Origin of the sequence: Janthinobacterium sp. 13, assembly GCF_002749695.1 — a bacterium.
GTDB classification, from domain to species: Bacteria; Pseudomonadota; Gammaproteobacteria; order Burkholderiales; family Burkholderiaceae_D; genus Janthinobacterium; species Janthinobacterium kumbetense.
Genome location: NZ_PEEQ01000001.1, coordinates 1,209,368 through 1,265,683 on the forward strand (window position 1 = coordinate 1,209,368; position 56,316 = coordinate 1,265,683).

54 protein-coding genes (2 of these 54 only partly in view) are annotated in these 56,316 nt (G+C 63.9%); 27 read left to right on the forward strand and 27 right to left on the reverse strand.

What is annotated here, in order from left to right:
- The 3 genes from CLU94_RS05170 to CLU94_RS05180 form a co-directional block, all read right to left on the reverse strand.
- Positions 1-1,085 carry the 5' portion of a M23/M56 family metallopeptidase gene (locus tag CLU94_RS05170; RefSeq protein WP_099664853.1) on the reverse strand. The gene continues 343 nt to the left of window position 1, outside the view, so 1,085 of the gene's 1,428 nt are visible here — the first part of the coding sequence; the start codon lies at positions 1,083-1,085; its stop codon lies beyond the left edge, outside the window.
- Between the two features lie 3 nt (positions 1,086-1,088).
- The gene (locus CLU94_RS05175) at positions 1,089-1,466 is read right to left on the reverse strand and encodes a BlaI/MecI/CopY family transcriptional regulator (RefSeq protein ID WP_099664854.1); all 378 of its coding nucleotides are present in this window, start codon (positions 1,464-1,466) and stop codon (positions 1,089-1,091) included.
- 94 nt (positions 1,467-1,560) lie between these two features.
- Positions 1,561-3,282: a methyl-accepting chemotaxis protein gene (locus tag CLU94_RS05180; protein WP_099664855.1), complete on the reverse strand. Its 1,722-nt coding sequence runs from the start codon at positions 3,280-3,282 to the stop codon at positions 1,561-1,563.
- A 291-nt stretch (positions 3,283-3,573) separates the two neighbouring features.
- Between CLU94_RS05180 and CLU94_RS05190 the strand changes: the two genes are divergently transcribed.
- The 6 genes from CLU94_RS05190 to CLU94_RS05215 all read left to right on the forward strand — a co-directional run bounded on the left by CLU94_RS05190 (position 3,574) and on the right by CLU94_RS05215 (position 8,322).
- Positions 3,574-4,944 (forward strand): DEAD/DEAH box helicase, encoded by a 1,371-nt coding sequence (locus tag CLU94_RS05190; RefSeq protein WP_099664857.1) that lies wholly within the window; start codon positions 3,574-3,576, stop codon positions 4,942-4,944.
- Between the two features lie 243 nt (positions 4,945-5,187).
- Positions 5,188-5,988: a 2-oxo-tetronate isomerase gene (gene otnI / locus CLU94_RS05195; RefSeq protein ID WP_099664858.1), complete on the forward strand. Its 801-nt coding sequence runs from the start codon at positions 5,188-5,190 to the stop codon at positions 5,986-5,988.
- Positions 5,989-6,076: 88 nt separating this feature from the next.
- Positions 6,077-6,895 (forward strand): hypothetical protein, encoded by an 819-nt coding sequence (locus CLU94_RS05200; RefSeq protein WP_099664859.1) that lies wholly within the window; start codon positions 6,077-6,079, stop codon positions 6,893-6,895.
- The gene (locus tag CLU94_RS05205) at positions 6,880-7,341 is read left to right on the forward strand and encodes a hypothetical protein (protein ID WP_099664860.1); all 462 of its coding nucleotides are present in this window, start codon (positions 6,880-6,882) and stop codon (positions 7,339-7,341) included. Before CLU94_RS05200 ends, CLU94_RS05205 begins: the two co-directional genes overlap by 16 nt.
- Before the next feature lie 83 nt (positions 7,342-7,424).
- Complete coding sequence (locus tag CLU94_RS05210; protein ID WP_099664861.1) at positions 7,425-7,841, forward strand: VOC family protein; 417 nt, start codon at positions 7,425-7,427, stop codon at positions 7,839-7,841.
- Positions 7,842-7,950: 109 nt separating this feature from the next.
- A complete protein-coding gene (locus CLU94_RS05215) occupies positions 7,951-8,322 on the forward strand; it encodes a TraR/DksA family transcriptional regulator (RefSeq protein ID WP_251350759.1) in 372 nt (123 codons plus the stop codon).
- Between the two features lie 187 nt (positions 8,323-8,509).
- Here CLU94_RS05215 and phbB read toward each other — a convergent pair whose 3' ends face one another.
- Positions 8,510-9,256, reverse strand: a complete 747-nt coding sequence (gene phbB, locus CLU94_RS05220) for an acetoacetyl-CoA reductase (RefSeq protein ID WP_099664863.1) — start codon at positions 9,254-9,256, stop codon at positions 8,510-8,512.
- 232 nt (positions 9,257-9,488) lie between these two features.
- Here phbB and CLU94_RS05225 point away from each other — a divergent pair, with 232 nt between their 5' ends.
- Both CLU94_RS05225 and CLU94_RS05230 read left to right on the forward strand, forming a co-directional pair.
- Positions 9,489-9,809, forward strand: coding sequence for a hypothetical protein (locus CLU94_RS05225; protein ID WP_143451346.1), 321 nt, complete (start codon positions 9,489-9,491; stop codon positions 9,807-9,809).
- Between the two features lie 86 nt (positions 9,810-9,895).
- The gene (locus CLU94_RS05230) at positions 9,896-10,762 is read left to right on the forward strand and encodes a universal stress protein (protein ID WP_099664865.1); all 867 of its coding nucleotides are present in this window, start codon (positions 9,896-9,898) and stop codon (positions 10,760-10,762) included.
- A gap of 21 nt (positions 10,763-10,783) precedes the next feature.
- Here the strand turns inward: CLU94_RS05230 and CLU94_RS05235 are convergent, their stop codons facing one another.
- The 7 genes from CLU94_RS05235 to CLU94_RS05265 form a co-directional block, all read right to left on the reverse strand.
- Entirely contained in the window at positions 10,784-11,143 is a 360-nt protein-coding gene (locus tag CLU94_RS05235; protein WP_077401630.1) for a hypothetical protein, read from the reverse strand.
- Between the two features lie 196 nt (positions 11,144-11,339).
- The gene (locus CLU94_RS05240) at positions 11,340-11,906 is read right to left on the reverse strand and encodes a glycine zipper domain-containing protein (RefSeq protein ID WP_099664866.1); all 567 of its coding nucleotides are present in this window, start codon (positions 11,904-11,906) and stop codon (positions 11,340-11,342) included.
- Positions 11,907-12,032: 126 nt separating this feature from the next.
- Positions 12,033-12,776, reverse strand: a complete 744-nt coding sequence (locus CLU94_RS05245; protein WP_099664867.1) for an amino acid ABC transporter ATP-binding protein — start codon at positions 12,774-12,776, stop codon at positions 12,033-12,035.
- Entirely contained in the window at positions 12,773-13,465 is a 693-nt protein-coding gene (locus CLU94_RS05250; RefSeq protein ID WP_099664868.1) for an amino acid ABC transporter permease, read from the reverse strand. The genes CLU94_RS05245 and CLU94_RS05250 overlap by 4 nt, the downstream gene beginning before the upstream one ends.
- A complete protein-coding gene (locus CLU94_RS05255) occupies positions 13,465-14,142 on the reverse strand; it encodes an amino acid ABC transporter permease (protein ID WP_099664869.1) in 678 nt (225 codons plus the stop codon). Before CLU94_RS05255 ends, CLU94_RS05250 begins: the two co-directional genes overlap by 1 nt.
- A 20-nt stretch (positions 14,143-14,162) precedes the next feature.
- Positions 14,163-14,993: a transporter substrate-binding domain-containing protein gene (locus CLU94_RS05260; RefSeq protein ID WP_099668173.1), complete on the reverse strand. Its 831-nt coding sequence runs from the start codon at positions 14,991-14,993 to the stop codon at positions 14,163-14,165.
- Positions 14,994-15,112: 119 nt separating this feature from the next.
- Positions 15,113-17,251, reverse strand: a complete 2,139-nt coding sequence (locus tag CLU94_RS05265; RefSeq protein WP_099664870.1) for a serine hydrolase — start codon at positions 17,249-17,251, stop codon at positions 15,113-15,115.
- Between the two features lie 167 nt (positions 17,252-17,418).
- Between CLU94_RS05265 and CLU94_RS05270 the strand changes: the two genes are divergently transcribed.
- Together CLU94_RS05270 and CLU94_RS05275 are read left to right on the forward strand one after the other, a co-directional pair.
- Positions 17,419-19,056 carry a histidine kinase gene (locus CLU94_RS05270; RefSeq protein ID WP_143451347.1) on the forward strand — a complete coding sequence of 546 codons (1,638 nt, stop codon included), beginning with the start codon at positions 17,419-17,421 and terminating at the stop codon, positions 19,054-19,056.
- Positions 19,053-19,742, forward strand: coding sequence for a LytR/AlgR family response regulator transcription factor (locus CLU94_RS05275; protein ID WP_099664872.1), 690 nt, complete (start codon positions 19,053-19,055; stop codon positions 19,740-19,742). Before CLU94_RS05270 ends, CLU94_RS05275 begins: the two co-directional genes overlap by 4 nt.
- A gap of 9 nt (positions 19,743-19,751) precedes the next feature.
- On the opposite strand, the gene CLU94_RS05280 is transcribed toward CLU94_RS05275, so the two are convergent.
- Both CLU94_RS05280 and CLU94_RS05285 read right to left on the reverse strand, forming a co-directional pair.
- Positions 19,752-20,624, reverse strand: coding sequence for a zinc-dependent peptidase (locus tag CLU94_RS05280; RefSeq protein ID WP_099664873.1), 873 nt, complete (start codon positions 20,622-20,624; stop codon positions 19,752-19,754).
- 278 nt (positions 20,625-20,902) lie between these two features.
- Positions 20,903-21,403: a winged helix-turn-helix domain-containing protein gene (locus CLU94_RS05285; protein WP_010396453.1), complete on the reverse strand. Its 501-nt coding sequence runs from the start codon at positions 21,401-21,403 to the stop codon at positions 20,903-20,905.
- A gap of 479 nt (positions 21,404-21,882) precedes the next feature.
- Here CLU94_RS05285 and CLU94_RS05290 point away from each other — a divergent pair, with 479 nt between their 5' ends.
- The 10 genes from CLU94_RS05290 (at position 21,883) to CLU94_RS05335 (ending at position 33,928) form a co-directional block, all read left to right on the forward strand.
- Positions 21,883-22,119 carry a hypothetical protein gene (locus CLU94_RS05290; RefSeq protein WP_099664874.1) on the forward strand — a complete coding sequence of 79 codons (237 nt, stop codon included), beginning with the start codon at positions 21,883-21,885 and terminating at the stop codon, positions 22,117-22,119.
- 382 nt (positions 22,120-22,501) lie between these two features.
- A complete protein-coding gene (locus tag CLU94_RS05295) occupies positions 22,502-23,503 on the forward strand; it encodes an ABC transporter substrate-binding protein (protein WP_099664875.1) in 1,002 nt (333 codons plus the stop codon).
- Positions 23,504-23,530: 27 nt separating this feature from the next.
- Positions 23,531-24,340, forward strand: coding sequence for an ABC transporter permease (locus CLU94_RS05300; RefSeq protein ID WP_369812242.1), 810 nt, complete (start codon positions 23,531-23,533; stop codon positions 24,338-24,340).
- Between the two features lie 11 nt (positions 24,341-24,351).
- Complete coding sequence (locus tag CLU94_RS05305; RefSeq protein WP_077401587.1) at positions 24,352-25,143, forward strand: ABC transporter ATP-binding protein; 792 nt, start codon at positions 24,352-24,354, stop codon at positions 25,141-25,143.
- Positions 25,144-25,377: 234 nt separating this feature from the next.
- Positions 25,378-27,285 carry a sensor histidine kinase gene (locus tag CLU94_RS05310; RefSeq protein ID WP_099664876.1) on the forward strand — a complete coding sequence of 636 codons (1,908 nt, stop codon included), beginning with the start codon at positions 25,378-25,380 and terminating at the stop codon, positions 27,283-27,285.
- Entirely contained in the window at positions 27,272-28,618 is a 1,347-nt protein-coding gene (locus CLU94_RS05315) for a sigma-54-dependent transcriptional regulator (RefSeq protein ID WP_034758888.1), read from the forward strand. The genes CLU94_RS05310 and CLU94_RS05315 overlap by 14 nt, the downstream gene beginning before the upstream one ends.
- Before the next feature lie 104 nt (positions 28,619-28,722).
- Positions 28,723-29,031 carry a hypothetical protein gene (locus CLU94_RS05320; protein ID WP_143451348.1) on the forward strand — a complete coding sequence of 103 codons (309 nt, stop codon included), beginning with the start codon at positions 28,723-28,725 and terminating at the stop codon, positions 29,029-29,031.
- Between the two features lie 75 nt (positions 29,032-29,106).
- Complete coding sequence (locus CLU94_RS05325) at positions 29,107-29,787, forward strand: hypothetical protein (protein WP_180278598.1); 681 nt, start codon at positions 29,107-29,109, stop codon at positions 29,785-29,787.
- Positions 29,788-29,879: 92 nt separating this feature from the next.
- Positions 29,880-32,198, forward strand: a complete 2,319-nt coding sequence (locus CLU94_RS05330; protein WP_099664879.1) for a T6SS effector phospholipase Tle3 domain-containing protein — start codon at positions 29,880-29,882, stop codon at positions 32,196-32,198.
- Positions 32,199-32,305: 107 nt separating this feature from the next.
- A complete protein-coding gene (locus CLU94_RS05335) occupies positions 32,306-33,928 on the forward strand; it encodes a type VI lipase adapter Tla3 domain-containing protein (protein WP_180278599.1) in 1,623 nt (540 codons plus the stop codon).
- On the opposite strand, the gene pbpC is transcribed toward CLU94_RS05335, so the two are convergent.
- Together pbpC and CLU94_RS05345 are read right to left on the reverse strand one after the other, a co-directional pair.
- Positions 33,929-36,046, reverse strand: coding sequence for a penicillin-binding protein 1C (gene pbpC / locus CLU94_RS05340; protein WP_306558293.1), 2,118 nt, complete (start codon positions 36,044-36,046; stop codon positions 33,929-33,931). It abuts the gene before it with no gap.
- Positions 36,043-41,790 (reverse strand): alpha-2-macroglobulin family protein, encoded by a 5,748-nt coding sequence (locus CLU94_RS05345; RefSeq protein ID WP_257218685.1) that lies wholly within the window; start codon positions 41,788-41,790, stop codon positions 36,043-36,045. Before CLU94_RS05345 ends, pbpC begins: the two co-directional genes overlap by 4 nt.
- 471 nt (positions 41,791-42,261) lie before the next feature.
- On the opposite strand from CLU94_RS05345, the gene CLU94_RS05355 reads away from it, so the two are divergent.
- Complete coding sequence (locus CLU94_RS05355; protein ID WP_099664883.1) at positions 42,262-43,287, forward strand: OmpA family protein; 1,026 nt, start codon at positions 42,262-42,264, stop codon at positions 43,285-43,287.
- A 70-nt stretch (positions 43,288-43,357) separates the two neighbouring features.
- Entirely contained in the window at positions 43,358-44,305 is a 948-nt protein-coding gene (locus CLU94_RS05360) for a YihY/virulence factor BrkB family protein (RefSeq protein ID WP_099664884.1), read from the forward strand.
- Positions 44,306-44,365: 60 nt separating this feature from the next.
- On the opposite strand, the gene CLU94_RS05365 is transcribed toward CLU94_RS05360, so the two are convergent.
- From CLU94_RS05365 to CLU94_RS05375, 3 genes are all read right to left on the reverse strand, one after another.
- Positions 44,366-45,562 (reverse strand): AI-2E family transporter, encoded by a 1,197-nt coding sequence (locus CLU94_RS05365; protein ID WP_370385259.1) that lies wholly within the window; start codon positions 45,560-45,562, stop codon positions 44,366-44,368.
- 72 nt (positions 45,563-45,634) lie between these two features.
- Positions 45,635-45,946 carry a BON domain-containing protein gene (locus tag CLU94_RS05370; RefSeq protein ID WP_046682432.1) on the reverse strand — a complete coding sequence of 104 codons (312 nt, stop codon included), beginning with the start codon at positions 45,944-45,946 and terminating at the stop codon, positions 45,635-45,637.
- A gap of 82 nt (positions 45,947-46,028) precedes the next feature.
- Positions 46,029-46,583, reverse strand: a complete 555-nt coding sequence (locus tag CLU94_RS05375) for a hypothetical protein (protein WP_099664885.1) — start codon at positions 46,581-46,583, stop codon at positions 46,029-46,031.
- Between the two features lie 265 nt (positions 46,584-46,848).
- Between CLU94_RS05375 and CLU94_RS05380 the strand changes: the two genes are divergently transcribed.
- The 3 genes from CLU94_RS05380 to CLU94_RS05390 are packed head-to-tail and all read left to right on the forward strand — an operon-like array spanning position 46,849 to position 47,860.
- Entirely contained in the window at positions 46,849-47,301 is a 453-nt protein-coding gene (locus tag CLU94_RS05380; RefSeq protein ID WP_077401560.1) for a glycine zipper 2TM domain-containing protein, read from the forward strand.
- A gap of 59 nt (positions 47,302-47,360) precedes the next feature.
- A complete protein-coding gene (locus CLU94_RS05385; protein WP_010396415.1) occupies positions 47,361-47,513 on the forward strand; it encodes a DUF3309 family protein in 153 nt (50 codons plus the stop codon).
- A 44-nt stretch (positions 47,514-47,557) separates the two neighbouring features.
- Positions 47,558-47,860: a hypothetical protein gene (locus CLU94_RS05390; RefSeq protein WP_099664886.1), complete on the forward strand. Its 303-nt coding sequence runs from the start codon at positions 47,558-47,560 to the stop codon at positions 47,858-47,860.
- A gap of 28 nt (positions 47,861-47,888) precedes the next feature.
- Here CLU94_RS05390 and CLU94_RS05395 read toward each other — a convergent pair whose 3' ends face one another.
- The 8 genes from CLU94_RS05395 to CLU94_RS05430 all read right to left on the reverse strand — a co-directional run bounded on the left by CLU94_RS05395 (position 47,889) and on the right by CLU94_RS05430 (position 53,327).
- On the reverse strand, positions 47,889-49,043 hold the full coding sequence (locus CLU94_RS05395) for a patatin-like phospholipase family protein (RefSeq protein ID WP_099664887.1): 1,155 nt from the start codon (positions 49,041-49,043) through the stop codon (positions 47,889-47,891).
- A 97-nt stretch (positions 49,044-49,140) separates the two neighbouring features.
- Positions 49,141-50,109 carry an IS1595 family transposase gene (locus CLU94_RS05400; protein WP_099664888.1) on the reverse strand — a complete coding sequence of 323 codons (969 nt, stop codon included), beginning with the start codon at positions 50,107-50,109 and terminating at the stop codon, positions 49,141-49,143.
- Between the two features lie 138 nt (positions 50,110-50,247).
- Entirely contained in the window at positions 50,248-50,586 is a 339-nt protein-coding gene (locus tag CLU94_RS05405; protein ID WP_035826249.1) for a hypothetical protein, read from the reverse strand.
- Positions 50,587-50,607: 21 nt separating this feature from the next.
- The gene (locus CLU94_RS05410) at positions 50,608-50,994 is read right to left on the reverse strand and encodes a phage holin family protein (protein ID WP_034758936.1); all 387 of its coding nucleotides are present in this window, start codon (positions 50,992-50,994) and stop codon (positions 50,608-50,610) included.
- An 18-nt stretch (positions 50,995-51,012) separates the two neighbouring features.
- A complete protein-coding gene (locus CLU94_RS05415) occupies positions 51,013-51,315 on the reverse strand; it encodes a DUF883 family protein (RefSeq protein ID WP_035826246.1) in 303 nt (100 codons plus the stop codon).
- Positions 51,316-51,373: 58 nt separating this feature from the next.
- Positions 51,374-51,910: a ferritin-like domain-containing protein gene (locus tag CLU94_RS05420; protein WP_070224913.1), complete on the reverse strand. Its 537-nt coding sequence runs from the start codon at positions 51,908-51,910 to the stop codon at positions 51,374-51,376.
- Positions 51,911-51,997: 87 nt separating this feature from the next.
- Complete coding sequence (locus CLU94_RS05425; RefSeq protein ID WP_099664889.1) at positions 51,998-52,897, reverse strand: OmpA family protein; 900 nt, start codon at positions 52,895-52,897, stop codon at positions 51,998-52,000.
- A gap of 25 nt (positions 52,898-52,922) precedes the next feature.
- Entirely contained in the window at positions 52,923-53,327 is a 405-nt protein-coding gene (locus CLU94_RS05430) for a DUF4398 domain-containing protein (RefSeq protein ID WP_099664890.1), read from the reverse strand.
- A 252-nt stretch (positions 53,328-53,579) separates the two neighbouring features.
- On the opposite strand from CLU94_RS05430, the gene CLU94_RS05435 reads away from it, so the two are divergent.
- Together CLU94_RS05435 and CLU94_RS05440 are read left to right on the forward strand one after the other, a co-directional pair.
- Positions 53,580-55,616 (forward strand): AsmA family protein, encoded by a 2,037-nt coding sequence (locus CLU94_RS05435; protein WP_099664891.1) that lies wholly within the window; start codon positions 53,580-53,582, stop codon positions 55,614-55,616.
- A gap of 177 nt (positions 55,617-55,793) precedes the next feature.
- The gene (locus tag CLU94_RS05440) at positions 55,794-56,012 is read left to right on the forward strand and encodes a glycine zipper 2TM domain-containing protein (RefSeq protein WP_010396384.1); all 219 of its coding nucleotides are present in this window, start codon (positions 55,794-55,796) and stop codon (positions 56,010-56,012) included.
- 96 nt (positions 56,013-56,108) lie between these two features.
- On the opposite strand, the gene CLU94_RS05445 is transcribed toward CLU94_RS05440, so the two are convergent.
- On the reverse strand, positions 56,109-56,316 hold the final stretch of the coding sequence (locus tag CLU94_RS05445; protein ID WP_099664892.1) for a Crp/Fnr family transcriptional regulator. It continues 569 nt past the right edge of the window; only the last 208 of its 777 coding nucleotides appear in the window; the start codon falls outside the window, past its right edge; it ends in the stop codon at positions 56,109-56,111.

Here is a 56,316-nt window from a genome sequence, read left to right on the forward strand (position 1 = left end):
TCGATGCCGCCATGGCCTTGTGGCGTGATCTCGCGCACCACGCCAAAGAAGCCCGTCACGCGCATGGTATCCAGGGGATTGCGCCAGGCGGTGGGCGCCGGGGCCGGCGCGGCGGGCATGGCTGCAGGCGCGGCAGCCGCCGTCCACGCCAGTGCCGGCTGCAGCGCCAGGCTGGCCGCGCCGATAGCGCACAACAGCAGCACCGTCAGCAGCCGCAAGGCGGGAGGCAGCCGCTCCTGCCCGTCGCGCATGCGCAGCAGGCGCTCGGCCATGCCGCCGCCGCCAAACGCCAGTCCCGGCAGCGGCTGGGCCTGCAAGCCCAGCTGCTTGACCAGCGCCGCCGCATATTGCTGGCGCTGGCGCGCGGGGCGGCCGGCCAGGACCTGGCGGTCGCAACCGAGCTCCTGCGCCCAGGCCAGCTTGCCGGCCAGCCAGCGCGCGGCCGGATGAAACCACAGCAACGCCTGCAGCATGGTGGCCAGCAGCAATAGCATGGGATCGCGGCGGCGTGCATGGGTCAGCTCATGGGCGATCACCATCTGCTGCTGTTCCGGCGTAAATTGCGCCAGGTGCGCCGGCAGCAGCAAACGCGGCCGCCACACGCCCACCAGCATCGGCGAGATCGGCGCATCCACTTCCAGCACATCCGTGCCATGCAGGCGGCGCCGCTGCGCCAGCTGCAGCAAGGTGCGCAACGTGGCGCGGCCGCGCTGCCAGCGCCAGGCCGTGCAAGCGACGCCCAGCAGATAGACGAGGCCCCAGGCAGCCGGCACCAGGGACAGCCAGGAAGCGCCGGATGGCAGCCCGGCCGCTGGCGCATCCACGGCCAGCGGCACGCCGGACGCTGCGCTGGCCAGGGAAACGGGCACGCTCAGCTCGGGCACCACGCTCAGTTGCCGCGCGTCAGGCAGCAACGGCAGCACGAACGCGGCAGCCAGCACCAGCTGGGCGCCCAGCCACACGCTGCGCTGGGCCGCCAGCGCGGGCCAGCGCCGTTGCGCCAGGTACAGCAAGCCTTGCAGCAGCCAGCCGCTCAGCAGGCAGGCGGCCGTCGCCTGCAGCAAGGTCAGGGGAAACAAGCTCATCGCTTACTCCTTGCCGTCCAGAGGCCAGTCTTGCAGCAACTGCTCCAGCGCCGCCAGCTCCTGCTGGTCCACCAGCTTGCTGCCTGTAAACATACTGACCGGCAAGGGGCTGTCGATTTCCATCACGCGGCGGCCGAAGTCATGGGCGAACGCGGCCAGGGTGGCCACCTTGTCCGCGTTGGCTTCATACACGAGCACGCCATGCACGCTGCGCTGCAGCAACATCCCCTTGTCCAGCATGCGCTCCACGGTCTTGCGCGTGGACGAAAACGACCAGCCCAGCTCCTCTTCCACGCGGGCGTGCAATTCACGCGCGGACAGCGGCTGCTCTTTCCACAAGGCTTTCAGTAACGATAGTTCGGTGACGGAGGGCGTGCTCATGGCGATTCCTTCTAGTGACTATTGACACAATTATGCGACAACAGTCACATGCACGCAAGCGCTATTTGCGACACCTGTCGCATGCACTGGCGCCCTAGAACTCGTCCCACGCATCGTCCTCCGGACGCTGTTTCTTGGTCGAAACTTGCGGCGCATGGGGCTGCGCCCCCTTGGCGGGCAGGCGGGCGGCGGCGCGCGCCGCCTTGAGCGGCACGGGGCGGCGCGCGTCGGGCCGGGACGCCAGCGCCGGCGTGGCGGCCGCCTGCGCCGTCTTGAACACGGCCACGGCGTCGGCCAGGCGGGCCGCCTGCTCCTGCATGGCTTCGGCCGCCGCGGCCGCCTCTTCCACCAGCGCAGCGTTTTGCTGCGTCACCTGGTCCATCTGGCCGATGGCCCGGTTGACTTGCTCGATGCCGTAGCGCTGCTCGTCGCTGGCGGCCGAGATATGCCCGACGATGCTGCTGACCTTGTGCACGCTGTCGACGATCTCGTGCATCGTGCGGCCCGCCTCGTCGACCAGGCGCGCGCCGCTCTCCACCTGCGCCACGGAATCGTTGATGAGGGCCTTGATTTCCCTGGCGGCACTGGCCGAACGTTGTGCCAGGTTGCGTACTTCCGTGGCGACGACGGCAAAGCCGCGCCCCTGCTCGCCCGCCCGGGCCGCTTCCACGGCCGCGTTCAAGGCCAGGATATTCGTCTGGAAGGCGATGCCGTCGATCACGCCGATGATGTCGACGATCTTGCGCGAGGAATCGTTGATCGAACCCATGGTGTCGACCACTTGCGCCACCACCGCGCCGCCCTTGCCCGCCACGGACTCGGCCGACGCGGCCAGGCCATTGGCTTCGTGGGCGTTCTGCGCATTCTGCTGGACCGTGCCCGTCAGTTCTTCCATCGACGACGCCGTCTCTTCCAGCGAACTGGCTTGCTGTTCCGTGCGCGCCGACAGGTCGAGGTTGCCCGAAGCGATCTGGCGCGAAGCCGTGGCGATGGTTTGCGTGCCGCTGCGCACCTCGGTGACGATGCGCAGCAGGCTGGCCGTCATGTCCTGCAAGGCCTGCATCAGCTCGCCCGTTTCATCCTTCGAGCCCACCGCCACCGGCACCGTCAAGTCGCCTTGCGCCACCTGCCTGGCCACCTCGATGGCCGAACGCAGGGGCCGGCTGATATTCCTGGCCAGCCACATGGCGATCATGCCGGCCAGCAACATGGCCACCGCGCCGCCGCCCAGCAAGACCCAGCGCGTCTGCGCCTGCAAGCCCGCCAGCGCCTGCGAACGCTGCGCCAGCAGCGCCGTTTCCGCGTCGCCCACTTCCTTCAGCAACGCGCGCATGGCGTCCATGCCCTGCTTGCCCCGGCCCTCTTTTTCCAGCGCCAGCACGGGCTCGATGGGGGCCGTGCCTTGCGCCACGGCGCGCCGCAGCGCGATCACGGGGTCGAGCGCGCCGGCCAGCCAGGCTTGCTGGGCGGCATCGAGTTTCGCCAGGCGTTGCTGCTGGACAGGATTGTCGCTGGTCAAGGCGCGCGTCCTGTCGAGGTGGCTGCGAAACGAAGTCTTGCCCACGGTGTAGGGTTCCAGCGACGCCTCCGCGCCCGTGATCACGTAGCCGCGCTGCCCCGTTTCCATATTGATCAGGCTTTCCAGGATGGCGTCATTTTCACCGAGCACCTGGTAGGTGTGGGTATTGATGGCGTTGGCGTCGGCCAGTTTCGAGAAATTCAAGGTGGCCACTGCGACCAGGACGGCCAGCAGCAAGACAATGGCGCCGAAGCCGCCGTACAGGCGGGTGGCGATGCGAAGGTCGGCAATGCGCATGGTATTCCTCCAGGAACAAGAACCCCGGCAGCGCGGCGATCCCCCCGCGCAAGGGGTGCAGGCGGGAATTCTACCCAGATTTACGCGGGGGCAGCGCGCCCTTGCCGCATTTTTCTTTACTTGCGGCATTGCAAACCTGAAACAAAACAGGCGCGTTTTTGCCATGCTGTTATACTTCGCGTGTGCGGCACATATGACCAGTCCCCTTGCCGCTGTCTTTCGACCCCTAATCTGATTGCCTGCGACTGGCGCCCCACGATGGCGACAGGCCGATCTCACAATAAAGTTACCATGTCCTTTTCCTCCCTCGGATTGTCCGACGCTATCGTACGTGCCGTTACCGAACACGGCTACACCGTGCCGACCCCGATCCAGTCGCAGGCGATTCCCGCCGTGCTGGCTGGCGGCGACTTGCTGGCCGGCGCACAAACCGGTACCGGCAAGACGGCCGGCTTCACCCTGCCCGTGCTGCACCGCCTGTCGACCGACGCCAATGGCGCGGCCATCACCAGCAACACCTCGACGCGCCCGATCCGCGCCCTGATCCTGGCACCGACGCGCGAACTCGCCGCGCAGGTCGAGGAAAGCGTGCGCGCCTACAGCAAGTACACGAAATTGAACTCGGCCGTGATCTTCGGCGGCGTCGGCATCAACCCGCAGATCAAGCAACTGAAACACGGCGTCGACATCCTCGTCGCCACGCCGGGCCGCTTGCTGGACCACATGGGCCAGGGCACCGTCGACCTGTCGAAAGTGGAAATCCTGATCCTGGACGAAGCCGACCGCATGCTGGACATGGGCTTCATCCGCGACATCAAGAAAGTGCTGGCCGTGCTGCCGCCGAAACGCCAGAACCTGCTGTTCTCGGCCACGTTCTCGGAAGAGATCAAGGCCCTGGCCGACGGCTTGCTGAACAAGCCGGCCATGATCGAAGTGGCGCGCCGCAATTCGACCGTGGAAGTGATCAAGCAAAAGATCCATCCCGTCGACCGCGACAAGAAGCACCCGATGCTGTCCTACCTGATCAAGTCGAACAACTGGACGCAAGTGCTGGTATTTACGCGCACCAAGCATGGCGCGAATAAACTGGTCGAGCAACTGGGCGCGGACGGCATCGGCGCCCTGGCCATCCACGGCAACAAGAGCCAGTCGGCACGCACGCGCGCGCTGTCCGAGTTCAAGGATGGCACCCTGCAAGTGCTGGTCGCCACCGACATCGCCGCGCGCGGTATCGATATCGACCAGTTGCCGCACGTCGTCAACTACGACTTGCCGAACATTCCGGAAGACTATGTGCACCGTATCGGCCGCACGGGCCGTGCCGGCGCCAAGGGCGAAGCCGTGTCGCTGGTTTGCGTGGATGAGCACGAAATGTTGAAAGACATCGAAAAGCTGATCAAGCAAACCCTGCCGCGCGAAGTCATCGAAGGCTTCGAGCCGGACCTGAACGCCCGCGCCCAGCCTGTGCAATTGCGCAGCGGCACCGGTGGTCACCGCAACAACAGCCGCGCGCCAGCGGGCGCCGTGGTGCGCGTGAAAACGGGCGGCAGCGGCGCCAAGCCACGCAGCGCCGGCCCATCGGGCGGCGGTGGCGGCGGCAACCGTTCGGGCAATGCGCCGCGTTCGGCGGCGAACCATCGCTCCGGCGGCCGCGGCCGCTAAAACGCGGCCTTAAAGCTACTGCGCGGGGCGCTATGGCGTTTGCGTTGCTCGCCGTACTCTTGTACGGCTGCGCGACTCGACGCAATATCACTCCCGCTCGCTACGCTTTCAGGCCCCGTTTACCTGTATTAAAAATACAATAAAACCGTTCCAGGACTTGCTCCTGGGACGGTTTTTTTATGCACGCCACCATTTGCCGATTTGGGCTAGGATAGTGCCCATCATCCTCACCTGCGTGCTGCCATGCCGAACTTCGCTGCCAACCTCAGCATGATGTTTACCGAACTGCCCTTCCTGGACCGCTTTGCCGCCGCCAGGGAAGCGGGCTTCGATGCCGTCGAATTTCTTTTCCCCTATGCCGTCGAGGCGCGGCAGATCGCCATGCGGCTGGAACGCCACCAGCTGCATCTGGCCCTCTTCAACTTCCCGCCCGGCGACTGGGAACACGGCGAGCGGGGCATCGCCTGCGATCCGCGCCGGGGCGAGGAATTCCGCGGCAACGTGCAACTGGCGCTCAATTACGCGCTGGCGCTGGGCGCGAAGCAGTTGCACTGCATGGCCGGCATCGTGCCGCCCGGCATGAGCCTGGAGCGGGCGCGGCAAAGCCTGATTGCCAATCTGCAATATGCGGCCGACGCCTGCCGTCCGCATGGCATCAACGTGCTGATCGAGCCCATCAACCGCTACGACATGCCCGGTTACTTCCTGAACCATAGCCAGCAGGCGGCCGACATCATCGCCGACTGCCAGCGCGGCAATGTCTTCCTGCAATACGACATTTATCACATGCAGCGCATGGAGGGTGAACTGAGCAACACCATCCGCGCCCTGCTGCCCCTGATCCGCCACATCCAGATCGCCGACACGCCGGGCCGCCACGAACCGGGAACGGGCGAGATCAACTACCGCCATCTGTTCAAACTGCTGGACCAGGTCGGCTACGCAGGCTGGGTCGGCTGCGAATACCGCCCCGCCAGCGATACCGTCGCGGGACTGGGCTGGCGCGAGCAATTGACGGGCACAGCAGGCACGCCGGGCGCCTGATCGCAGCGCGCTTGCGCCCGCACAAGGCGGCCGGCGCAAGCCGGCACGACAATACCTTTCCATACAGTATTTCCTGTCGAGAGGTGCCGTGTCCACCCTGCCTGCCCGCCATCGCCGCGCCCTTTGCCTGAAGCTGTACCTGAGCCTCTTCCTGGCTGCCGTGCTGTGCGGCTGCGCCACCGCGCGCCCCGAGCTGGCGCAGGTGCGCGCCCTGGCGGCCGGCGCCGATGCCTTGACCGCCTTCAACGAACTGGCGCAGCGCCACGTGGACACTTACCAGCGCGCCCGCCCCTATCTGTCGCCGGCCGAAGACGCGCGCGAGCGCCTGCTCGATGCGCAGCGCCGCGCCGCGCAGGCGGACGTGGCGCGTTTGGCGCAAGCCGTGCGCCTGTACCTGCAGGCGCTGGGCCGGCTGGCCGATGCCGATGCGTATGACGTGCGGCCCGAACTGGCCGGCGCCGGCGCCGCCATCCGCGCCTGGCCAGGCAGCGGCATCGACGACCGCCATGTCAGCGCCTACACCTTGTTGCTGCAGCAACTATCGCGCCTGGGCGGCGCGGCCAGCCAGCAGGCGCACCTGGCGCAAGTACTGCACGAGGGCGATGCGCCGCTGCAAGCCCTGCTGGCCGCGCTCGACAGCTTGCTGGCGCTGTACGACAAGAGCGGCGATAACGAGCGCGACATGGTGCTCGGCTTGCTCGACGTGGAAATCGCGTATGCGGACACGCCGCAGCAGCGCCTGCTGGCCGTGCTGGCGAAAAACATGCAGCAAAGCAAGACCGAGGAATATCGCCTGGCTGGCCTGCGCCATACCCTGGCACGCCGGCAACTGGCGGCACTGGGGCGCGAACACGCCCAGCTCGCCGCCGCCCTCACCACCACGGAGGCAAGATGGACGGATCGGTAGGCAGCGAACGCCGCGAAGCGGCTCTCAGCAGCGCCATGCGCGTCGAGCAATTGGCCGACAGCCTGTCGCAGGCGGCCGTCACCTTGCACGGCGCCGTCATGCGCGCCATCCGCAAGCGCGCCAGCCAGGGGGGAAACGGCATCAGCCTGAGCCAGGCGCAAGCCGTCTTCGCCCTGGAAGTGGCCTTGCGCCAGCAAGCCAACCAGCTGTATGCCGATGCGGCCGGGCACACGGTGGCGGGCCTGGAAACGGCGCAGCGCCAGCTCAGTGGCCTGCTCGACACGGTACGCCTGCGCATCGCCCGCAACGACGACGTGCGGCACTGGATCAGCCTGGCGACGAGCTTGTTGCACCTGGGCAGCGCCGTCCTCGCCGGCAATCCCGAGCGCATCCTCGGCGCCCTGGGCAAGGTGCGTGAGCGGCTGCAAGAGATGGCGCCGGACTGATTGAAATCGGCTGGCAAGCGCCTATACTGGGACGTCCCCGCCTGGCAATCGTGCCTGCGGGACGATGACCAGAGGAGACCAACATGCGTATCGAACCGTATTTGCAATTCGATGGAAACTGCGCGCAAGCGCTGGAATATTACCGCCAGCACCTGCATGGCAGCGACCTGTGCCTGATGCCGTATCGGGGCTCGCCGGCCCAGGAGCAAGTCAAGGAAGACTGGTACGACAAGATCATGCACGGCTCCGTGCAACTGGGGCCGACCATGCTGATGGGCTCGGACGGCGGCTGCGACGAGGGCGCCAAGGGCATGAGCGGCAGCGCGATCTGCCTGACCGTCGACACGCCGGAGGAGGCGGAACGGGCCTTCGACGCGCTGGCGCGCGACGGCACCATCCAGATGCCCCTGGCGGAAACATTCTGGGCCAAGCGCTTCGGCATGCTGAAAGACCAGTTCGGCATCGCCTGGATGATCAACTGCCTGAAAGAACCAGCATAGAACGGCCGCTGCCAGCCTGCGCCGCGTCAAACGCGGCGCGGGTGGTAGCGCAAGCAGAGTCGCCCATCCTGGACTACCATATAGGACAGACTCTTAACGGGTGATGGCCATGAATGGATTGCCGCAAGACCAGCTGCAGCGCCTGCAGGGCGTGCTGGAGCAACGCAAGCTGGCGTTGCTGGAACAGATCGAGAATGAAGCGGCCGAAGCGGACGCGCGCGCCTCGCTGCTCAATGAAATCGAAGCCTCGCCGGCCGACAACGCCAGCGTGCGCACCTTGAATGCCCTCGTCAGCGAAGCGGCCGAACACAACGTGGCGCAGCTGGCCATCATCAAGCACGCGCTGGCCAAGTTTGCCGACGGCAGCTACGGCCTGTGCGACAACTGCGGCGAAGCCATCGGCCTGTCGCGCCTGAATGCGCGTCCCGAAGCGCGCCTGTGCATCGATTGCCAGACGCGGCTGGAAAAAGCCCAGCGCTAGGCCGGGCAGCGGCGCCGCATGTCACCAGCCGTTGCAGCATGACAAAGGGCAAGGCATCGCTGCCCTGCCCCCTGCCTTCCTTCCTTGCTGCTGCCTTGCGTCCCCCGCCAGCTTCTGTGCGCCGGCTGGGTGGACGGGTCTCCTCTACTGCCATTGCCCTGCTTCAAGTATCCGGCTGCATGCCGGATCAACTCATGTGCTGCCCGCCATTGATGGCGATATTCGCGCCCGTGACGAAGGCCGCCTCCTCGGACGCCAGGTAAGCGACCAGAGCCGCCACCTCGTCCGGCTCGCCCAGGCGGCCCAGGGGAATCTGCGGCAGGATCTTCGTTTCCAGGATATCGGCCGGCACGGCCGTCACCATCTGCGTGCGCAGGTAGCCGGGCGAGACCGTGTTGACGGTGATGCCGTGGCGCGCCACTTCCAGCGCCAGCGCCTTGCTGAAGCCGTGCACGCCCGCCTTGGCGGCCGCATAGTTGCACTGGCCAAACGCGCCCTTCTGGCCATTGACGGACGAGATATTGATGATGCGGCCCCAGCGGTTGGCCAGCATCGGTTCGAGCACTTGCTTGCTCATGTTGAACAGGCTGTCGAGATTGGTGCGCATGACCTCGGCCCAGTGCGGCAATTCCATCTTGCGCATGCTCTGGTCGCGCGTGATGCCGGCGTTGTTGACCAGCACATCGACCCGGCCGAACTTTGCCAGCACGCTTGCCACGGCCTCGCTGCAGGCATCGAAATCGCTCACGTCGACGGCCAGCGGGTGGAAATAATACTGCTGCGCCTGTTGCTCGTCGAGCCAGCTGCCCACCCGCGCATTGCCCGGCGTATGCGCCGCCACGACGGCAAAGCCCGCCCCATGCAGGCGCCGGCACAAGGCCGTGCCCAGGCCGCCCATGCCGCCCGTGACCAGTGCTACCTTTTGTTCCTTCATTGCTGTCTCTCCCCGCTTGTTATGGTTGTTCTGCGTGGGATCAAGTGTAGGTGGCACTTTTGAAGCGGGCATTGCGCCAGATCAAAGGCTGAGCCTGCGTATTGCAGCGTCCGTCTGCGCTGCATCCATGCAGAGACAATTATCAAAATTATACTCCTCAAAGAGGTGATGGCACCTCGACAGGCAGGTCGTGCAAACCTTGCTTGACGGTAAGACTCACAGGGAGAACGCGATGGAAATCCAGGACGACACAGAAGCATTGAGGGACTTGTTCAACGATATCAATCCCGGCATGAGCGACGTGGAATCCGTGCATCAGGCGGAGCTCGATCCACAGCATGCGCTGGCCCTGATGGCCAACCCGAAAGCGGCGCTGAAAGCCATGGGCATCCCCGTCAGCGATGCCTCGCAAGTGCAGGTGACGATGAAGAACCGCGCCAGCCGCGCCATGCCGGAGGTGGCGCAAAAGGCGGCGCAATTGCGGCGCGTCGTCGTCATCGTGATTCATTACCGCAACTGCGACGCCGACATCATCATCATCGCCATGAGCTGAGGCAACAAGCACCGGCCGCAGTCGTGCGCGGCCGGCACCCGGGACTGTGCCAGAATGGCCACTACTGCACAGCGAGAGGACAGGCCATGACATACAAGACCGTATTGCTCCACATCGACGACAGCGCCGGGCGCGCCGCCCGCATCGACGCGGCGGCCAGCATCGCCCAGGCGTGCGGCGGCCACCTGACGGGCGTGGCGCTGACGGGCGTGTCGCGCCTGCTGTACCAGAACCAGCCCGACCTCGATGCGGACCCGAACCTGAGCTTGCACCTCAATTTTCTGCGCGAGCGGGCGACGCGCGCCCTCGACGGTTTCGAGGCGCAGGTGCGCGCGGTCGGCGTCGCTTCGTTCGAACAGCGCGTGCTCGACGACGAGGCGGCGGGCGGCATCAGCCTGCTGGCCCGCTATGCGGACCTGGTCGTCATCAGCCAATACAATGCCAGCGATAGATCGCCGTCCGTGATGCGCGACTTTCCCGCCTATGTGCTGCTGCATTCGGGCCGTCCCGTGCTGATCGTGCCGTATGCGCCGCCGCTGCCCCGGCTGGCGCCGCCGGCGGCCGCGCGCAATGTGCTCATTTCCTGGAACGCCAGCAAGGAAGCGAGCCGCGCCGTGAGCGCCGCCCTGCCCCTGCTGCAGCGCGCCGGACAAGTCCACGTGGCCATCTTCGACGCCCAGGTGCATGCCGCCGAGCACGGCGAACAGCCGGGCGCGGAACTGACGCACTACCTGGCGCGCCACGGCGTGGAAGCGCGGCTGCATTTGCTCGATGGCGGTGGCGTGCGGCGCGGCGATATCGGCGAAGCGCTGCTGTCGCAGGCGGCCGACCTGTCGGCCGACTTGCTGGTGATGGGGGCGTATGGCCATTCGCGCCTGCGCGAAACCATCCTGGGCGGCGTCACGCGCACGATCTTGCAAAGCATGACGATCCCCGTGCTGATGGCGCACTAGGCGGGCGGACTGAAGGCAGGGCTAGCCACCCTGCCAGGGCTGGCTGCGGATCTTCGCCACCTGGCGCTGCGCCAGCCACTGCCACAGCTGCAGGGCCGCGTCCTGCGGCAAGGCCGACATGTGGCGCGGCGTGGCCAGGGCGATTTCACAATCGCGGTCCGACCATTCCTCGAAAGTGACTTCGCCTCCGCTAGCGACCTCGACCTGATACATCAAGCCATCGTCGTAGCCAAAGCGCAACAGGACGGCGGCCGGGCTGCCGTCCGGCGTGACGGCGCCGCCGCGGTATACCTCGGCCAGCGCATCGGCCAGCTGTGCCGGCGAGGGCGCGCAGATGTCGCGCCCATCGGCCCGTGTCAGAATGAACCATGCCTGTGTCATGACGCGCCCTCCTATCCATACTCGTTAGCATGCGAGGCAAGTACTACGGGCAGTCACCTTGGTCCAGTGTCACTTCGGGCGCGCGGAAACTATCCCTGTCGGCATTGTTTACCAATAATTACTCATACTAACAAGGATCATACCTAAATTTCATGCAGCGCGGAATTTATGCATCTTGCGCCACAGAAGCGCCAATTCACGCCACCAGCACGGGAATGCTGAGCGGATCGAAATCATGCCAGTCGCCATTGGCGATCGTGCCTTCCGCTTCCTCGATATGCTCGGCGCCCAGCCGGTGCAGCGCCTCGAGCGCCCGTTCGCGCTCGTCGAGGCCGCCCAGCGCGACGGCGATCAGCATGCCCGGATGGCGTGGCTGGCGGCGGTTTTCACCGTTGTCTTCGCCATTCTTCTCGGCTTCGCCCGCTTCCTTCATCTTGTTGAAACTGTAGAGCGAGCCCACGTGGGCGCCCACCAGCGCCCCGACGACCGGCCCCAGCGGCCCTGTCGCCAGGGCGGTGGCCGCGCCGATGCCCGCGCCCAAGGCGGCCCCGACGGCCACACCTTCCACCACACCCTCCGGCGTTTCCTTCGCGCCCGGCGACATGTCGCGGTCGCCGCCCAGCGCGTGCAGATCATGCTGCCCCGGCTGGTTGACAAAAAAGGCGCTGATGCGGCTGTCGGAAAAGCCCGCCTGGTTCAGCGCGGCGCGCGCGACGTCGATCTGTTCCTGCAACTGAAAATGACCTGCGATGATGCGTGACATGATACGGCCCTCCTCGTCGGCTGCTGGCGCACCATGCGCCGCCTCGATAGCGTGCGCCAGACAACGCCAGGATACCGTTCGCTTACGCACACAGCCGCTTACTCCCATGCCCAATCATATGCTCACTCAAGCAGACGCGCTGAAGGGGCTGCGGATATCCGACAGGAATTGCTGCGCGCGCGCATGTTGAGGCCGCGCAAAGAAATCCTCGGGCGCGGCCCGTTCCAGCACTTGCCCGTGATCCATGAACCAGACGCGGTCCGCCACTTCGCGCGCAAAGCCCATTTCATGCGTCACGCACACCATCGTCATGCCGCCCTGCGCCAGGTCGCGCATCACTTGCAGCACTTCGCCCACCATTTCCGGGTCCAGCGCGCTGGTCGGTTCATCGAACAGCATCAGCGGCGGCTGCATGGCCAGCGCGCGGGCAATCGCCACGCGCTGCTGCTGCCCGCCCGACAGGGCCGCCGGCATGGCGCGCGCCTTGTGCGCGAGGCCCACCCGTTCCAGCAGGGCCAGCGCCCGCTCTTCCGCTTCCTTGCGGCTCAGGCCGCGCAAGCGCTGCGGCGCCAGCGCGCAATTGTCCAGCACGGAAAGGTGCGGAAACAGGTTGAATTGCTGGAAGACAAAACCGATATGCGAACGGAAGGCGTTCACGTCCAGCCCCGGCGCGTGGATGTCCTGGCCCGCCACCGTGATGCGGCCCGAGGCGATCGGTTCCAGCCGGTTGATGGTGCGGATCAGGGTGGACTTGCCGGAACCGGACGGCCCGCACACCACCAGCACTTCGCCCTTGGCGACGTGTTCATTGATGCCGCTCAAGGCGTGATACTCGCCATAGTATTTGTTGACGTTGTCAAAGGTAATCATGCAGCCGCTTTCAAGAGTCGCGCCTGGCGCCGCTCGAGCCAGAAGGCGGCGCGCGACAGGCTGAAACATAAGACAAAGTACGTCATGCCCAGCAAGAAATACACTTGCACGGGTTTCGTCAGCACCAGGCCATTGACTTGCGAGGCGATGAACGACACTTCGGCCAGGCCGATGATGTATCCCAGCGAGGTTTCCTTGATGGTCGAGACGAACTGGTTGACCAGGGACGGCAGCATGTGGCGCAGCGCCTGCGGCAGCACCACCGTGCGCATGCTGTCCAGATAGTTCAAGCCCAGCGAACGGGCCGCCTCCACCTGTCCGCGCGGCACCGCTTGCACGCCGGCGCGCACGATTTCCGCCAGATAGATGCCGTCGAAGATGACGAGGGCCGCCAGCATGGTGCCGAATTGCCCGCTTTCATGGCCGGTGAGGCTGGGCAGGAAGAAATACGCCCAGAAGATGACGAGCAGCAAGGGGATGCCCCGCACCACGTGGATCAGCGCGGCGACGGGCCAGCGCAGCAGGCGCCAGGGACTCAGGCGCGCCAGCCCCAGCAGCAAGCCGAATGGCAGGCTGAGCACCAGCGCCAGGCTGGCCAGCAGCACCGTCAGCGCCAGGCCGCCCAGCGGCCCCTCGGGATAGCGTCCCACAAGGAAATACAGCCAGTAATCGTGGATCAGTTCCAGCATCAGGACACCTTCTTTTGCAGCAAGGCCGCCAGGCCCGCGATCACCAGGGAAACGGCCAGATAGGCCACGCTGGCGAAGACGAACGCTTCCACGCTGCGGAACGAGGCCGCTTCCACGCGCTGCGTCTGGTACATCAGCTCGGCCACGCCGATGACGGTGGCGATGCTGGTGTTTTGCCACAGGTTCAGGGTTTGCGACAGCAGCGGCGGCGCGGCCAGGCGCAAGGCTTGCGGCACGATGCACAGGCGCATGGTGGCGAGAAAGCCGAAACCCAGCGCCCGGCCCGCCTCGAATTGCTGGGCAGGAATGGCGCGGATGCCGCTGCGGATGTCTTCCGCCATGTAGGCGGCCGTATATAAGGTCAGGGCCGTGACGGCGCTGACGGCTTCGATATTGCCGGCATACAAGCGCTCCTTCCAGGCGTCGGGCAGCAGTTCGGGCGCGCCGAAATACCAGAACAGGAAGTGGGCCAGCAAGGGCACGTTGCGGATCAGCTCGACATACGCGGCGCCCAGCCCGTTGAGCAGGCGCGACGGCGCCAGGCGCAGCATGGCCACGCCGCACGCCAGCGGCAGGGACAACAGCAAGGTGATACCCATCAGGCGCAAGGACAGCAGCAGGCCGGACAGCAACCAGCCGCGGTAGTCGCCGGCCAGCAAAAAGTTCAGATCAAACATGCGGAAGAGTCAGGCAAGGTTCAGGCGTCGATCTTGTCCGATTCAATTTTAAATGTGCGTTTCTGGAATTTCACATTGCTCGTCGGGCCATACCATTTGAAGAACAGTTTTTCCGCCTCGCCCGACTTTTCCAGTTCCCGCAACACCTTGTCGACGGCGGTTTTCACGCCCGTCTCGCCCTTGCGGATGCCGAAGGCAAAGACTTCCTGGCTGATGTTTTGCGGCAGCACAATGTAATCCTTTTGCGCGGCGCCCAGCTTGGCGTAGTTGTTGAGCAAGGAGACTTCATCGTCGACATAGCCGACGCCCTTGCCTTGCTGCAAGCCCAGATAGGCCTGGCCCGCCGTCTCGAACGTCACCACGTCCACGCCGGGCACGGCCTTGCGGATATTCGGTTCCTGCGTGCCGCCCTTGACGGTCAGCACTTTCTTGCCGGCCAGGCCAGCGACCGTCGTGATATTGCTGCTTTTTTTCACCAGCACGCGCTGGCCCGTGTAAAACGTGGACAGGGAAAAATCGACCAGCGCTTCGCGTTCCTTGTTGTGCGTCAAGGACGCCGTCAGGATATCGATGCGGCCCTGCTGCAGTTCGGGAATGCGGGCGGCCACGGCCAGCTGCTTGATCACCGGCTTGACGCCCAGGCCCTGGGCGATGGCGCGGCACAGGTCCACTTCATAGCCGACCAGCTGGCGCGACTTGGCGTCGATGAAACTGTTCGGCTCGTCCGTGCCCAGGGTGCCGCAGACCAGCTCGCCCTTCGCCTTGATGGCGGCCAGCTGGTCCGCTTGCGCCACCTGCGTGAAGGCGATGGAGGTGAAAAAAAGCGCGGCGAAGTGTAGGCGGGTCTGCATGAAATTCCTCTGGTGGACAATGAATGCCGCCATTAGACCGCAGCGCTCTTATTTCCAAAAAGGAATCTTTTCACCCTTGCTTATGAAGAATTCATCTAAGGCATCAACGAAGACATCAACTAAGGCGCCAGCGCCTTCGTCTCGCCGCCGAGTCGGATGATCGCCGCCCTGGCCCCCACGGCGCCCGGATAGCGGGGGTCGAGCTGCAGCGCCTGCCTGTACGCCTCGAGCGCCTGCGGGCGCAAGCCTTGCTCCACATAAAACTCGGCCAGGCTGTCCTGCAGATTCGCGTCGCGCGGATGCAGGCTGGCGGCCGCCTGCAGCACGGCCATGCCTTGCGCCACGGCGCCGCTGCCTTTCAGGCGGTACGCTTCCAGGTTCAGCGCCGCCGGACTGGCCGCGCCCAGCGGGTCGCGGGCCAGCGCCAGGCGCAGGGCCGCGAGGGCGGGTTCCGTCTTTCCGGCGCGCAACAAGGTCAAGCCGTGCAGCGCATGCGCGCGGTCGCTGAGCGGATACAGTTCCACGGCCAGGCGGCTGGCCGCCAGCGCCGCATCCGCCTCGCCGCGCGCGGCCGACGCTTGCGCCAGATCAAGCAACTCGGGCACGAAATCGGGATAGGCGCGCTGGCCGCGGAAGGCCGTGCGCAACCGGCTATCCAGGGCGGCGATGGATGCCAAGGCGGGCGCGGCCGGCCAGGCGATGGCGGCCGTGCGGTCCCAGCTGGCGGCCAGGGCCACGATGGCTTGCTCGAAGGCGGGGTCGAAACGGGGCACGGTGCCGGCCTTTGCATCTTGCGACAAGCGGACATAGTCGCGCGCAAACGCCAGCGCGCCGCCGCGCGAGTAGGTATTCAGGTCGACGCCCGATGCGCGCAATGCCCCGGCCATGCTGGCGCCGGCCGCGAGAAACACGCGGCCGCCCGCGGGATGGCGGGCCGCCTCGATGTAGGCGCGCGCCGCCTGGGCGTCGGGCGCCAGCGCCTGGCGGTTGATGTGCGTGAAGGCTGCGCGCGTGGCGGCCGCATCGGCATACGCCTGATCCGTGCGTTCGGCGTAGGCGCGGCCCTCTTCGAACAGGCCTTGCGCCACCTGGTAGGCGCGCTGCGCGCCCGCATCGGCGATATACGTGTTCAACTGCCACGGTTCGCCCGTGACCACTTCGAACAGGCGCTGCACGAAGGCTTCGGGATTGACGCGCTCGAGATTGGCGGCGACGGCAATGGTGAGCTTGCGCGAAGGAAAGCTGTACAGGTAAGTGACGGTTTCCGGCTGCTGGCCGCCGTGGGCGATGGCGTAGCGCCCGCCCGTCGGCAGGATTTCCCAGCCCATGCCGTAATTCGTCAAGCGGCCCGCGCGCGTGGCCATCGGCTGCACCATGGCGGCCACGCTGGCCGCCGACAGGATCTTGCCTGCGTGAACGCCCCGGCCGAAGGCCAGCATGTCGGGCACGCTGGCGCGCGTGCCGCCGGCCGAAAAGCGGCTGCTGATGTCGACGAATTCCGAATTCTTCAACTCCTTGCCGGCCAACCGGTAGCCGCGCACGCGGTGCGCAATGACGGCGTCCGGGTCGTCCATCACGGTGGCGTCCATGCCCAGCGGCCCCCACACGTGGCGCCGCATGTAGCCGCCATAGCTCTCGCCCGAGGCGGCCTCGATGACGGCGCCCAGCAGGTTGTAGCCATAGCTGGTGTAGCGGAAGCGCGTGCCCGGTTCGGCGATCAGGTCGAACTGCTCGAAGACGGCGATGGACTGGCGCGTATCCTTGTGCTCCTTGAAATGCTGTTCCACCCTGCTGTCGCGGTAGGCGTCGATGCCGCCCAGGTGGCCCAGCAGCTGGCGCACCGTCACGGGAAACGGCTTGACGGGGAAATACGGCACATAGGTTTGCACGGGCGCATCCAGGTCGATCTTGCCCTGTTCGACCAGTTGCAAAATGGCCACCGCCGTCATGGGCTTGGTGACGGACGCCAGCCGGTAGCTGGACTGGGCCGTGGCCGGCACGCGGTTTTCCAGGTCCGCATAGCCATAGCCTTTTACCCATTCCACGTCGCCCTGGCTGAAACCGACGGTGACGCCCGGGATGCGCTCCGCCCCCATGCGCCGGGCCGCCCAGCCGTCGAAATCGGCCAGGCGCGCGGCCAGCGCGGCGGACGGAGCAGCGGGTGAAACAGAGGATGGGGCGGAGGCGGCCTGCGCCACGCCGCAGAACAGCGCCAGCGCGCCGGCGAAACCGTAGTATTTGCTGCTTTGCATAGTCATGATTCCATGGTGAGGGCCGTGTGCACAGCACGGCGCTGATGCATGGTAAGTGTCTTTCACACGCCGTTGGCGGGCCGTGCACGAAATGCACGTGGCCCGCACGAACGGCACCGAAACGGCTGAAAATGTTGCAAAGGGGTAGTAAATGAGCAGCTACAATGCCCGCCATGCCCTCCCTCTTCCGCTACCTGTTGCTATGCTGCCTGGCCTTGCCCTCTTTCGCCTGCGCCATGCATCCGCTCTCGCTGGACGACGGCTGGCACACCTGCGGCAACACGGCTTCCGCGCCCGCCTCGCTGCAGCAGCTGGTCCGGCCGGGCCAGCTGCTGTGCGTCGAGCGCGATGTCGCCCTGGCCGCCACGCCGTCGTCGACGCAATTGCTGGTGCTGTCGGCGCTGGCCGCCAGCGAGCTGTGGCTCGATGGGGTCTTGATCGGCAGCAATGGCCAGCCGGCCCGCCAGGCCAGCGGGGAGCGCGCGGGCGACGTCGATTTCGCCCTCCACCTGAGGCCGCAGCAATTGGCCATGGGCACGCACCACCTGCGCCTGCTGCTGTCGACGCAGCAGGTGCCGGCCCACCTGGCATCGCCATTCTATGCGCTGTACCTGGTCGACCGGCACGATTACCGCGCGGCGCTGGCCTGGTACCGGTTGCCGCCACTGCTGCTGGCCGGGGCGCTGGGCGCCGTCGCCCTGCTGTTTCTCGCCTTGACGGCACTGTACCAGCGGCAGCGGCACTGGGCCATGTTTGCGGCGCTGTGCCTGGCGGCGGCGCTGCTGCTGGTGGCGGAACTGTGGCGCAGCTTTGCCGGCTATGCCTATCCCTCGCACATGCCGCGCCTGTACGCCGTCAGCGCCCTGACCTGGCTGTTTTCCGCCTTGCTGCCCCTGTATTTTTATACGGCTTACCGCCTGCCCCGCTGGCCGCTGGCGGCGGCGGTGCTGCTGGCGGGCATCGCGCTGGCCGGCGCGCTGCCCACGCATTTCGACGCCCGCTGCTGGCTGATGTTTCTGACGGGCCTGGCGGCGAGCCTGGCGCTCAACCTGGTCGCCCTGTGGCGCCGCCTGCCGGGCAGCCGCGGCGGCACCTTGATCGCGCTGGCGTCGTGCGCCCTGTTCCTGCTGACGGGCAGCCAGTTTGCCGAAGGCGGCTTCGCCCTCGTCGTGTGCTTCCTGCTGCTGCCTGTATGCGCGCAATTGCTGGCGCAGCTATTGCGCGAACGCAGCAAGGCGGCGCGCGCCCAGCAGCTGGAAAACCAGCTCTTGCGCAAAAGCATGCAACCGCACTTCCTGATGAATTCCCTCAGCCTGATCAGCGAACTCAACGCGCAATCGCCGCAGGCGGCCGAAACCTTCATCGAGGCGCTGGGGGCCGAATTACGCATGCTCAACGAATTCGCGCAGCAGCCCAGCATTGCCCTGACGCAGGAACTGGCCCTGTGCGAGAATTACCTGAGCATCATGGGCACGCGGCTGCAGCAGCCGTGCCGTTTGCAGCTCGACGGCGAGGCGGCGGGCATCACCGTGCCGCCCGCCCTGTTGCTGACGGCGCTGGAAAATGCGTTCAGCCACAACCGCTACCGCCACGGCGCGGCCTTTATCCTGCGCATCGCACAACATGCGCAAACGCAAATACTTACCTTGCTGCTGCCCGAAGGCGAGGCGCGCGCCCATGCGGGCGGCGGCGTGGGCGAACAGTACATCCGCGCCAGCCTGCACGCCGTGTTCGGCGATGCGGCCAACTATGCCAGCGCGCAGCATCCGGCAGGCTGGCGCCTCACCTTTACCTTGCCGGCGGCGCCATGAATGTGTTGATACTGGAAGATGAACCGCTGATCGCGCAAGGCCTCGAACGCGAAGTGCGCGCGCATTTCGGCGCGCGCCTCGGCAATCTCGTGCTGCATGACAATGTGCCGCAAGCGCTGGCCGCCCTGGCGCAGGGGCAGGTCGATTTGCTGCTGCTGGATTTGAACCTGCACGGTGCGGACGGCTATGATTTGCTGCGCCTGGCCGCCGATGCGCGCTTCCAGACCATCATCGTCTCGGCCCACGCGGAACGCTCGATCACGGCCTTCGAATTCGGCGTGCTCGATTTCGTCGCCAAGCCTTTCAGCCGCGAACGCCTGCACAAGGCGCTGCAACGCTATACGGGGCGGCACACGGAAGCGGCTTCGCTGTCCGTCAAGAAACGGGGGGCGCTGGAATGGATCGCCATGGCCGACATCGACCACGTGCAAGCCGATGGCCACTACAGCAATATCGTGTTGTGCAGCGGCGAGCAATGCTTTCACGACTTGCCTATCGACAAGCTCATGGCCCTGCTGCCGCCCCACTTCCTGCGCGTGCACCGCTCCTACATCGTCAACAGCCTGGGCTTCAAGCGGCTGCAGATCGGCGCGGGCGGCAAATACGCGCTCGACACGCAGACGAGCACGGGCATCCCCGTGTCGCGCAGCAGCTATCCCGCGCTGAAACAACGGTTGCTGGGCTGACGTTCCCGCTTACCAGTGCGGTGCGTAGTTGGGGAATGGCGAGGCCATGTGTTCGGGTTCCACGGGCGGCGCCATCCAGTCGCGCGGGTCGACCTTGTAGTACTGCAAGAATTGCGCATACAGTTCTTCATGGTGTTCCGCCATCTGGTACGGCTTTTCAAAGAAGGTTTCCGTGGCCACGGCAAAGAATTCGGCGGGATTGGTGGCGCCGTAATGGTCCATCACGCTTTGCTGCTGGTACATGGCGTCGTGGCGCAGGTTGTCGAAGTCGCGCGACAGCACGGTGGCCCAGCTGCGGTAGCTCGACACGCTGGGCAAATACGGCGCGCCATTCGCGGCACCTGACTCACTGTCGAGCTGGTGGGCGAATTCATGCAGCACGACATTGTGGCCGTCGCTCCAGTCGGCCGCGCCCCGCTGCACGTGGTCCCAGGCCAGCACCACGCGGCCATCGCCCCAGGATTCGCCCAGCAAGCCATTCGCCGACGGCGTCACCACGCCGCCCGGCCCCACTTCATTGCGCGTGACGATGAATTCCGTGGGATACACGAGGATGGTGTCGAGTTCGGGATACACCTGCGTCTGGCGGTTCAGCAGCAGCAAACAAGCCTGACCGGCGATGGTGTAGCGCATCTCGTCCGTGATTTCCAGGCCGCCGCAACCGACGAATTTCTTTTGATACAGGAATTGCACGACGAGACGGCGCAACTGCTCCTGCAGCGGCGCCGGCATATGCTTATAGACGGGGATATTGTTTTCCAGCACGGCCAGGCCTTCGGCCGGCAAGGGTTTCGCCAGGGCCCGCTTCAAACGCCAGCGGGGGAACCACAGTGAAAAGACGATGGCCGCCGTGACGAGGGCGATCCACAGCAGCGGGTTCATGCGGCGGCCCGTTTCAGGACAATGAGAGCGATGCAGGAGAACACGGCGTAGGCAGACAAGGACAAGCTCCTTCAAGTGAACCCGCACGGCGCGGGCAGCAGTCCAGCCCACATGGGGATGCTTGCAGTCTTTTCAATCAGACCACGTTCAATCGACTCACCTCGGATGGTTCGGCACAACGCCAAAAGCCGGGTCGCAACCCGGCTTTCGACATGCGTCTGATAATACGAACCACAAACGACGTCCGCCAGCCGCCAGGCGGCCGTTCAAGCGCCGTATTACTCGGCAGCCTTTTGCTGCGGCGCACCAAACAGGGCGGCGACCAGCGGATCGCGCGTCACGGGACCACGGTTGACGCGGATGGCGTAATGCGTGTCATCGGCCAGGATGTGGAAGTGACGGCCGCTGCCTGCCATGCTTTGCTCGCGCAAGCCTGGACGATCCTTGCGCGGTGGCGCGCCTTCGCGTTTTGGCTGGACGATGGCGGCCAGGAAGGCGCGCACGCGCTCAGGGTCTGGCGTCAGCTGGTACACTGCCTTGCCCAGGTAGGTGGCCGTGCCTTCGATGTAGCGGGCCAGTTCGATCACGCCCGCTTCGCGCAGGTCGCGGATGTATTTGCGGGCGCCCGATGGCGAAAACTTGAGGAACCAGGCGATTTCGTCGGCCAGCATCTCGTGCAGCGACAATTCGCCGATCAGCTTTTGCATGTTTTCGATGCGGCGCAGGGTGGCCGACGTCGAACGCACGCGCTCGATCGGTGCCATGGAAATGGGATTCATGCGTTCCGGGGGGATAGGTGCTGCGCGTTCTACCATTTGCGAGCCTTTTTCGGGGCTACGAAGTTCCTGGTGCGCTGCCTTTAATTCGCTCTTCACGTGAGACTGAGTCATTGCATGCATTTGAATACTCCTTTTAAACGATTGCCGGTAGCCCGGATTGTTAAGTTCTTGGCAATTTTTATACCAGAACACCACGAATCCTGAGCGTCTGGGCACAGAATGCCCGTGTCGGCGGCTGCGGTCTGTGCGTTAACGAACATTAGAAGCAAGAAAGTGAAAAATATTGCCCTACTGAATTCTTTCTCTCGTGGCATCTAAAAAAGACATCTAAAAAACCGGCATGACGAGCCTGTGCCGCCATTCGTGGCGCAAAGTGAAATAGCGAACAGAAGCGGAAACGCCATTGCAATAAATTCAAGCTTCGCGCGCGGCGCCTGCCGCCCGCATCGCGAATCTTCGACTCTTGCAAAGGAAACATCATGAAAATGCCCGCCCTGTTGGCCGCCGCCTTGCTTGTCACCCTGTCCGCCTGTAAGAAACCGGCCGAGCCGCCCCTGCCCGAAACGGCGCCCAATCCCGCTTCCACCCCGCAAGTGATGCCTGCCCCCGTCACGCCAGCCATGCCGGACGCGGGTGCCGGCAGCACGACGCCGCCTGCGCCGCTGACCGATCCCGCCACCGCGCCCGCCCTGCCGCCGGCCACGGCGCCGAAGTAAAGCCTACAGTCGAGGCCGGCACACGGCCTCAGACGGGCGCCCGCGCGGCGCCACCCCTACTCCACGGGGGAGTTACGCGTTGCCAGCCTGTTTGCAACGCGTTTTTTTACGATTGGAGTCGGCCACGCCCTGAAGGTTCACCGGCATGCGGCTCCGAAAATGCGGCAATCCGCACAGCCTTTCCCCTCGTCGTGCGGAAAGACGGAATCTCGCCATTTCCCATTTTCACTAGATTCAAATTAAACCTTTATAAACAATCACTTGCAATAAACGTCAAAATGCGCTCCACTGGCACGGAAGATGCTTTTATATTTTCATAACCGCCGTCAGAGCGGCAGCCCGACCCACTATATAAAACCATCTACCTTTTGGAGACAACAGCATGGCACGCACCTTCCGCATCTCGTCCTTCCTGAACACCAAGGCACTGACCGTCGCCGTCGCACTGGCCGCGCAATTCCCGCTGGCCGTCCATGCGGCCGACCTGGTCCGCCTGGGCAACCTGAAATTCGCCCATTACGGCGCCGTCGCCTACATGAAGGAAATCGCGCCCAAATACGACTTGAAAATTGAAGAGCGCATCTTCGCCAAGGGCCTCGACATCGTGCCGGCCATGATCGCCGGTGAAATCGACGTGTCCGCCAGCGCGCTGGAAGCGGCCATCACGGGCCGCGCCACGGGCTTGCCCGTGTACCTGGTGGGCGGCTTCGCCAAGGGCGGCGTGCAGATCGTCGGCCGTCCCGACCTGAACATCAAGGGCATCGCCGACCTGAAAGGCAAGAAAGTCGGCGTCACGCGCGGCGGCCCGCAGGAAATCCTGCTGTTTGCCGAATTGACCAAGGCCAAGCTGACCTGGTCCGACAAGCCGGGCAAGGACGTGCAGATCCTGTACATGGGCTACCCGGACTTGAACCAGGCGCTGCTGACCAAGGATATCGACGTCATGAGCCAGTCCGAGCCGTACTCGACCCAGGCGATCCACAAGAAATACGGCGCGGCCATCATCAAGCCTTACGACACGCCGCTGGGCGAGCCCGTGCGCGCCCTCGTGATGACGGAAAAGATGTACAAAGAGAAACCTGCCGTGGCCCAGCGCTTCATGGATTGCTTCGTCGCCGCCACGCGCGCCTTCCTGGCCGACCCGAAACTGGCGGAAAAATACGTGCGCGAATCGATGTTCAAGAACCAGATCACGACCGAGGATTACCGCGACGCCATCGACAACGCCATCTTCACGGAAGACATCACGCAAAGCCACGTGCAGCTGACCACCGATTACATGGTGAAATTCGGCGTGGGCCGCATGGCCAAACCGCCTGCGGCACAGGATTGGGTCAAGCTGGACCTGCTGGAAAAAGCCAAGAAATCCTACGCACCACGCTAATCTGAAAGTATCACGATGAATATTCAAATGATGAAACGCTTCGCGCACGGTGCCGCCGTGCCCGTGGCCGTGCTGCTGCTGTGGCAAGCCATGTCGACGTTCGGCTGGATCAACCCGCAAATCCTGCCCTCGCCCGTGGCCGTACTGGTGAAATGGTATGAATACCTGGTGCCGATGGAAGCCTACACGCCCGAAACGGGCAATTACCTCGTGTGGATGTTCTCCGGCGAGTTGCCGCACGACGCCTGGGCCAGCCTGTCGCGCGTGCTGGGCGGCTTCGCCATCGGCGCCGGCCTGGCCTTGCCGCTGGGCTTGCTGATGGGCACCAACAAGACCATCTATAAACTGTTCGACCCGCTGGTGCAGGTGCTGCGCCCGATTCCGCCCATCGCCTACATTCCGCTGGCCATTTTGTGGTTCGGCCTGGGCAACCCGCCCGCTTTCTTCCTGATCAGCATCGGCTCCTTCTTCCCCGTGCTGATGAATACCATCGCCGGCGTGCGCCAGGTCGACGGCATCTACATCCGCGCCGCGCGCAACCTGGGCGCCAGCCAGATGACCATGTTCCGCCGCGTCATCCTGCCGGCGGCCACGCCCTACATCCTGGCGGGCGCGCGCATCGGCATGGGCACGGCCTTCATCGTCGTGATCGTGGCGGAAATGATCGCCGTCAATAGCGGCCTCGGTTTCCGCATCCTGGAAGCGCGCGAATATTTCTGGTCTGACAAGATTATCGCCGGCATGTTCACCATCGGCCTGTTCGGCCTGGCCATCGACATGGCCATGAATGCCCTGAATAATCATTTGCTGCAGTGGCACCGCGGCCTGGAACACTGAGAGGAACGGCCATGACCACGATCAATATCAATGCAGTCAATAAAATCTTCACCACGGGCGGCGCGGACGTCATCGCCCTGAAGGATATCAACCTGGAAATCGCCAGCGGCGAGTTCATCTGCCTGCTGGGACCGTCCGGCTGCGGCAAGTCGACCCTGCTCAACGCCATCGCCGGCTTTTCGCAGCCAACGTCGGGCCAGATCCTGGCCGGCGGCAAGCTGATCACCGAGCCCGGTCCCGACCGCGGCATGGTGTTCCAGGAATACGCGCTGTTCCCCTGGATGACCATCGAGAGCAATATCGCTTTCGGCCTGGAAATCGCCGGCAAGACGCCGGCCGAAATCAAGGAACGGGTCGACATGCTGCTGAGCATGCTGGGCTTGACGGAATTCCGTGCCCGCTACCCGAAAGACTTGTCGGGCGGCATGCGCCAGCGCGTGGCGATTGCCCGCGTGCTGGCCCTCGATTCGCCGATCATGCTGATGGATGAACCGTTCGGCGCGCTGGACGCCTTGACGCGGCGCAACCTGCAAGATGAATTGCTGAAAATCTGGAAAGTCTTCGGCACCACCATCGTCTTCGTCACGCACTCGATCGAGGAATCGATCTACCTGGCCGACCGCACCATCGTCATGACCTACCGTCCCGGCACCATCAAGCGCGACGTGGCCATCGAACTGCCCCGCCCGCGCGACCCGAGCGACCCGGAGTTCAACCGCCTGAAGCGCATGCTGGGCGAGATGGTGATGGAAGAGCAACAGCGCCATCATAACGCCGAGACCATGGCCAGCACCGCTGATTAGTGGTGTCTGACCAAACCTACTGCGCGTCGGTATAGGCGGCCTGCGATGCTCACCGTACTAGAGTACGGTTCCGCTTCTCGGCCACCTCTCCCTTCCGCTCGCTACGGTTTTGTCAGACACTGCAACTTTGCATGTCAGTCGTAAATCAGGATTCACCCATTCGGGTGAATCCCGCCGTACACTACCATTCCTTCTTTGCGGCACACGCAAGCTTAACCCGACACACGGAGCACCATGGCATTCGGCAAATGGACCCTGAGACCCGCGCTCGGCCCCCTGCTGGCTGTGGGTTCGCTGGTCGTGCTGACGTGGGCGTCGTATGCCTGGGTCAAGCAGCGCCAGCTCGATGAATTGCACCGCACCCTCGATTCGCGTGCGGAACTGTATGCGGCGTCCATCGGCGGCGCCCTCAACAAGTACGAATTCCTGCCCCTGGCCGTGGCCCAGAGCGATGCCGTGGCGCAATTGCTGGAACAGCCCAGCGCCGACAAGGTCACGCAAATCAACGCCTACCTGGTCGACATGAACCGCCGCGCGGGCGCCTTTGCCGTCTACGTGCTCGACGACAAGGGCACGACCCTGGCGTCGAGCAACTGGCAAGACCGCAGCTCGTACGTGGGCGTCAACTACGGTTTCCGGCCCTACTTCAAGGATGCGATCGCGGGCGGCATCGGCCGCTTCTACGGCATCGGCGCTTCCACCTTCGAGGCCGGCTATTTCATTTCGCAACCCGTGCAGCGCAACGGGCGCATCATCGGCATCGTCGCCGCCAAGGTCAACCTGGACTGGATCGAGCAATCGTGGCGCACGCCCGGCGCCGGTGAACAGATCTGGGTCAAGGATGCAAATGGCGTGCTGATCCTGGCTACCACGCCCGCCTTCAAGTTCAAGACCCTGGCGCCCCTGTCGCCGGCCGCGAAGAACGATATCAGCGCGCAGCGCCAGTTCCTGCAGGAAAACCTGCCCATCTTGCCGCACCGGCTGCGGCGCCAGTTTGCCGATGGCGCCAGCGTGATGACGCTGGAACGTCCGCAGACGGGCGACACGCCCGCCCTGTCCGGCAGCGCAGACTATCTGGCCGTGAACCGCGCCCTGGGCCCGCTGCAATGGCAAATCACCGTGCTGGCCGAGCTCGACCAGGTCGACGAAGCGGCGCGCAACGCGGCCATCGCCGCCGCGCTGGGCTGGGCCTTGCTGCTGCTGGCCCTGATGTATGCGCGCCAGCGCCGGCGCCGCATCGCCGACAAGCTCAATGCGCAACAGACGCTGGCGCGCGCCTATGAACAGCTGGAAATCAAGGTCGAGCAGCGCACGGCCGATCTCGTGCATGCGAATGGCCGCCTGCAGGCGGAAGTAGCCGAGCGCGAGCGGGCGGAGCAGACCCTGCGCTATGCCCAGGCGGAACTGGTGCAAAGCGGCAAGCTGGCGGCCATCGGCCAGATGGCGGCCGGCGTCACGCACGAGCTGAACCAGCCGCTGGCCGCCCTGCAGACGTTTTCCGACAATGCCAAGGTCTTCCTGGCGCGCGGACGCATCGACGATGCGCTCGACAACCTGTCGACCATTTCAGATCTCGTCAAGCGCCTCGGCTATGTGACGTCGCAACTGAAAGGCTTTGCGCGGCGCAGCGACGATGCCCGCAAACCCGTCAGCGTGCGCCAGGCGTTTGCGCAAACCATGCTGCAAATCCGCACGCGCAAGCATTCGCAGCGCCTGACCCTGCATGAAAGCTGGCTGGAGGACGACATCATCGTCCTGTGCAACGCCATCGGCCTGGAACAGGTGTTTACCAATCTGATCACGAACGCCATGGATGCCGTGCCGGAAAACGAGCCCGTGCAAATCTGGTTCCAGGTGCGCCGCGAAGGCGACCTCGCCGTGCTGCATATCACCGATAATGGCCCCGGCATCCCGCTCGCTTCGCTGGACAAGATTTTCGACCCCTTCTATACCACCAAGGAACACGGGCTGGGCTTGGGATTGTCGATCAGCGCTGGCATACTGCGCGCGGCCGGCAGCGCATTGGCCGTGCGCAACCGCAGCGCGCAGGAAGGGGGCGGCGCGCAATTTACCATCACCCTCAGCTGCGCCCCGGGGGAAAAGAATAAAGAGACAGAGGAAACACCCGATGCACGAGAATAATTTTGAAGGCATGCAAGTGCTGCTGGTGGAAGACGACGCCGTCGTGCGCAAGGGCGCGCGGCAATCGCTGGAACTGGCGGGCTTGCAAGTGACGGCCGTCGCCACGGCCGAGGAAGCGCTGCCCTACCTGGTGCCGGAATTTGCGGGCATTTTATTGAGCGATATCAAGCTGCCCGGCATGGATGGCTTGAAACTGCTCGATATCGCCGTGGCGCAGGATGCCAGCCTGCCCGTCATCCTCGTCACGGGCCACGGCGACGTGTCGATGGCAGTGGGCGCCATGCGCCGTGGCGCCTACGATTTCATCGAAAAACCGTTTTCCGCCGACTTGCTGGTGGAAGTGTGCCGCCGCGCCCTGGATAAACGCCATTTGGTGCTGGAAAACATGAACTTGCGCCGCCAGCTCGAGCAGCGGGTCGGCATCGAGGCGCGCATCGTTGGCCGCAGCGCGGCCATGGCCAAGGTGCGCCAGCTGGTGCTGAACCTGGCGCCGAAATCGGCCGACATCATCATCCTCGGTGAAACGGGGACCGGCAAGGAACTCATCGCCCGCTGCCTGCACGATTTCAGCGAGCGGCGCGACCACCCGTTCGTGGCCATCAACTGCGGCGCCCTGCCCGAATCGATCTTCGAATCGGAACTGTTCGGCCACGAAGAAGGCGCATTCACGGGCGCGCAGCGCCAGCGCATCGGCAAGATCGAGTACGCGAATGGCGGCACCTTGTTCCTCGATGAAATCGAAAGCATGCCGCTGGCCCTGCAAGTCAAGCTGCTGCGCGTGCTGCAGGAACGGCAAGTGGAACGGCTCGGCTCCAACAAATTGATTTCAGTCAATTTCCGCGTCATCGCCGCCGCCAAGGAGGATTTGAATGTGCTGGCGGAACAGGGCAAGTTCCGGCCCGACCTGTATTACCGCCTGAACGTGGCCAGCCTGACCTTGCCCGCGCTGCGCAACCGGCGCGAGGATATTCCCCTGCTGTTCGAGTTCTTCGTGCTGCAGGCAGCCTTGCGCTACGGCCAGCCGGCCGCCCTCGTCAGCGGCGAACTGATCGCCTCGCTGATGGCGCAGCGCTGGGCCGGCAATGTGCGCGAGCTGCACAATGTGGCCGACCGCTTCGTGCTGGGCTTGCTCGACGACACCCTGAGCCCGGCCGGCTGCCGCGAAGCATCCTTGGCCGAACAAGTCGACACCTTCGAGATTTCCATCATCGAGGAAGCCTTGCGCCGCCACAACGGCAATGTCATCGATGCGGCCGCCAGCCTGAATATCCCGAAGAAAACCCTGTATGACAAGCTCAAGCGCTTCGATATCTCGACGGAACAGTTCCGTTGATCTGAAGCAAATAGCCGACACGGCCATGAGGCGGCGTCCTACCCGTGCGGGCGGACTCCTGTGTGAGAATGCAGGCTCAACCTCATTTCTCACAGGATACCGCCATGAAAACCGCCGCTCTCTTGCTGGCCGCCACCCTGATGACCGTCGGCGGCGCCTGGGTGCAAGCCCAGTCGACGACGAATGTGAACCAGACGGGCAACCACACCAACAATGCCAGGGATCCGGGCCAGCAATCGGACCAGTCCGACAAGCTCGACAACAAAGGCAAGCCGATCCACGACGCCAAGCCCGCCAAGACGCGCACGGACAAGCGCACGCGGCGCGGCAAGCCCGTGGCCACGCCGGACACCCCGGCCGCCAGCGGACCGGCCACCGCGCCGCCAGCGACGCCAGCCGCGCCGGCCCGCTAAGTCTGCCTCCATCGCTGCGCCACATTGCTCCAAGGCACGTTATCATCGCGCCTTTGCAATATATTCAGGATGACAATGAAAGCAGCATGGTGTGGAATGGCGGCGGCCAGCGTATTCGCGGCCGCGAGCGTACAGGCGGCGCCCACGGTGGGCGAATGCATGGAATTGACGACAGGCATCAAGTTCAGCAAGAACAATGGCGATGCGCAAGTCAACGTCGAGGAGATGTTCGAGGGCAAGAAACAAAAGGGTACGCAGCTGATCCTCGACGGCGGCGTGCTGCTGGCCACGTCCTACCAGGATATCCGCGACGGTCAGGTCTTCCTGACGGGCGCCATCCATTACAACGAAGACGGCACCGTGCGCAGCAAGAACGTCTACACGCCGCAGTCCGCCATCCCCGCCAACATGCGCCCCGGCCAGGAAGTGCGCGTGCAGTTCACGGACACGCAAACGAGCACCCATTACCCGCTGGCGGGCCTGTCCGACAAGATCACCACCTCCACGCGCACCGATAAACGCGATTTCTCCATCACCTTCCTCGGCTGGGAACGCCTGGAACTGGGCGGCCGCCGCTTCCCCGACGCCTGCAAGTTCGAACTGCGCGACGTCGGCGGCAAGAGCAAGGGTAAAAGCGGTGAATACGTATGGTACGCGCAAGGCTATGGCGCGATCATGACGGACAAGCTGGACAAGGATGGCGACGTGCAGCCCGCGTACCGCATCGCGCTGACGAAGATCATCAGCGCGCCGTAAGGACACCTTCTTTTCCGAAATGCTTGCGGAAACGCAATTAATCCACCATCCCGCCCCTCTACACTGACCTGTCTGGTCAGCCTGGAGCGGCGATGGCGTATCCCAAACTTCCGTATATCAGCGGCAAGAGCACCGCCCTGCTGCACTGCGACCGCATGCAGGAAGCCATCGTGCGCATCCGCCCCGAACTGCCCGGCAACGTCATCGTCATCCATGGCGTCAACGACGTGGGCACGAGTTTCAGTGCCGTGGAAAAGGGGCTGTGCCAGGGACTCGATGCGCGCATGTACGGCGGCGGCCACGTTTTCACCCCTGCCGCCTACCGCCTGCCGCAGGAGGCCGACAAGCGTGAAACCATCGCCGACCCGGACGATGTGTATTTCAAGCGCAAGCCTGATGAGGCGACGTACAGCCCCGTCATTCCGTTTTACTGGGGCTTTCGCGAACGCGGCAACGCCAGCAAAGTGGTCAACGGCCAGAACACTGACCGCTACGGCAACCGCCTGGACAAGGACATGTCGAAGAACGGCGGTCCGTTCGGCAATGCCACCAACACCCTGCCCGACATGTGGAACAAGGGGCTGTTTTCACCCTACGATGTTGGCGGCGACCCCGTGCGTCCGCTGATGACGGCGCCGGGCCGCATGTACATGGTGCTGGCGGCCAAGCGCCTGGCCGCGCTGATCGCCATGATCCGCGACTACGACAGCGACGACGTGGTATCCATCGTCGCGCACAGCCAGGGCTGTCTGATCTCGCTGCTGGCGCAAGCCTTCCTGCTCGATGAGGGCAAGCGCCCCGCCGACACCCTGATCCTCACGCATCCGCCCTACAGCCTGGTGGAAGACACGACGATGTTTTTCGGCGCGGCGGAGGCGAGCCGCATCTTCGGCGGCGGCCGCGATGCTGCGATGGAAAGCCAGTACGACGCCATCGACAACCGCCAGACCCTGCATGCACGCTTGCAAACCCTCGTACAGATCGTGCAGGGCGTGGTGGCAAAAAAGCACGCCACGCCCGCCTTTGCGCACATCAAGGATCACACTATCTGCCATGGCATGGCGGGCGCCGCATGGCGCGCGGAAGCGGACCGCGACAACCGGGGCAAGGTTTACCTGTACTTTTGCCCCGAAGACATGACTGTGGCGCTGGATAATATGCAGGGCATAGGCTGGCAAGGCATACCCGACCACGTCGATGGCCATGGCCTGTCCAAAACCAAGGGCAAGACGAACAAAAGCATCTGGGGCGACGGCCCCACCTACTGGGAAAAGGAATTCCAGCGCCGCCAGCCGCTGGCGGAACTGGGCAAAGGGTTTTACCAGCGCGTATTTACCAACAAACAACGCCCCGATGCGGCCGGCAAGAACCGCGGGCCGGTGCCGGTGGGCCTGCCGCCGCACGACTTCCCCCTGCGCGTGGAAGGCGAGGATGACCATGCCCACGTGGCGGGCGCCAACCGGGGTCACCGCGCCAGCCATGACGAAGCGCCCTGGCCGCCCGTCAAGCCCAGCAAATGGAATGTCTTTTCCACGGCAGCGGGAAGGCGCGAAGGCTTGCGCACGATCAATGGCGAAGCGCTGCGCGTACCCAGGGCGGCCGTGCTGGACGGCGGCGAGATCCGCCCTGGGCAATTCCCGAAGGATTCCGACCAGGCCAGGCTGCCGCGCGACCAGCAAGGACCGTGCGAGGAAGTCGACCCGATCGACGCGGCCATCGCGGTGACCAGCAAGAAAGGTTTGCGCATCCGCAAGCAGGAAATCATCGCCGATCCGCGGCCGCTCAAGCATCGCATTCCCGAGTACGGCGCCGGCATGTTCGGCGCGGGCGAACGCGAGCAAGTGGAAAAGGCCCTGAACCTGGGAAAGGAAGCGGGCGACCAATGCAAGCTCGACCGCGTCTCGCGCCACCCGGGCGGCGGCGACAGGCTGCGCGTGGACCGCGAAGAAACCCCGAACGAGGCGCGCCAGCGCTGGCAGAACGAGGTCAGCCCCAAATCCTTCCACGGCGCCATCATCGGCAACGCGGAAAACCACCGCAACGTGACGGCGTATGACGTGGCCATCGGCAGCGGGAAGGCGAGCAGTGATCCGAGATTTTATGAATATTTGTGCGCCGTTGCCGACTGGCGATTACAAGGCGATATCCGTAATCCAGTGCGACCATCCATCCCCCGATGGAATGACTTCAAGAAAAAATTTGCAATCTACCTGGAGGCAGAACCGGCGCAGCGCCAGCTCATTATCAAAGGCAACGCCGACTATTACAGCTCGGGAGTGTTGCCAGCCTTCCTACCTGCCTTGCAGGCGGGTCTACCATCCACTGTTGTGTGTGAAACAGTCAACGGCAGGCGTACCGAATCGGTCGTCACGCCAGTCGTCCACAAGCCAAGCGACGATATCCCAAAATGAAAAGCTCATTTCCACGCTTGCGATATCCACTCGGTGCAGCCCTCCTCGTGCTGGCACTGCTTGGATCCTTGCTGACCAGTCCATCACCTTTCTTATTGGAGTCCGCAATGCGCAGCAATATATGGAAACATCTGCAATGGCTGTTGCTGATCCCGCCCATTGTGGCGGCCACATTGCTTGGCTCGCGCTGGCTGCATGCGTCCAAGCCCGTGGCCGTCGTAACGCCGCAAGTGCAACTGGCGGCGCCTACCGAACAGGAAAAACGGGAATATGTGCTGGAAGTGATCGGTCTCGGCGTCACCCTGGACAAATACCGGCAGGGCAAGTTGTGGGAAGCGCTGCAGCAGGGAAATGCCTATGCCAGCATCCGTGAACAGGACAAGGAAAAATACGCCTGGAATGCCATGGAGCGAGCGGGAATGGCAGGCGGCCGTGGCGGCGACACGCTGGAAAACGGCGCGAGGGATACTCCCATGTATTTTGGGGTCCCTGTTTTCAATGCTGAACCACCGATCTTTAATTCGCACATGCTGGACAGCCCCGACTCGCCAGCCATAGGCCTGGCCGGTGGCGCCGCGTCATCCGGTCTACACTGGCATCTGTTCGCCAGTGGTCCACGCCGCCTGAGCGAACATCCGGACCGCATCCTGGAAGACGTGTTCGCCTTTTTCGATGCCCATCCCGACGTGCCTTACATCGTGCTCAATTCCGAAGACAGCATGCCCACGCGCAACCTGTACAGCCCGGACAACTCTCCGCCGCTCACACATGACGGCCGCTACATTCCCGAAATGCCCGACGCCTCGGCCCTGTTCGTGCTGGCCCGGCGCGAACGCATCGATGCCGTGCGAAAGTTCGCCTACGACGATGCACCGCCCGAGGATAGCGTCGATGACTTGAATACCTACGGCGTGGCGCGGCGCCTGTATCTGGCGTATGACGAATTGAAGCGGGCAGTACCCCATCCAGACAAAAAAGAAGACCCGAGCGCATTCACCCAGCGCCAGCCCTCAATCGCCGAATGGCTGCCCGTCGCCGCACAATTCGCGCAGCGCCCCGACATCCGTGGCACGGGCAGCTTCAGCATGCTCGACAGGCTCCAGCACAAGACCTATCATCCGCCGAAAGAGTGGCAGCCCACGCCCTGGTTTCCTGTGCCCTTCAACAAGGAACAGTTGGCGCAACTGGACCGCCTGCCGACCTTCGGCTTCATCCACAGGCCCACGTTCGTCAGGATGACGGATGAACACGGCAAGCCGCTCACGCGCCGCGACCAGCGCGAACAGGCCTTGCAGGCGGGCTGGCAGGAGGCCCTGCGCAGCTTGCCGGAAAGCGAACGTCCCGCCGCGCCGGCGCGCCTGGTTGCCGCCACGGGCGGCAATCAGGCACAGCTGGTGGCGCTGCACAAAACCTTGCTCAAGCATGCGGAAGATGGCGGCACGGAACTCGACAGCGGCAAGCCGCAGCAGTGGATCGATACGGACCAGCGCCTGGGCAACACGGGCGCGGCCACCCTGTTCGTGCAAATGGCCATCGGCGTGATGGGCAGCTACCGCGACGGCGGCGTCAGCGCCGTGGTGAATCTGCGCAATCCGGAAGAAGCGACCATCGTGCTGGTCAGTCCGCCATCGGACGAAAAACGCCGCACGCAAAAACACCCGCACGGCGGCGATGTATTGCGGCACTACGTCACGCCAGCCATCGACCCGGCGAACTATCCATCGAACTGATTACTGACCCTGTGCGGCAAGCTGCGCCAGCGCATTCCCCCGCACCTGGAACGCCACCTGCGCCACCGTCTTGCCTGCGTCGTCGACGAGGGCCAGCGCGTGCTTGCCGGGCACGGGGCGCCAGCTGATGCTCTCCGCTGCGCCGCCCAGGTCCTTGCCGTCGAGCACCCAGCGCAAGGCGTGGCTGCCCTGGGCCTGGAAGAACACGCGCTGCAAAGCGGGCGGGATGTCGGGGTCGATGGCGAGGATGCTGTCGTCGGCCGGATACACGATGGCGGGCGGCTTCACGGTGTCGCCCACCACGGCGATGACGGGGCTTTCCGTGCCGGCAATAAACCATTCGCGGCGCGGCGCTTCCAGCGCGGGCTGGTACGCCACCATTTGCTGCAGCACGCCGGGCGGCGCTTTCGGCGCATGGCTGGGCACGTTCCTGTGCAGATAATCCATCACGTCGCGCCACACGGGCGCGGCGCCCGTCACGCCCGACACGTCCCACATGGGCTTGCCGTCGAAGTTGCCCACCCACACGCCCACCGTGTAGCGCGCCGAGTAGCCCATGCACCAGTTGTCGCGCATGTCCTTGCTCGTGCCCGTCTTGACGGCGCTCCAGAAATTCGTTCCCAGTTCGTTGCGTAAACCAAAGGTCATGCTGCGCGCGGCGCGGTCGGCCAGGATGTCGCCCACGATGAAGGCGGCGCCCGCTTCCATCACGCGGCGTCTGTCCTTGCCCGCCTGGCCCGGCTGCAGGCTGGCCGTGCTGTACAGCCCGCCATTCGCCAGCGCGCGATAGGCGTTGGCCAGTTCCAGCAAGGTCACTTCGGATGAGCCCAGCGCCAGCGAAGGGCCGTAGTATTCGGCCGGTTCCGTCAGGCTGGACAGGCCCACGTCCTTCAGGCGGTTATAAAAACCGTCCTGCCCCGTCAGCAGCACCGTGCGCACGGCGGGAATATTGAGCGAACTGGCCAGGCTGGTGCGGGCGCTGACGTAGCCCTTGAAATTGCGGTCATAGTTTTGCGGCGCATACATGCCGGACGCCGTGGCGACGTCGAGCGGCGAGTCGTCCATGACGGACGCGGCCGTCATCAGCCGGCGCTCGATGGCCAGTTCATACAAGAATGGTTTCAAGGTGGAACCAGCCTGGCGCAAGGCCGCCACGCCATCGACATGGCTGCCGCCCGCATTGCCGACATAGGCGAGAATGTCTCCGCTGCGGTTGTCGAGCACGATGATGGCGCCATCGTTGACATTGCGCTCGCGCAAGGATGCAAGTTGCTGGCGCAGGTTGTCCTGTGCGAAACGCTGCAAGGGACCGTCGAGCGTGCTGGCCACTTGCGCGCCCGGCTGTTTCAACAGTTGCTGCGCCACTTGCGGCGCCGGCGCCAGCTCCGCATACAGGGCGTTGCGCTGCAAGGCCGTCTGCACGCGCTGGCCGATCAGCTGGCAGCTGCTGTCCATGCGCCATTCCTTCGCCAGCGCGCAGGCGCGGCGCGTGACGGTGGCCGGCGGCGCGTTCGGCGCCCGCACGAGGCTGGCCAGAATGATGCCATCCGTCTGGTTCAGGCCCGACGGCGCCTTGCCGAACAAGCTGTACGAAGCGGACGCGATGCCTTGCAATTCGCCGCGGAACGACACGAGGTTCAGATACGCTTCGAAAATCTGCGCCTTGCTCCAGCTATCCTCGATGGCCTGGGCCGCGCGCATCTGGTCCCACTTCTGGCGCAGGCTGCGTCCGCCCGAGGATGCCTGCAAGTCCGCATCCAGCTGGCCCGCCAGCTGCATGGTGATGGTGGAAGCGCCCCGGGGCTTTTTCGAAAACAGATTGTCCCAGGCGGCCGTAGCTAGCGCGGACACATCCACGCCGCCGTGGCGCATGAAGCGCTGGTCTTCCGCCAGCAGCACGGCTTGCTGCACGGCAGGAGAGATGTCGGCCAGCGGCACCCACGGCAAGCGCCGCACCTTCATGTCCACGCGCAAGGATTGCAGGGGCGCGCCGCTGCGGTCCAGCAATTGCGCTTCCGAACTGCGGTAGGCGGCCTGTACCTGGGCCGGGGTCAGGACCACCTCGGCGAGAACCTGGCCGGCCAACAGGCAGCCCGTGACAAAAATCAAACTCTTCACTGCCCCACCTTCACATTCGCGTTCGGCGACTCGCCAAACATTTCCGGCGAATACATGGCTTCGATGCGCGTGGCGGGCAGGCTGAAATCCCCGGCATTGTTCAGGCGCACCGTGTATTCCACGCTCCAGTTACCCTTCGGCACGAAGGCATAGTAGGCGCGGAAAGCGTCGAAGGCCCGCTCCTCGAACGTGGGCCAGACCCAGCCCGTGGATTTTTCACCGGCCGTCAGCAGCTGCGAATCGCGGCCCAGGCCGTTGCCCAGCACCGTGGCGCTGGCGGGAATCGGGTCGTCGACCACCACCCAGCTCATGTCCGCCTGCGCGGACAAGTCCAGGCGCACGCGGTAGACGTCGCCGCGCGACCACGCACCCGCCGTCTTCTGTTCCACTGGCGTAATGGTTTTCTTGATCGTGTAGCCGCTGGACACGGGCGCCTTGAGCGGGATGGCGGCCAGGCTTTGCACGGTGGCCCACGGCTTGCCCGTGCCGCTGTGCGCCAGGCCCAGGGTGTCCGTGCCCTTCGGCCACGCTTGCAGCACGGGGCCCACTTTCGCCGCGCCATTCCACACGAGCGCTTGCGTATCGCCGCCCAGCTTGACGGCGCTGGCGCCCGTCACGGGCGTGGATTCGAATTTGGCCGAGAACTTGGCAATCGCCAGGGTGCCCCAGGCGTTGGCCACCGTCGTATCCCAGCGGCCCTTCTTCTGGCGGCCCATGCTGCCGCGCACCAGGCGGCCGATGTCGTCCTTCCACGCGGGATTGTCCATCACGGCCAGCAACAGCCGGTTGGCGTTGACGTCGCCGGAGACCATCAGCCACCACCAGTTATCCTTGCGCTCGGTGGAAAAGCCCATGGTCGTGCCCTGGAAGTTCAAACGGCTGCGCAAGATCTGCTGCGCCTCGGCCAGCAATGCATCGCGGCGCGCCAGGCTTGGCGTGCGTTGCAGCAACAAGCTCCAGTCGATGACGGCGGACGTCGGCCACAGGTTCGGATTGATGCTGATGCTCTCCAGGGCGTCGGGCGGCACCTTGTTCGAACGCGACAGCGCTTCCAGGGCGGCCAGCTTGCGCACGGCCAGGTCGGTCGTGTCCAGCGCGGAACGGCGCACGATGCGGCCCTGCACGAAGGCCGTCAAGGCTTCTTCCATGCGGTTCTTCGTCTGTTCGGGAATCGCATAGCCCGCCTCTTTAGTTGCCGACAGTACATACGCCGTCAAGCTGTCGCTGCCCTGCTCCATGATGGGGAAGTATTTCAGCATGCCGTCGCTGTCCAGGTAGGCGGGCAAGCTGGCGGCCAGCTTGTTCCACGCCTCCTGGTCTTGCAGGGCGATGGCTTTCGACGTGTTTTGCTCGAAGCAGGTGTACGGATACGCAGCCATGTACTCGCGCACGCCGGGCAGCTCGCCGCCCAGTTTGGCGACAAAGCTCGTCTGGATGCCGCCCCGGCCCGGCAAGGCGCCGGCCGGCATTTGCACGGACATATTGACGGGCTTGTCGATCTGCTGCAAGGTGGCTTGATACGTGCGCACGGGCGTGGCCTGGCCCACCTTCTGCGTGATTTTCAGCTTGTCCGTATGGCTCCCCGCCTTCGCGCCGATCTCCCACACAATCTGTTGCGCACCGAGCGGCACCTGGTAATCCCAGCCCACTTCGCGCGCCTCGCCCGCCGCCAGGGTCACACTCTGGCGCGGCAAGGCCTTGCCGGCCGCCGTGGCGTTCAAATCCACGCTCAAGGATGCCGCCGAGGTGTTGCGCACCGTAAAGCCGGCGCGCAACTGGTCGCCTTCGCGCACGAGGGTCGGCAAACCGGACAGCAGGATCAAGTCTTGCGAGCTGCGGATGTCCGTGCTGCCCGTGCCAAACAATTCCTTGCCGGCACTGGCGATGGCGACGATGCGGAAGCCCGTCAGCGAATCGTTGAGCGGCACTTGCACGGTCGCTTCGCCCTTGGCGTCGAGCTTGACGGTGCCCTTCCAGAACAGCAGGGTGTCGAACAGCTCGCGGCTGGCGCCCTTGCCGCCGCCACCGCCGGCCGGAAACGCCTTGCGGCCGAAGTGGCGCTTGCCAATCACCTGCATCTGCGCCGTTGCCGTTTCCACCTGCAAGCTGCGCTGCGCCATCATGGTGTCGAGCAACTTCCAGCTATCATTGGGCATCAGTTCCAATAAACCCGTGTCGACGGCCGCCAGCGCCACTTCCGCGCCGGCCGGCAAGGCTTTACCGTCGGCGCGGCGCACGCGCACGGACACCTCCGCCTTGTCACGCGTCTTGTACACCTCCTTGTCGGACACCACCATCACGTTCAGTTCATGCGCCTGCCACCCCACGTTCAGCGGTGCGATGCCCATCTTGTAGGCCGGCTTGCCCAGGTCGACCAGGGCCGTCGGCTGCACGCCGTCCACCCTGCCCCGCACGACAAACACGGATACATACACATTCGGCGCGTAGTTCGGTTTGACAGGGATAGCCACCACCGGTTCCCGGCCATTGAGCTGGCGCACATAGGTGTCGAGGATGCCTTCGCGCTCGACCGTGATCAGGGCCGTGCCCGAGCGGAAGGGCATGCGCACTTGCAAGCTCGCTTCCTGGCCCGGTTCATAGCGTTTCTTTTCCGGCAACACATCGATGCGGTCATTGTCGCTGGCGTTGAACCACCAGTCGCCGCTGCCGGCCACCCAGGTTTCGCGGTTGGCGACGGCCGCATTGCCGGCACTGTCCTGCGTGCGGGCGCGCAGTATCAAATTGCCGCTGGCGGGCGCCTTCACGTCGCAGATCAACAGGCCCTTGTTGTCCGTCTTGCCCGAGCACGCGGGGCCCAGCTTGACCACTTCGCTGCTGTTTTCATACGCATAGAAGCCGCCAATCAAGCGCCGGCGGTGCGAATAGCTGTTGCGCTGGAAGAAATCGACGGCGACCGGGGCGTTCGCCATGGGCTTGCCATTGGTGCCCAGCACGGCCACCGTGAACTTGAACGCATCCTTGCTCAAGGCCCAGGCGTCGGGCTTGATGCCGATCACATAGTTGGACGGCCACAGCGGCACCCGCGCAGCCACCGAGGCTGTCTCGCCATTCGCATCCTGGAAAGCCATTTCCGCCACCAGGTCGCGCGGCGTGGACAGCTGCGGCAGCTGGTCGATGACGATGCGCGCGCCGCCCGCCTTGTCCAGGGTCAAGCTTTGCGTGCGCGCGGCCGCCGCGCCCGCGCCGGCCGCGCCATGGCCTTCGTCCTGCCATTCGCCCTCATCGTCGTCGTAGCCCGTGCCCTGCTTCACCAGGCCTTCCTTTACGTCGCCATTGCTGAAGCTATAGTCGGGATAGTCGGCAAACGTCACGCTCTTGTCTTGCAGCACCGTGCGCAGCTTGACGGGAGCATTCGTGGCGGCGCCGCCGGCCAAATAGGTGATTTGCGCATCCAGGGCCAGCTGCTTCGCCTGCACGGCGGGGGCTTTCGGTCCCTGCAGCACGGCTTTCATGGTCGGCACGCGGAACGCTTCTACGCGGAAACTGCCGGAAGGACGGCCCGCCATCGTCACGCTGTACTCTCCCTGCTTGGCGTCGGCGGGAATGACCCAGTCGCTTTCCGCCGTGCCGCCGGCGGACCAGCGCAGGGGCAACTGGTAGTTCTGGTCGCTGCCCTGGTGCGTGATGACGATGGACGTCGCGCTGCCGGGGCCGTTGTTCTTGTCGACCAGGCTCATGCCTTCGCCCGTGTGCTTGCGGATGAAATGCTTCATGTGCACGGTTTCGCCGGCGCGCAGCAAGGTGCGGTCGAATACCGTGGCCAGCAAGGTGTTGTCGGCGCGCGTGTCGTCCGTGGGCAAATTGAAGCGCCAGGCTTCGATGCCGCCCACCCAGTCCGACAGGGTGAACGTCATGTCGCCGCCGCTGCGCGCACTGATAAAGTAGCGGCCATTGTTCTTGCAGCTGGAATTGGCCAGTTCGCCGGGGATGTGCGCCACGCCGTCCGCGCCCGTGGCGCCTTGCCACAGCAGCTTGCCGGCGCAGTCGCGCACGGCCACTTGCGCTTTCGCAACAGGTGCGCCCTTGTCCAGCGACGTCACCCACACGAGCGACGATTGCGCGCCATGCTTGAAATGGGCCGCCAGGTTCGTCACCAGCGCGGCCGTGCGGATATAGGCCGTCGTCGGTTTGCCCAGCAGCACTTTGCCCAGGATGGGGCTGGCCAGCTCGACCACGTAAAAGCCCGGCTTCTGCAGCGGGATGCCGATCACTTCAAAGGTTTTCTTGCCGTCCGGACGGGGCAGGCTGATGGGGCGCGTACCGGCCGCGTCTGCCAGCACGGATTTGCTCATGTTGCCCGCATACTGGGCGTACGGCTGCCAGTACTCTCCCCCGCCGCCATTGCCGGCCAGGCGCTGCATCCACTCGATGATGAACTTGTCGTCATTGTCGGGCACGCGCAAGGTGGCGCCCGTGGCGGCGGCTGGCTGCGCGATTTCCTTGCCCGACAGCACGGGCTCGATGTTGCGCACCGTCACGGGCAGCAAGCCGTCGCCCTTCGCTTCGATGATGCCGAACGGGGCCGGGAATTTGAGCAGCGGCGGCTGTTCGCCCGTGCGCACCGTCATGGGGAAGCGCGCGCGGTTGAGCAAGGCGCGGCCCGCGTCATCCGTCAATTTCGGCGGCAGGTTCAGCACGAAACTGGCTTGCACGGGAAACGGACCGTTGAAGGTGGCGCCGTACAGGAATTCCGCCTTTTCCTCGTCTTTTGATATCGTCGGCGCATACGTCTTGCCGCCGCCCTTCAGGGTCATGGCGCGCACCTGCGCCGCGCTCACGGGCGCGGAAAACTGCACGCGCATGGGCAGGAAGGGAATGCATTGCTCCTTCGGATTGCTGCGCTCGCAGCTGAACTTGGCCGTGAAATCGGGCCGCGTCTTGAACTGCAGGGTTTGCGCCTTGTCCGTGGCGATGCCGCTGGCGCTGGCAATGCCCTCGCCCCACACGAGCGACACCTTGGCGTTGGCAGGGAAGCTGCGCTTGCATTGCAGCACGGTGACGGGCAGCGGCGGCGCGCCCTTGCTGGCGACGGGCATGCCCACCTTCCACAGCGTGCCCCGCTTCTTGAAGTACACGGTCAGGTAGCGGTCGAGAAAACTCTTGCGCAGGGTCAATACCTGCTCCAATTCCTTGCCTTTGAACAAGCGCACGGGAATCTTTTCATTGATGCCATCGGCGCGGCAATACGCGTTCGCGGCCACGCTGGCCTCGTTCGGCGCGGCGTCCAGGCCCAGCACGAAGATCTGGTTTTCATCTATATACGGCTGGCCGTCATATGGTACGGCCTCGACGATGGCCGGCCCGCCCGTGGAAAAGCGGTAAGCGCCAGTGCCCTGCAAGGCCTGGCCCGCTACGTCCTTCAACCCCGCTTTCAAGGTGAAGCTGCACGCCACGCCGGCCGGCAAGTCGCGCTCGAAATCGTAGTTCCAGTTGCGCTCGTCGGCCCAGCGTCCCGCGCCCGCCACGACGGCAGGCTCGGCCTTGCCGCAATCGATGGCGAACGGCGCGGGCAAGCCCATGTCGCCGAACGGCACCATCGGCGTGGCGAACTGGGCCCGCACCTGGCGCACGGCCTTGACCGTGCCGCTGGGCGAAAACAGGGACACGCCGCTATCGGCCCAGGCCGGCATGGCCAGACCCGGCGACAGCAGCAGGCCCAGCAGACATAGCGGACCCAGTTTGCCAGACAGCGGGGAGGAAACAACACGGGGGTGATCAGGCACGGGTGACTCCTTGATGAAAAGTGGCGGAGCTGGCTGCGGCGCGCAAAAGTTGCCTGAAAGAAGCCCGGCAAGGCAACAGAACGCGGCAGGAATACAACATCAATGTAATATTAGTTATCAAGCTCATCATTGTTGCTAATATACAGTGGCACGCTGGTAACAAGTCGTACGATTGCCTCTGGTCGCGGCGCCAGGAAGTGGCCGTGATTGCAAAAGTTTCCCGAGGCGAATTAGTTTTTTTCAACACCGAAGTCTTTGTCGTGAATCTGCAACACCATTGATATACAACAATGCTTTGTGCGCCAACGCACCGACCACTTGAACCTGCAACCGTATTCTCTAGTCCAACAGCAGTGCATTTATCGCAAGAAAGCGCACCTGGAATTGTTGTCTACCTCTAGCAATAGCATGTCTGGCAGTTGTCGCATTGATGCAGTAGAGAAAATCTCTTATCAACGTTGGGAGTTACTTGTGAATAATCTAAAAAAAATTGCCGTCGCCGCCGCAGTACTGTGCTCCGCCCTCGGCGCACAGGCCCAGGAAATCAATCCCTCCTGGTACATTCAACCTAGCATCAACGCACTCAAACCAGATTCCGACTTCGCCACGGATAAAACCGGCTATGGCGCGGGCTTGCGTTTCGGTAAACCCGTTTCGCCGGACTGGGATATCCAGCTGGGCACCACGTATGCCCGCTCCAAGGATGGCGGTCAGCGCTACCAGCAAAATACGCTGGGCGTAGACGGCCTGTACATGTTCTCGCGCAAAGCCTTCCGTCCCTTCCTGCTGGTCGGTGCCGGCATGCAGCGCGACAAGGACACCAGCTCCGCCTTCGGTGAACGCAGCAAGAGCTCGCCATACGCCAGCGTGGGTCTGGGTTTCCAGTCCAGCATCACGGATCAGTTGTCCGTCCAGGCTGACGTGCGCAATGTGCACGGCTTCCTGCGTGGCAACACCTTCGACCCGAGCAGCAAGTCCAACAATTACTATGTCACCGTGGGCCTGAACTACGCGTTCGACAAACCGCCTGCACCGCCGCCGCCACCGCCACCGCCGCCAGTGCGTGAAGAAGTCGTCGTGGTCGTGCCGCCACCGCCACCACCACCGCCGCCACGCTTTGAAAAAGTGACGATGGCGGCAACGGAACTGTTCGCGTTCGACAGCGCCAAGCTGGGTCCGACACAGACCAAGCTCGACGAAATCGCCCGCGTGCTGAACGCAGCGCCGGACGTCAACAACGTCGTCATCAGCGGTTATGCCGACCGCATCGGTTCGCCCAAGTACAACCTGAAACTGTCGCAGCAGCGCGCTGATGCAGTCAAGGAATACCTGGTCGCTCACGGTGTCGCCGCCAACCGCCTGACGGCCGAAGGCAAGGGCTCCACCAATCCTGTCGTCACCTGCGATAACAAGAAGCGTGCCGACCTGATCAAGTGCCTGGAACCAAACCGCCGCGTTGAAGTGGAACAGATCACCATCGAACGCCGCGTGCAGTAAGCTCAACAGTGGTACGCCACTCGTGAATAGAAAAAGGGGCTCGCGCCCCTTTTTTGCATTGAAAGCCATCATGAATATTTCCCCCCGCTATCCCAGACTGGCCGGCCTGGCGCCGTTCAGCAAGCAGATGCGCAGCGTCATCGTCTGTTCCGTCACCGAATGGCTGGAACACCGCGCCTCGAGCAAGGGCGCCGCCCTCGCCTATTACACCCTGTTTTCCATCGCCCCCATCCTCGTGCTGGTGATCGCCATCGCCGGCTTTTTCTATGGTCCGGCCGCCGCGCGCGGCGAGCTGATGGGGCAATTGCAGGGCTTGCTGGGCACGCAGGGCGCCGAAGCCATCCAGCTGGTGCTGGCTGGCGCGAAGAATCATGAGCAGGGCCGCATCGCCACCCTCATCGCCAGCGCCCTGCTGCTGTTCGGCGCCACCAGCGTGTTTGCCGAACTGAAAGCCAGCCTGGATGAGATCTGGCAAGTGCCGCCGCTGAAGGAAGCGGGCGCCTGGGACATGCTGCGCACGCGCTTGCTGTCCTTCGGCCTGGTGCTGGTGCTGGCCTTCCTGCTGATGGTGTCGCTGGTGGTCAACGCAGCCATGGCCATCCTCGCCAATTTCTGGGAAGGCGTGTGGAAAGACACGGCCGTGCTGTTTACCATCCTGTCGAACCTGATCGGCTTTGCCGTCATCGCCAGCCTGTTTGCCGTCATCTATAAAATGCTGCCGCGCGTGCGCCTGTCCTGGCGCGACGTGGTGATCGGCGCCGTGGGCACGGCTTTCATGTTTTCCCTGGGGAAATATGCAATTGGCGTGTATATCGGCAATAGCGGCGTGGCCAGCAGCTATGGCGCGGCCGGTTCGCTCGTGGCCCTGCTGCTGTGGGTATATTACTCGGCGCAAATCTTTTTCCTGGGCGCCGAATTCACGCGCCAGTTCGCCCTGCAGCTGGGCAGCATGAAGGATATGCCGAAGACGGACGATGGCGACGTGCAAGTCAAGATATTGAAACGCCACCAATCCTGAGCCGGCTGCGGCAAGTCAAAACGGCGCCCGCAGGCGCCGTTTTTCTTGAGTTACCGCAAACTATTCGCCCAGCAGCTCGGCCACCACTTCCATGCCCTGCACGCGCTCGGCGACGACTTTCACGATGACGATGATGGGCACGCCCAGCAGCAAGCCCCAGACGCCCCACAGCCAGCCCCAGAACAGCAGGCTGATGAACACGGCCGTGGGATTCATGCGGGCGATGCGCCCCGTCATCCAGGTGGTGACAAAGGTGCCCACCAGGGTGGCGATGGCCATCGACGTGCCCGTCACCAGCAAGACCATTTCCAGCGATTCGAACTGCAAAAAGGCCACCAGGCCCGTGGCGATGGTGATGAGCAAGGGGCCGAAATACGGCATGATGTGCAGCAAGCCGGCCACGATGGCCCAGGCGCCCGCGTTTTCCAGGCCGATCACGCGCAGGGCGATCCACATCAGGACGGCCAGCAAGCCATTCGTGACGAGCAGCATGAACATATAGTTCTGGATCGAGGTATTGATGTCTTCCAGGATGTGCACGGTGACCTTCTTGCGGCTCAGCGACGGCCCCGTCAGCTTGACGAGCTTGCGCTTGAAGGTATCGCCCGACAGCAGCAGGAAAAACACGAGGAAGATGACCATGGTGGCCTGGCTGAGGAAGCCCACCAGGCCCAGCGAGCCGGCCCAGACCCAGTCCATGATCTTGAAGTTGGGCGCCTCGGCCGCGGCAGCGCGGCGGTTGTTGCGGCGCGCTTCGGCGCCGGCGGCCACTTGCTCGATTTCATTGGCCACGGCCTGCATCTTCTGGAAGGTGCTGTTCTTGCCGCCCGTACTGGCGGCGATCAGACGCGACAGTTTATGCGTGGCGGCCGGCAACTCTTCCACGATGGATTCGAATTCGCCCTGCACGCGCTCGACGACGACGATGGAGCCGAACAGGATCAGGGCCGTCACGGCCGTGGCGGCGATGGCGCGCGGCAGGCGCAGCTTTTCCAGCCAGGCGACGACGGGATTGAGGGTGTAGGCAATGAAAATGCCGAAGATGACGGGAATGAGGAATTTCTGTGCCCACTGCAGCGCATAAATGAAGCTGACGGTGGCGATGATGCCCAGCGCCATGCCGCGCGCATTGACATGCAGCGGCAAACGCAGGGATGCGTCCGGATTCTCCACGGGCGCGCCGGGAGGTGGCCCGGCAGGCTCGGTGGAGGCGGCCGCCACCGGTTCGGGCGGGGTATCTGTAGGCTGGATATGCATGCGATTCCCGCGACGGTCGGTGGTGGGCCGCAGGGCCAGCCGTAGGGCGGGCCGCTGCGGCAGGTCAGGCCATTACTTGACGCGGATGTCGTTCTTCACCGACTTCACGCCCTTGACGCCGCGGGCGACTTCGCCTGCTTTGGCGGCATCCGACGGCTGGGCCACGAAGCCGCTCAGCTGAACCACGCCCTTGAAGGTTTCAACGTTGATTTCCGTCGATTTCAGGGTAGGCTCGTTGAAGATGCTGGCTTTCACCTTGGTGGTGATGGCCGCGTCGTCGATGTACTCGCCCGTGCCTTCCTTGGTTGGGGTCGAAGCGCAACCTGCAACGGCGAACAGGGAAGCGACGAAAAGGCCAGTAGCGATAGATTTAGTGAATTTCATGGTGGTTTCCTTAGGAGTGGTCAATCAATGTGCTCACAATGAGCTTCTTATACCAGTCTGGTGACTGCGCGCCGGAGGGAGCTCAGTAGCCGAACTGGGTTTTTGCAGCCTTGATACAGTCATCCTTGGCTGCGCCGGCTAATGCATCGCATTTTTCTGTCGCGACCTTGTACTCGGCTTTTCTTTTTGCTTCGCGCGCATCGCTGCGCGCTTCGATGACTTTCTTGTCTGCCTTGGCGTCGGCCAGGGCCGCCACCTTGGTGGACTTGGCCAGCTTGACGCAGACATCCTTGTCATTGCCCGTCAGCGCATTGCAGCGCGCCAGGTCGACGTCGTAATTGGCATCGGCAATCTTGATGCGCGCCTTGGTGTAGGCACGCAGGGTATTCGTGTATTGCGCCTGGGCCACGGCTTCATCGTAGGCGCGCACGGCCTTCGCTTCGGCGATGCAGACATCCTTCGGGTTGCCCGTGATTTTTTCGCATTCCGCATGCGCCAGCTTGTAATTGAGGCCCGCCTGCTCGTTGGCCGCCTTGTACGCTGCTTTCGCTTCCGGCGTGGCAGCCGCTGCCTGGCCGCCCCAGGCGGCGCACGCCAGGCTGACGACGATGGCGGTGAAAAGCTTATTCTTGTTCATGTATTTCTCCCTGGTGGTAGCAAGCATGTCTGCTTGGCATGACTACCGTTTTACGTGGATCGCCGCCTCTCTTCTGTACGCTGCCGTACACAAGTAATTTATTTTGAAAGCGGGAGGCAGACAGGGAGAAATAACAACGTTTTGCGGGATCGCCGTGATAAAAAATACCATTTCGACACGAAATAAGTACGTGCGGCAGCGTACAGACCGGGGGCGGGGGCATGACTAAGATGGCACTACACCCTCACCTCGTCAGGAGAATAAAATGAAAACCAACGCCACCATGGCTGCACTGATGCTCGCCGCCACCGCCGTACTGAGCGGTTGCGCCACCGGCCCTTCTTACCAGTCACAACAACCATACTATCCAGCCAACCAGCCTGAGTCCGCCATGTACGGCACCGTCGATTCCATCCAGCTCGTGCAGGGCGGCGGACAAACCAGCGGCGCCGGCGCCGTCGTGGGCGGCATCGCGGGCGCCCTGCTGGGCAACACCATCGGCTCGGGCGGCGGACGCACGGCCGCCACCGTGGCGGGCGCCGTCGCCGGCGGCGTCGTGGGCAACCAAGTGGAAGGCCGCAGGCAGCAAGCGCAGGGCTACCAGATCAGCGTGCGCCTCGATAACGGCGAATACCGCACCGTGGTGCAGGACAACGCGAATGACTTGCGCCCTGGCAATCGCGTGCGCATCGTTGACGGCCGCGTCTACCGCTATTAATCCCCTGGCCGGGCTTGCCCGCAAGCCTGCGCCGGACCATGCACCAACTAGGAGATACCATGGGCACCATCATTCTGATCATCTTGATCCTGGCCCTGGTCGGCGTCCTGCCTACCTGGCCGCATAGCCGCAACTGGGGTTACGGCCCCAGCGGCATCGCCGGCCTCGTCGTAGTGATACTGATCCTGCTATTACTGACGGGCAGGTTGTAAAAAAAGGCGCTACGGCGCCTTTTTTATTTCAAGGAGGAAATATCATGACTATCCACAACACACTGTTGGCCACCCTGTTCGCCTGCAGCCTGGCGCCGCTGGCACTGGCCCAGACGGCCACGCCGCAGCCGGGCGACCCGCAACGCTGGTACCAGGAAGACAGCACGGCGCAAGCCCAGCTGCGCACCCTGCGCAAGGAAATCGCCGCCGCCCTGGCCGAAGCCAAGAAAGCCTGCCGCTCGGAACCCTCGGCCGCGCGCGCCACCTGCCTGAAGGAGGCGCAAGACACTTACCGGCAAGACATGGCGAACGCGGAAAAACTGCGCGAAGCGGCCCATCCGCAATAGTGAAGCGTACTCTTGCGACTCGGCCTGATCAGGCGGCGTCGCGCTCGTAGGGCGGCAACTCGTGCACCACGAGCGGCGTATCTTCCGTGACAAAGGCGAGCCAGCCGGCCGCCTTGATCGCGCGCAAGCCATCCTGGTAGCCCTGCTCCCAGCGCCACTCGATGGAGCCCTTGGAAAAATTGATGTCCTTGGCCGCCATGTGCCAGTCGCGCCCCGCGTACGGCAGGCGCACGATGTGCATGGTGCTGTCGCAGCCCAGCGCGACCAGCTCTTCCGTCTGCTGGCGGTTGTGCTTGGTATCGGGCAACCCGGCATACAGTTCGCGCAATTTGCGCTGCAAGGTATGCGTATTGACATAATCGGCGATATGCCGCTTCGAGCGCGACGCGAAGGTGACATCCTTTTGCCGCGTCTGCACTTCGTCGAGGGTGGTCGGTTCCGGTCCTTCCGAGCTCCACAGGTCCACCATGAAGACGAGGGTGTCGACGTGGGGCGTGTCGTCGAGCACGGTTTCCAGCGGCGTGTTCGAGTACAGGCCGCCATCCCAATATAAGTCGCCGTCGACGCGCACGCCGGCAAAGCCGGGCGGCAAGGCGCCGCTGGCGCGGATATGGTCCGCCGTCAGGGGTTGCTGCTGGCTGTCGAAACTGGTGAGGCTGCCGCATTTGACGCGCAGGGCGTTGACCGTCAGGCGCATGCCGCCAGGCTGGTTCAGGTAATCGAAATCGACCAGATCCTCGAGGGTGCCGGCCAGTTCGCTGGTGTCATAGAAGCTGGCCTCTTCCGGCTTGACGGCGATTCCTGCCGGAAACATGCTGAACGAACGCGGCTTGAAGAAGCCGGGCACGCCCCGCAGCACCGTATCGAGCGTGGCCAGCCAGATGTTCGAGCGGCGCTGCTGGTCCGATACCAGGTTCATGTCGATGCTGTCGCGGTGCGCCACGCGCTGCCAGAACTGTTTCAAGCGCACGAGCCGGTCTTCGTGCTTGTTGCCGGCAAGAATGGCGGCATTGATGGCGCCGATCGAAGTGCCCACCACCCAGTCGGGCGCCAGGCCATGTTCGTGCAGCGCGTGGTAGACGCCAGCCTGGTAGGCGCCCAGTGCGCCGCCGCCTTGCAGCACCAGCACGATGCGCAGGCGCGAGGGATTTAACTGATTGATCGGTGTCTTTGAATTCGTCATCGAGATGGCCCTCTGTCCGCCGCGCGGGTGCGGCGTGAATCATTGTAAGGGATTGCGCCTGCACGTGCCGGACGTTGGGTACGGGCAAAAAAAAAGGCTATGTCACCGTCAAATGTGGGAATGCTCCCAGCGTTGCTTTCAATAACGTTTCTGGTGAGCGGATGCGCCTGGCGTCGAGTATCCAGCGCCAGCCCAGGTAATTCGGCAGGTAGCGCGTCGCCACGCCGCGAAAGGGCCGCAGCCAGTCCCGCAGACGGCTGTGATACGCATTGACGTTCTGCACATGCGCGGCGCCCTGCACACGGATGCCGGCGCGCAAGTTGACGGCCTGGTGGCTGATGCCCGCTTCCCTGGCAAACGCCCGGTAGGCGGCATGGCCATCCGTTACCAGCAGGACATCCTTATCGATGACGGGCAACAAACAGCGGTGCAGCTGTGCCTTCGTCAACGCCCCTTTGCCTGTGACGAAATCGAGGGTCTGGCCTGTACGGTCGCGCGCCACCAGGATACAGACCTGCTCACCGGAAATACCGCGCTGGCGGGCATGGCCGCCCCGGCGGCGGGCCGGACGCGTCATCTGCCTGGATCCTTTTTCCGATTCCAGCACATATAACTCGTCTGCCTCGGCAATGCCATGCAGGCCATGCGGCCGATCCGTCCTGGCGACGCGGAGAAAACGGTGGCGCCAGCGAAACGTGGTGTTGCGGTGCAGTCCCAACTGCTGAGCGGCCTGGCGTACCGACCTGGAATCGAGCAGGCAATCGGCATAGGCGATCCACAACGATTTATGGCGCAAGCGGGACAGCGGCGTGCCCGTCAAGGCATTGAAAGTGCGCCCGCACGGTACACAACGGTAGCGCTGCAAGCCATGCGCATGGCCATGCCGGTGCAGCTGATGCGAGTGGCAGGCGGGACAGGCCAAGCGCGGCTGCGCCACGCTTTCCAGCAGCGCGACGGTCGCGTCATGTGGCGCGTTGCCACGCAGCAAGGTTATGCCTGCCTGCCGCTGGCGCCGGTTCAGGTAAGCAAACTGTGCGATAAAGCTGATCCAGTCGGCTGGCTGCATGATCTGCTCCCTGCGTGGTGAATATGCAGAGTCAGACAGCGCAGCCAACGGAAGATTCCGGCATTTCCCCTACTTGCCGAGGACAGAGCCAAAAAAAACGCCGTCGATGACGGCGTTCCTGTGCAACACGGCTGGCGTTCAGCGCTTGCGGCGCAGCCAGCTGGCGGCAACGGCGGCCACGGCCACGAGGACCAGGGCCGGCTTGACCAACTTCTTGCGTCCGATAAAGGACAGCGCCGTCAGCACGTAAGGCATGGCGCCTTGCAAACGCATGCCGCCCGGCGCCAGCAGGGATTCGACGCGGTGGCCGGCAAAGCCGACGGCCGTTTCGACCACGCCCTGCAGCATCGATTCGGGACGCAATGCATAGCCCACGTTGGCGCGCGCATGCACGATGCCCACGCGGTACATTTCCCCCTGGGCGATCAGCAGGCGCTTGCGGGCGGCTTGCGCCGCCAGTTTGTCGTTTTCCGACATGAATTCTCCTCGTAAGGCCGCTTACATCAGCATGTCGCGGTCGGCCTTCAATTCCGCCATGGTGGCCGGCATGGACAGCTTTCCTTGACGCAACATGGCGCGCGCATACATGACCAGGGCGATCGCCAGCAGTACGAACACGACCGTCATGATCGCCAGGATCTTCCAGCCCAGGCTATCCCAGGCCAGGAAGACGATCAGCACGCTGCCGTAAGCGATGGCAAACAAGCCCGCCACGGTCGCCAACGCGAAAATGACAATCAGCTGCAGCATGTGATTGCGCACTTCCGACAGTTCGATGGTGGCCAGTTCCAGCCGCGACAACATCAGTCCGACGGCGTTTTTGGCCAGGCCGGCGACCGAGCCGATCAATCCCGGCCCCTGGTGAGACGAAGCAGACTTGTCCATATCGCTCCTGACAGTGGATTACTTGCGGCCCAGGATGAAGCCAACCAGCACGCCGACGCCAGCGGCGACGGCCACGGTACGCCATGGGTTTTCCTTGACATAACCGTCTGCCTGGGCAGCCATCTGCTTGGTGGCAACGATGGCCGATGCTTGCGCTTCATGCGCCTTGGCCAGCGCGGCATCCAGGGTTTTCATGCCCTTGACGCGCACTTCGTCGGCTTTTTCGCCGGTCAGGGCGGCAGCGGCGCTGAACAGGGCCTGGGCATCCTTGACCAGGGTTTTGACATCGTTATTGACGGTGGTGATATTGTTTTCCAACATGGTTTAGCTCCTTAGCTGTGGATGAATGTAGTTACTATACCTACTTTACTCAAAAACACTATTCCATTAGATCGCGCATATCATCGGCGTGCTCTTCCTCGACAGCCATGATTTTGATCAACAAATGGCGTGTGGTCGGGTCTTTGTCGCCGATTTTCACGATCATCTGGCGATACGACTCGATCGCCACCCGTTCCGCGATCAGATTGGCACGCACCATGCTTTGCACGTCTTCGGAGTCATCATACTCGGCATGGCTACGCGCAAGCAATGTTGCAGGATTAAAATCTGGCTTGCCATTCAATTGCACGATGCGCTCGGCCAGCCAATCGGCGTGTTCCTGTTCCTGCTGCGCATGTTCCAGGAACTCGGCCTTGATGGTGCCGTTGTCGCGTCCGCTCACGGTGTAGTAATGGCGTTTATAGCGCGCAATACACACCAGTTCGGTGGCCAGCGCCCCATTCAACAGGGTGATCAACTCCTGGCGGTCGCCCTGGTAGCCGGCCGTCACGGCGCCGTCGTCCAGGTTTTTCGCGGCGGCGCGGATGGCGGCCGTATCGATGCCAGCTGGAATCTCAACAGATGTTTGGGTCATGATGTTTCCTTTCAAGTCTTGCATGGGTATCCACCGGCCAGGTAGCGGCCGGTGCTGCCTTTTTATTGCCGAGCCAGGCGGCGCGGCTTAGCGGCGAGCGGGAATGGCCGTGTTGTCCTCAGACAGGACAATTTCCACCCGGCGATTCAGCTGGCGGTTTGCCGCCGTATCGTTGCCGGCGGCCGGATAGGCGGCGCCATAGCCTTTCGTGGCGATGCGGTCGCGGCTGATGCCTTGCTCCAGCAGCGCATTGCGCACCGACTCGGCGCGGCGTTGCGACAATTCCAGGTTGTGCGCGGAACCGCCCGTGCTATCCGTAAAGCCTTCGATCAGCACGGTACGCTGCGGGTTGTTTTTCAGCACGTCGGCCAGCTTGCGCGCCGTATTCGCGCCATCGGCCGTCAGGTTCGCCTTGTCCGTGCCAAACAGCACGTCGCCCAGGGTGATGACCATGCCCCGTTCCGTTTTCTTGGCGGCCAGGTCGGCCAGCTGCGCTTCCAGACCGGCGGCTCGGGCTTGCGCATCGCGGGCCGATGCTTCGGCCGCTTGCGCCTGGGCCTTGGCCGCTTCCGCATCCGCTTGCGCCGACTGGGCGCGGGCCGTGGCCTGGTCAGCCTGCTGCGTGCGCGCATCGAGGCGCAACTGGTCGCGCTGCTTGCCGGCGTTGGCGATATCGGCTTCCGCCGCCTTTTGCTTGGCAACTTCTTGCGCCGTGGCTATCTTTTGCTTGGCCAGGTAGGCCAGCTTGTCGACTTTCTCGCTGTCTTCCTGGCGCGTGGCGGCCGCGTTTGCCGCTTCCAGCGCAGCGCTCGCTTCGCGGAATTCGCGTGGCGCATAGGTCGACACGATCGGATTCGATTGCGCCGCCATGTAGTCGCCGCGCGTCTGGTCGAGCAGGCTGGTGGTGGTCGGTGCGGAGCTGCAGGCGGCAACCAGGGCGGCCATGGCCAGCAGGCCGGGAATGGTGGTGTAGGTGGCTTTTTTCATGATGGAGTCCTGTTATTGTTGTTGCTTATTGTTTTGGGGCTTGCTGATTGGCACGGTCGAGTTCTTCGCGCATGACGCGGATGTTCTCGTTGATTTCATCGGCGGCCGATGTCGCCTTGGCCGAGTTGGCCTTGCTTTGCGCCAGCTTGGCGTCCGCTTGCGCCTGGTCGGCCAGGTCGCGCGCCGTCTTGTAGTCGCGGTCTTTCAAGGCCTGGTTAGCCATGCGCATTTTTTCGCGGGCCGAACGCATTTCATCGGGAGCCAGGTCGGCGGCGCCGGCGCTGGCGGCGTTATCGACGGCGGCGCGCGACACGGCGACATCGGCCGTGGCGGGCGTTTTCAGGCTGGAGCAGCCCGTCATCAGGACGACGGCGCTGATGCAGGCAGCCAAGGCGGTCAAGGGGGTTTTGATGGAATCTCGGTTTGTCATTTTTCTTCTCCTGGAGAGTGAGGTAACGATATAAGTCATACATGGAACGAATCAGGAACTGCGTTTGATGTATGACGTTATAGGCCCCGCATCCCCGCATATCCGTTCGGTGCCGCACATAGGGTAGGAAATCGACAATACTTGCATGGGCAACGTGCGCCAGCGCACGTGTCCGCCAGCAAAACCTGAAACAGGCCCGGCTTTGGAGCGATTCCTGTAGCATCTGACTACTTGTCCAGAAAGAATCAGCTCATGCCGCTCTCCCGCCGTCAAAAAATCGCCCTCGCCAGTACCGCCGTGCTGATCGCCCTGCCCGTCACGGCCGCCGTCGTCCTGCTGAACATGGATTGGAACCGCGCCAAGCCCTGGCTCAATGCGCGCGCCAGCGATGCGCTGGGGCGGCCGTTTGCCATCGAGGGCGACCTGGCACTGACGTGGCAGCAGCCAGCCACTGCGGGGCCAAAAACCTGGCGCGACTATCTGCCCTGGCCGCACCTGCAGGCAAAGGACGTGCGCCTGGGCAACCCGAGCGCCATGGCGGACACGGGTGAGCAGGGGCAACTGGCCACCGTGAGCCAGCTGGCGTTCTCGCTCAATCCGCTGGCCCTGCTGGACAAGAAAATCATCATCCCGCAATTGCGCTTCGACACGCCGCAGGTGCGCTTGCTGCGCAGCAAGGATGGCAAGAACAACTGGACCTTCGACAAGCAGGACCAGCCATCGCCATGGCAGCTGGAATTGCAAAGCGTGGTCTTCAGCAAGGGCACCGTGACCTTGGACGATGGCGTCAGCAAGACGGCGATGCGCGCCGATGTCGACACCATCGCGGACGATGCGCGCTACGGCATCGCGTGGACGCTGTCCGGCACTTACCGCGGCGAAACCGTCAAGGGCGGCGGCAAGGCGGGCGGCGTGCTGTCGCTGCAGCGGCAAGGCACGCCCTTCCCCATCCAGGCCGACATGCGCGCCAGCGGCAGCAGCGTGGCCATCGAAGGCACACTGACCCGCCCGACGGACTTGGCCGCGCTCGACGTGCGCCTGAAGCTATCCGGACCCAGCATGGCGCGCCTGTATCCGTTGACGGGCGTGCTGCTGCCGGAAACGCCGCACTTCAGCACGGAAGGCCATTTGACGGGCACCCTGGCGCCGCGCGGCGGCGAATGGGTGTACGACCAGTTCAGCGGCAAGGTGGGGTCCAGCGACATCAACGGCAAGCTGGCCTTTTCCGCCAGCACGCCGCGCAAGCGCCTGACGGGCGAAGTCCACTCGCGCCTGCTGCAATTTTCCGACCTGGGTCCGCTGGTGGGCGCCGATTCCAGCGCCAGCAAGAAGGAACGGGGCGTGCCATCGACGCAGCCGGCCGGCCGCGTCTTGCCGGTGGAAACCTTCAAGACGGAGCGCTGGACCAGCCTGGACGCCGACGTGCGCTACACGGCCGAGAAGATCACGCGCGATGCCGAGTTGCCGATCAGCAAGCTCGACACGCATGTCGTGCTGACGGATGGCGTGCTGTCCTTGACGCCGCTCAACTTCGACGTGGCGGGCGGCACCCTGACGTCGCAGATCAAGCTCGACGGCAGCGGCAAGGTCATCGCCAATGGCATCGCGGCCGAACTCAAGGCCAGCGCCCGCCATCTGCACATCCAGCAACTGTTCCCCCGCCTGCCGGCCCTGCAAGCGAGCGTGGGCGAAATCAATGGCGATGCGTCGCTGTCGGCCACGGGCAATTCAGTCGCCACCCTGCTGGGCAGCTCGAACGGCGAAGTGCGCGCGCTGATCAACCGGGGCAGCATCAGCAAGCTGTTATTGGAAGAAATGGGCTTGAATATCGGCAGTATCGTGCTGGCCAAGCTGGCAGGCGACAAGCAGGTCAAGCTGAACTGCATGGCGGCCGACTTCGCCGTCACCAAGGGGCTGATGCGCACGCGCCAGTTCATCGTCGACACGGATGACGCCATCCTGCATATCGATGGCACGGTGAACCTGGCCGATGAACGGCTGGACCTCACCCTGCGGCCGGACAGCAAGGGCTTGCGCATCTTTTCCCTGCGCTCGCCCCTGTATGTGCATGGCACTTTCAGCAAGCCCGACGTGAGCGTCGACAAGGGCGTGCTGGCCCTGCGCGCCGGCGGGGCGCTGGCGCTGGCCGTGGTGGCGCCCGTGGCGGCGCTGCTGCCGCTGGTCAACACGGGCCCCGTCGAGGATAGCGAATGCGCAGCCTTGCTGGCCCAGGCGCGCGTGAAACCGGTGGCGCCCAAGCCGGGCAAGCCCGTGCGCAAGGCCCGCTAAGCGCGGCGTGTGTGCTTTTACAATTGTTACACCCCTATGTGCGTTGCCGAACAGACCCTGCCTTGCCGCAAATCTATTCTGTGATCGTGCCTGAAACACCCAAGACGTGGCGATACGAAGTCCCACCGGCCCATACCATGCCGGCGCCACGAGGTCCGAATTCATAGGAGAACTATCATGCAAATCATTAAAAAAATCGCCGCCACCACTTCCGTTGCCGCCCTGCTGCTGAGCCTGACGGCTTGCGCCAACATGTCCGGCCAGGATAAGAATACGGCCATCGGCGCCGGCATCGGCGCCGTTGCCGGCTCCGTGCTGACGGGCGGCAGCGCTGTCGGCGCAGTCGGCGGCGCCGCAGTCGGCGGCGTGATCGGCAACCAGGTCAAGCCGAAGTAATCGTTGATCAAAAAAGCGGGGTGGGTGCCCAGGCGCCCGCCCCGCTTTTTTGCGTCCGGCTTCCGTTGACGAAATTGAAAAGTTATTCTGAGGAAATTAGACGAAGACGTTGGCCATGCCGATGGCGCCGCTATCCTTGACCAGCTCATAGCAGCGGCAGGAAACGGCTTCCAGGCCCGCCGAATCGAGGATCTCGATATTGCCGCGGCTATAGGTGATGAGTTTTTGCTGTTGCAGCGCGCTGGCCGCCTTGGTCACGCCGACCCGCCGCACGCCCAGGGTGTGGGCAAGGAATTCATGCGTG

What these genes read in the sequence shown, in the direction of transcription:
- CLU94_RS05175 (WP_099664854.1), bottom strand. Translation starts at nt 1,466, where the DNA reads ATGAGCACGCCCTCCGTCACCGAACTATCGTTACTGAAAGCCTTGTGG.
- CLU94_RS05180 (WP_099664855.1), bottom strand. Translation starts at nt 3,282, where the DNA reads ATGCGCATTGCCGACCTTCGCATCGCCACCCGCCTGTACGGCGGCTTC.
- CLU94_RS05190 (WP_099664857.1), top strand. Translation starts at nt 3,574, where the DNA reads ATGTCCTTTTCCTCCCTCGGATTGTCCGACGCTATCGTACGTGCCGTT.
- otnI (WP_099664858.1), top strand. Translation starts at nt 5,188, where the DNA reads ATGCCGAACTTCGCTGCCAACCTCAGCATGATGTTTACCGAACTGCCC.
- CLU94_RS05205 (WP_099664860.1), top strand. Translation starts at nt 6,880, where the DNA reads ATGGACGGATCGGTAGGCAGCGAACGCCGCGAAGCGGCTCTCAGCAGC.
- CLU94_RS05210 (WP_099664861.1), top strand. Translation starts at nt 7,425, where the DNA reads ATGCGTATCGAACCGTATTTGCAATTCGATGGAAACTGCGCGCAAGCG.
- CLU94_RS05215 (WP_251350759.1), top strand. Translation starts at nt 7,951, where the DNA reads ATGAATGGATTGCCGCAAGACCAGCTGCAGCGCCTGCAGGGCGTGCTG.
- phbB (WP_099664863.1), bottom strand. Translation starts at nt 9,256, where the DNA reads ATGAAGGAACAAAAGGTAGCACTGGTCACGGGCGGCATGGGCGGCCTG.
- CLU94_RS05225 (WP_143451346.1), top strand. Translation starts at nt 9,489, where the DNA reads ATGGAAATCCAGGACGACACAGAAGCATTGAGGGACTTGTTCAACGAT.
- CLU94_RS05230 (WP_099664865.1), top strand. Translation starts at nt 9,896, where the DNA reads ATGACATACAAGACCGTATTGCTCCACATCGACGACAGCGCCGGGCGC.
- CLU94_RS05235 (WP_077401630.1), bottom strand. Translation starts at nt 11,143, where the DNA reads ATGACACAGGCATGGTTCATTCTGACACGGGCCGATGGGCGCGACATC.
- CLU94_RS05240 (WP_099664866.1), bottom strand. Translation starts at nt 11,906, where the DNA reads ATGTCACGCATCATCGCAGGTCATTTTCAGTTGCAGGAACAGATCGAC.
- CLU94_RS05245 (WP_099664867.1), bottom strand. Translation starts at nt 12,776, where the DNA reads ATGATTACCTTTGACAACGTCAACAAATACTATGGCGAGTATCACGCC.
- CLU94_RS05250 (WP_099664868.1), bottom strand. Translation starts at nt 13,465, where the DNA reads ATGCTGGAACTGATCCACGATTACTGGCTGTATTTCCTTGTGGGACGC.
- CLU94_RS05255 (WP_099664869.1), bottom strand. Translation starts at nt 14,142, where the DNA reads ATGTTTGATCTGAACTTTTTGCTGGCCGGCGACTACCGCGGCTGGTTG.
- CLU94_RS05260 (WP_099668173.1), bottom strand. Translation starts at nt 14,993, where the DNA reads ATGCAGACCCGCCTACACTTCGCCGCGCTTTTTTTCACCTCCATCGCC.
- CLU94_RS05265 (WP_099664870.1), bottom strand. Translation starts at nt 17,251, where the DNA reads ATGACTATGCAAAGCAGCAAATACTACGGTTTCGCCGGCGCGCTGGCG.
- CLU94_RS05270 (WP_143451347.1), top strand. Translation starts at nt 17,419, where the DNA reads ATGCCCTCCCTCTTCCGCTACCTGTTGCTATGCTGCCTGGCCTTGCCC.
- CLU94_RS05275 (WP_099664872.1), top strand. Translation starts at nt 19,053, where the DNA reads ATGAATGTGTTGATACTGGAAGATGAACCGCTGATCGCGCAAGGCCTC.
- CLU94_RS05280 (WP_099664873.1), bottom strand. Translation starts at nt 20,624, where the DNA reads ATGAACCCGCTGCTGTGGATCGCCCTCGTCACGGCGGCCATCGTCTTT.
- CLU94_RS05285 (WP_010396453.1), bottom strand. Translation starts at nt 21,403, where the DNA reads ATGAATCCCATTTCCATGGCACCGATCGAGCGCGTGCGTTCGACGTCG.
- CLU94_RS05290 (WP_099664874.1), top strand. Translation starts at nt 21,883, where the DNA reads ATGAAAATGCCCGCCCTGTTGGCCGCCGCCTTGCTTGTCACCCTGTCC.
- CLU94_RS05295 (WP_099664875.1), top strand. Translation starts at nt 22,502, where the DNA reads ATGGCACGCACCTTCCGCATCTCGTCCTTCCTGAACACCAAGGCACTG.
- CLU94_RS05300 (WP_369812242.1), top strand. Translation starts at nt 23,531, where the DNA reads ATGATGAAACGCTTCGCGCACGGTGCCGCCGTGCCCGTGGCCGTGCTG.
- CLU94_RS05305 (WP_077401587.1), top strand. Translation starts at nt 24,352, where the DNA reads ATGACCACGATCAATATCAATGCAGTCAATAAAATCTTCACCACGGGC.
- CLU94_RS05310 (WP_099664876.1), top strand. Translation starts at nt 25,378, where the DNA reads ATGGCATTCGGCAAATGGACCCTGAGACCCGCGCTCGGCCCCCTGCTG.
- CLU94_RS05315 (WP_034758888.1), top strand. Translation starts at nt 27,272, where the DNA reads ATGCACGAGAATAATTTTGAAGGCATGCAAGTGCTGCTGGTGGAAGAC.
- CLU94_RS05320 (WP_143451348.1), top strand. Translation starts at nt 28,723, where the DNA reads ATGAAAACCGCCGCTCTCTTGCTGGCCGCCACCCTGATGACCGTCGGC.
- CLU94_RS05325 (WP_180278598.1), top strand. Translation starts at nt 29,107, where the DNA reads ATGAAAGCAGCATGGTGTGGAATGGCGGCGGCCAGCGTATTCGCGGCC.
- CLU94_RS05330 (WP_099664879.1), top strand. Translation starts at nt 29,880, where the DNA reads ATGGCGTATCCCAAACTTCCGTATATCAGCGGCAAGAGCACCGCCCTG.
- CLU94_RS05335 (WP_180278599.1), top strand. Translation starts at nt 32,306, where the DNA reads ATGCGCAGCAATATATGGAAACATCTGCAATGGCTGTTGCTGATCCCG.
- CLU94_RS05360 (WP_099664884.1), top strand. Translation starts at nt 43,358, where the DNA reads ATGAATATTTCCCCCCGCTATCCCAGACTGGCCGGCCTGGCGCCGTTC.
- CLU94_RS05365 (WP_370385259.1), bottom strand. Translation starts at nt 45,562, where the DNA reads ATGCATATCCAGCCTACAGATACCCCGCCCGAACCGGTGGCGGCCGCC.
- CLU94_RS05370 (WP_046682432.1), bottom strand. Translation starts at nt 45,946, where the DNA reads ATGAAATTCACTAAATCTATCGCTACTGGCCTTTTCGTCGCTTCCCTG.
- CLU94_RS05375 (WP_099664885.1), bottom strand. Translation starts at nt 46,583, where the DNA reads ATGAACAAGAATAAGCTTTTCACCGCCATCGTCGTCAGCCTGGCGTGC.
- CLU94_RS05380 (WP_077401560.1), top strand. Translation starts at nt 46,849, where the DNA reads ATGAAAACCAACGCCACCATGGCTGCACTGATGCTCGCCGCCACCGCC.
- CLU94_RS05385 (WP_010396415.1), top strand. Translation starts at nt 47,361, where the DNA reads ATGGGCACCATCATTCTGATCATCTTGATCCTGGCCCTGGTCGGCGTC.
- CLU94_RS05390 (WP_099664886.1), top strand. Translation starts at nt 47,558, where the DNA reads ATGACTATCCACAACACACTGTTGGCCACCCTGTTCGCCTGCAGCCTG.
- CLU94_RS05395 (WP_099664887.1), bottom strand. Translation starts at nt 49,043, where the DNA reads ATGACGAATTCAAAGACACCGATCAATCAGTTAAATCCCTCGCGCCTG.
- CLU94_RS05400 (WP_099664888.1), bottom strand. Translation starts at nt 50,109, where the DNA reads ATGCAGCCAGCCGACTGGATCAGCTTTATCGCACAGTTTGCTTACCTG.
- CLU94_RS05405 (WP_035826249.1), bottom strand. Translation starts at nt 50,586, where the DNA reads ATGTCGGAAAACGACAAACTGGCGGCGCAAGCCGCCCGCAAGCGCCTG.
- CLU94_RS05410 (WP_034758936.1), bottom strand. Translation starts at nt 50,994, where the DNA reads ATGGACAAGTCTGCTTCGTCTCACCAGGGGCCGGGATTGATCGGCTCG.
- CLU94_RS05415 (WP_035826246.1), bottom strand. Translation starts at nt 51,315, where the DNA reads ATGTTGGAAAACAATATCACCACCGTCAATAACGATGTCAAAACCCTG.
- CLU94_RS05420 (WP_070224913.1), bottom strand. Translation starts at nt 51,910, where the DNA reads ATGACCCAAACATCTGTTGAGATTCCAGCTGGCATCGATACGGCCGCC.
- CLU94_RS05425 (WP_099664889.1), bottom strand. Translation starts at nt 52,897, where the DNA reads ATGAAAAAAGCCACCTACACCACCATTCCCGGCCTGCTGGCCATGGCC.
- CLU94_RS05430 (WP_099664890.1), bottom strand. Translation starts at nt 53,327, where the DNA reads ATGACAAACCGAGATTCCATCAAAACCCCCTTGACCGCCTTGGCTGCC.
- CLU94_RS05435 (WP_099664891.1), top strand. Translation starts at nt 53,580, where the DNA reads ATGCCGCTCTCCCGCCGTCAAAAAATCGCCCTCGCCAGTACCGCCGTG.
- CLU94_RS05440 (WP_010396384.1), top strand. Translation starts at nt 55,794, where the DNA reads ATGCAAATCATTAAAAAAATCGCCGCCACCACTTCCGTTGCCGCCCTG.